This is a genomic window from Enterobacter sp. RHBSTW-00994 (assembly GCF_013782625.1).
GTDB lineage: Bacteria > Pseudomonadota > Gammaproteobacteria > Enterobacterales > Enterobacteriaceae > Enterobacter.
Window position 1 is genome coordinate 2,408,048 of sequence record NZ_CP056199.1, and the last position, 57,671, is coordinate 2,465,718.

Below are 57,671 nucleotides of genomic sequence, written 5' to 3' on the forward strand. Positions count from 1 at the left end.
GGTCTGATGATGCGTCTTGTCAATCAGTCGGGCTTAAACCTGAATTCTCTCGTTGATGATGTGGGGACGCAAATCACCGGCATTGGTACGATTAGCCAGCAGGTCGCGAAAGAAGGTGCAGCACTACAGGCTCGCTCAGAAGAGACCGCCGATGATTTGCAGCAAACAGCTGCCGCGGTAGAGGAAATTGCCAGTGCGGTACAGCAAACGGCTGAAACCGCTAAAGAAGCCATACAGATGGCAGATCGCACCAGTGACAGTGCGCACAGTGGTGAAGCCATGATGAAACAGACCATCAGCATGATGCAGTCCGTTTCCCAGGATAACAGCCAGATCGTCGATATTATAGGTGTGATTGACCGGATTGCCTTCCAGACCAATATTCTGGCCCTTAACGCCGCCGTGGAAGCCGCGCGTGCAGGTGAAGCCGGACGGGGTTTTGCGGTGGTGGCAGCCGAGGTACGTAACCTCGCACAACACTCAGCGACAGCCGCAAAAGAGATCAAAAACCTGATCGAGAAAAACGTCGCAAGCGTTAACACTGGTGTGGAAATGGTGGAACAAACCGAAACACAGTTGTCCGTGATGATCAGCAACGTATTGCAGATGTCGTCGTTGATTAAAGAGATCGGTCATGCCACACAGGAACAGACGCAGGCGTTAAGTCTGATCAACGAGTCCATCTCTCGTATTGGCGTGATGACACATAACAATACCGGCATGGTAGATAACGTGACAAGCGCCGCCAATCACCTGACGCAGCGAACAACCCGACTGCAGCAGGCGATTGCGGTCTTTGGTGGTTAACGCTGCTGATACTGCTCGTCGGTCACTTTTTCCAGCCACTCTACCGGGCTGCCGTTGACTGCTTCGGCGATGGCAATATGCGTCATCGCCGTCGCAGCACTTGCCCCGTGCCAGTGTTTAACGCCTGGCGGGATCCACGCGATATCACCTTGATTTAACTCTTGAGCCTCTTCACCCCACGCCTGTAACCAGCCTCTTCCCTGCGTAACGATCAGGGTTTGTCCCAGAGGATGCGTATGCCAGGCCGTGCGTGCCCCCGGTTCGAAGGTGACGGTCGCGCCGCCTACCGTGGCCGGTTCTGTTGCCTGGAACGGCGCATCAATACGTACAGTACCTGTAAACCAGGCCTCAGGACCGCGTACGGAAGGTAATGAACCACTACGGATAATTTTCATGCTGACTCCTCTTTTGCTGTTGCGCTAACAGTAGCGCAAAGAGGCAGAGAGCATTAGACTGCATAATCAGAAAGGAACCATGAACGTAATTCATAAGTCGGGTCACTCACGATGCTAAAAGATAATTTCAACGATCTTCTCTCGTTTATGGTCGTCGCCCGTGAACGCAGTTTTACGCGCGCCGCGGCACAACTGGGGGTTTCACAGTCGGCATTGAGCCATGCCATGCGTAATCTGGAAGCGCGCCTGGATGTGCGTCTACTGACCCGAACCACCCGCAGCGTTGCCCCCACTGAAGCCGGTGAACAACTGTTCATGCGTTTAAGCCCGCATCTGCTGGAGATCGAACAAGAACTTACCGCACTGCGAGATATGCGTGACAAGCCTGCCGGGAATATTCGCATCACCGCCGGGGAACACGCGATGACCTACGTATTGTGGCCAGTATTGAAGCCATTTATGGTGCAATACCCCGATATTCATATTGAGGTCACGGTGGATAATGGTCTGACGGACATTGTTGACGGGCGATTTGACGCGGGCGTGCGTCTGGGTGAACAGGTGGCAAAAGATATGATTGCCGTTCGCATCGCCCCGGATATGCGGATGGCCGTAGTGGGTTCTGCCGATTATCTTGAACGTTTCGGCGTGCCGGAATCGCCGGAACAGCTTGAGCAGCACCGTTGCATTAATATGCGTTTGCCGACGCGCGGCGGTTTGTACGCCTGGGAATTTGAACGCGATGGCCGTGAAATACGTATACGGGTCGATGGGCAACTCACACTGAATAATCTGCCTCAGCGGATCGATGCCGCTGAATCGGGATTAGGGCTTGCCTATGTGCCGGAAGATGCGGTTCAGGAGGCCATTGCAGAAGGACGTTTGATCCAGGTGTTAAAGGCGTGGTGTCAGCCGTTCGATGGGTATCATCTCTATTACCCAAGTCGTCGGCAGCACACCACCGCCTTTGCGCTTCTGGTCGATGCTTTACGTAATCGCCAGGTTATTTCCCCACGCGCGCCTGCAGATGTTTAGGATAACGCTCGCCCACCACATCAATTTCCGCCAGCGCACGATTAATATTGTCCAGCGCCTTTTGTGACAGCGTCACATCAGCCGCGCCCAGGTTCTCCTCCAGCCGGTGAAGCCTGGTTGTTCCCGGAATGGGCACAATCCACGGTGCTTTAGCCAAAAGCCACGCCAGCGCAATTTGTGCTGGCGTAACCCCCTGTTCTGCCGCCAGGCGTTTTACCACCTCCACCAGTTGCTGATTCGCCTGGCGTGACGCTTCGCTAAAACGCGGCACGACATTACGAAAATCACTGCTGTCGAAGGTCGTTTGCGCATTAATCGCACCGGTCAGGAAACCTTTGCCTAACGGACTAAACGGCACAAAGCCAATATTCAGCTCCGCCAGCAGCGGCAGGATCGCCTCTTCAGGCTGACGCCACCACAACGAATACTCACTCTGTAACGCAGCCACCGGGCAAACCGCATGAGCACGACGAATGGTGTCGACACCGGCTTCGGACAGACCAAAATGTTTCACTTTGCCTTCGGCGATCAGATCGGCAATGGTTCCTGCAACCTCTTCCACAGGGACGTCAGGATCAACACGGTGTTGATAATAGAGATCGATATAGTCCGTTTTCAGCCGTTTTAATGACCCTTCCACCGCTGCACGAATATGTGCCGGGCGGCTGTTGAGCACCTGGCCGGGTTGATCGCAGTCAAAACCGAATTTTGTGGCAATGACCACCTTGTCACGCACCGAAGCCAGCGCTTCCCCGACCACCTCTTCGTTGGTAAACGGGCCGTAGATTTCAGCGGTATCGAACAAGGTGACACCGCGATCGACAGCGGCGCGAATAAGCGAAATAGCCTGCTGTTTCTCCGTGGCTGGGCCATAGCCAAAACTCAGTCCCATGCACCCCAAACCCAGAGCCGAAACCGTTAATCCGTTTTGCCCTAATTGTCGTTGCTGCATCCTTCACCTCCTGCGTCTTTTTCTGATTTTTTACTCTAGGCGCATTTTTTTATGACCACTACAGTATTTATGTGTTTGTCCTTATGAATACAACTCATCAATAACATTGTGTAATTATCAAGCCACACTGATGATTAAAGCAGCAACTGCATGGCGAGTTTGTCTAAAAACTGGCCACGATTCAGCGCGTTGTGATCCCCATCAGCTCTGACCACACAATTTCCTTCGACACGCATCACTTTCGTCCCGGTTATATTTTGCGTCGCTTATCAATTGCGGGTAGGATGCTTCGCCATGTTTTGCCTTATCCATACGCAGAATGACTGGAAAGGCAACATGTGTCTGTGCAGAGGCAATCGTTTGTTTCGACTTCTGCCAGAGACGACTATCACAAAAATGGTTCAGACAGGCAAACAGGTAACTCAATGAAAACAAGCAATAAAAGCGCAGCAGAACATCATGCTGCGAAACGTCGCTGGTTGAACTCTCATGAAGAGGGCTATCACAAAGCGATGGGTAACCGTCAGGTACAGATGATCGCCATCGGTGGCGCAATTGGTACAGGTCTGTTTTTAGGTGCAGGCGCACGTCTGCAAATGGCAGGCCCTGCTCTCGCCCTGGTTTATCTGGTGTGCGGGATCTTCTCCTTCTTCATTCTTCGGGCGCTTGGCGAACTGGTTTTGCATCGCCCTTCCAGCGGCAGTTTTGTCTCCTATGCCCGTGAGTTTCTCGGCGAAAAAGCAGCCTACGTTGCCGGCTGGATGTACTTCGTCAACTGGGCCATGACCGGAATCGTTGATATCACCGCGGTCGCTCTGTATATGCACTATTGGGGTGCATTTGGCGATGTGCCACAGTGGGTATTCGCCCTGGGCGCACTGGCCATTGTCGGGACCATGAACATGATCGGCGTGAAATGGTTCGCCGAGATGGAGTTCTGGTTTGCCTTGGTTAAAGTGCTGGCGATTGTTGTGTTCCTGGTGGTCGGCACGATATTCCTTGGCAGCGGTAAGCCGCTCGATGGAAATGCCACCGGCTTCCACCTGATAACCGACAACGGCGGATTCTTCCCGCATGGCCTGATGCCTGCCCTGGTGCTGGTTCAGGGTGTGGTCTTTGCCTTTGCCTCTATTGAACTGGTCGGTACAGCGGCGGGCGAATGCAAAGATCCGCAGACCATGGTTCCGAAAGCCATCAACAGTGTGATCTGGCGTATCGGCCTGTTCTATGTTGGCTCCGTTGTGTTGCTGGTTCTGTTGCTGCCATGGAATGCCTATCAGGCAGGTCAAAGTCCGTTCGTGACCTTCTTCTCCAAACTGGGCGTACCGTACGTGGGCAGTGTGATGAACATCGTGGTTCTGACGGCTGCGCTGTCCAGCCTTAACTCCGGTCTCTACTCAACGGGCCGTATTCTGCGCTCCATGTCGATGGGCGGTTCTGCGCCTAAGTTCATGTCGAAGATGAGCAAGCAACAGGTCCCTTACGCTGGCATCCTCGCGACACTCGTCATCTATGTGTTCGGTGTGTTCCTGAACTATCTGGTTCCGTCTCAGGTCTTTGAGATTGTACTGAACGTGGCGGCGTTGGGCATTATCGCCTCCTGGGCCTTCATCGTGGTCTGCCAGATGCGTCTGCGTCAGGCGATCAAAGAAGGTAAAGCAGAGGATGTGCGCTTTAAATTACCTGGCGCACCGTTCACCTCGTGGTTAACGCTGCTGTTCCTGTTCAGCGTGCTGGTCCTGATGGCGTTTGACTACCCGAACGGGACTTACACCATTGCGACCATCCCACTGTTGGCCGTACTGTTGGTAGCTGGCTGGTTTGGCGTGCGTAAGCGCGTTCAGGAAATTCAGAGCACTGCGCCGGTTCACCCGGACGATGAAAAACGCGACGCGTCACTGATTGAAGAGACCTCACGTTAATCATTAAAAAAGGGAAGGCAAATGCCTTCCCTTTTCTTTTATCGCTTATCGCGTTTTTACAGCGTAATACGAATCACATCATCCGGCAGAGTCGCTTCCTGCTGACGGCTGGATTTCTGTTTCACCGTCACATACAGCGTCTTGCCATCGGCCGAAAGCGCAAGGCTGTTCGGGTGCACCGGCGTATCAAAGGTTTTGGTCACTTTATAGCTTTTCGCGTCAATGACGCTCACCTTACCGGCTTCACGGTGCGTCACATAGACTTCATTGCGGGTTGGGTTAAACAGCACCGCCAGCGATTCTGGCGCGGCGATCTTCTCAAGTACCTTGCCATCTTTCAGGCTCACAACCAGCACTTCCGGCTGTTTTGAATCGGTCAGGAATGCCCGCTGTCCGTCCGTGTCGAGGCTCAGGTTCAGATAGAAATGCTCTTTTCCGTCGTCCTGAACTTTTTTGCGGCTCAGTATCTTGTTCGTTGCTGTATCAATGGTCAGCAGTTCACCATCCGCATTGGTGGTATACAGACGTTTAGCCTGTGCATCCAGGGCCAGCCCGGTGCTGAACGTCCCGGTATTGGCAATGGTGTCTTTCAGCTTCAGCGTTGCGCCATCAATAACCCAAATCACGCTCTCTTTGCCGATCCCGGAGATATAGACGGTATTGGTGGTGTCATCCGCCACCAGTTGACGCGGCTGTAGCGGTTTGACCGTTTCGCTACGTTGACGATCGTCCAACACCAGACGTCCTTTCACGTCACCCGTCTTCGCATCAATAGCCGTCACGGTGCTGCTGGTGGTATTCCCGAACCACAGTGTCTGCGTGGCATTGTTAATGGTTGCGCCAAACGGCTTCAGATCGTTATGAATCGCTTGTGTGACATCCAGCGTGACCGGATCCAGGCGATAAACAATACCGCCTTTATCGGTTTTACGGCTTTGCGACGTCGCAACCCACAGCGCATTCTCCTGTTGGCTGAGGGCCATTTCATAAGCGCCTTTGCCTACCGCTTTACGCAGCATGTCTTCTGCGGCCTGAACCTGGAAGGTTCCGGCGAACAGTAATGATCCTAACAGCAGAGAACTCCGCAGACGCGGCGAGCACAGATGACGTAAAGACATAACAATTCCTTTTTATAAGAGGGGTGTACTGCTGACATCGCTTCCTGCAGGTAAAGTCATGGCTTTACCGTTGTATTAATGAGAATAGTAATCATTAATCTGTTAAATGTGGAGTATTTCTTTCCCGCCGAGACTTACATTAACGCAATGTGCGGTTATAGTTTTCAAAACATTTACAAAAGATTTAACATGTATGCACATGTTCCATTTGGTTCGTTTCTTATCCTTAACCGGTTTATTTCATGAAAATCATTTCTGCCAGTAAGGCAACGCTTCCCTTGTTGTTGGTTCCTGCCATTCTCTCCCCTCTGACGGTGACGGCAGCAGAAGAACAAACCATGATCGTCAGCGCCGCACCACAGACCGTATCGGAGCTGGACACTCCTGCGGCGGTCAGCGTCGTGAATGGCGACGATATGCGCCAGGCAATGCCGCGCATTAACCTCTCAGAATCACTCGGAAGCGTCCCAGGCCTGCAAATTCAGAACCGCCAAAACTATGCCCAGGATCTGCAACTCTCAATGCGCGGATTCGGTGCACGTTCAACTTTTGGTGTGCGCGGTATTCGTATGTATGTGGATGGTATTCCGGCCACCATGCCTGATGGGCAAGGCCAGACCTCTAACATTGATCTCTCAAGCGTCGAGAGCGTTGAAGTCTTACGCGGCCCCTTCTCTTCCCTGTACGGTAACGCATCCGGCGGTGTCATTAATATCAACACTCAGACCGGAAAACAGCCGCCAACCCTTGAGGCCAGCAGCTATTACGGCAGTTACGGAACCTGGCGCTACGGGATGAAAGCGACAGGCGCACTGGGAGATGGCACGCACCCAGGGGACGTGGATTACACCGTTTCAACGACCCGCCTGACGACGAAAGGTTATCGTGACCATAGCGGTGCGCGTAAAAACCTCGCCAACGCCAAACTGGGCGTGCGTATCGATGATGCCAGCAAACTGAGCCTGATTTTTAACAGCGTGGACATGAAAGCCAATGATCCTGGCGGGCTGGACTATCAGGAGTGGCGGAACAATCCGCGCCAGTCTCCGCGCGGAGAACAATACAACACGCGTAAAACGATTAAACAAACGCAGGCCGGTCTGCGTTATGAGCGCCAGTTGAGCGCCCAGGACGATCTCAGCGTAATGATGTACGCCGGTGAGCGTGAAATGACGCAATACCAGTCGATTCCGTATCAGCCACAGCTTAAAGCCAGCCATTCCGGCGGCGTGATTGACATGCAGCGCCACTATCAGGGGATTGATACCCGCTGGACGCATCGCGGTGAGCTCCTGGTTCCAGTGACGTTCACCACCGGGCTTAACTATGAAAATATGAGCGAAGACCGTCGCGGTTATCAGAACTTTGTGATGGATAACGGCGTACCCGATTATGGCGTAAAAGGGGAAAAACGCCGTAGTGAACGTAACCTGATGTGGAACGTCGATCCCTATCTGCAAACCAGCTGGCAGTTGACACAAAAACTGTCGGTGGATGCAGGCGTTCGCTATAGCTCCGTGTGGTTTGATTCCAACGATCATTATGTCACCCCAGGCAATGGTGATGACAGCGGTGACGCGAGTTACCACAAATGGCTTCCGGCGGGGTCGGTGAAGTATGCGGTGACCGATAGCTGGAATCTGTATGCCGCCGCGGGACGCGGTTTTGAAACCCCTACCATCAATGAACTCTCTTACCGCGCTGATAACCAGGGTGGGCTGAATATAGGCCTGAAGCCATCCACCAACAATACCTATGAAGTGGGCAGCAAAACCCGTATAGGAAATGGTCTGCTGACCGCGGCGCTGTTCCGTACCGATACGGACGACGAGATCGTGGTTGACGCCAGTTCCGGCGGCCGTACAAGCTATAAAAATGCCGGGGAAACACGTCGCCAGGGTGCTGAAGTCTCAGTCGATCAGCAGTTTGCTGACAACTGGAAGCTGAAAATGGCATGGACCTACCTGGATGCCACCTACAGAACCAACGTGTGCAGTGACGCTGACTGCAATGGTAACCGTATGCCAGGCATCGCCCGTAATATGGGATATGCTTCGTTTGGCTGGCAGCCTGAAGAGGGCTGGTATGCCGGAACGGATGTTCGCTACATGAGTGATATCATGGCCGACGACGAGAACACGGCAAAAGCGCCGTCGTACACGACCGTGGGGCTGAATACCGGTTATAAATTCAATTACGGCAACTGGGGAATGGACGTCTTCGGGCGAGTCGACAACCTGTTTGATCGTGAATATGTCGGATCGGTTATCGTAAATGAGTCAAACGGGCGTTATTACGAGCCGGCTCCAGGCCGCAACTATGGCGTGGGCATGAGCGTTTCATATCGTTTCGAGTAAGAAACAACCCGGCAGCCGCGCGCTGCCGGGAATATTTTTATGCCACTTGCGCGTGATGTTCCAGGCGGAACGCCGCGACAAGGTCCTGCAACAGACGCGCCTGATCTTCCAGCGCCCCTGCCGCTGTTGAGGAGGCCCCCACCAACGATGCATTCTGCTGTGTCGTCGTATCCAGTTCCATGACCGCACGAGAAATCTGTTCTATCCCGCGACTCTGCTCCTCAGAGGCTGATGAGATCTCCCCCATGATGTCATTCACACGCGTCACCGATTCCACCACCTGCTCCATCGTCTGACCCGCTTTCACTACCAGATCGCTGCCTGTCGTGATACGGGAAACCGATTCGCTGATCAGCTGTTCGATATCCCTGGCCGCTTGCGAACTGCGCTGCGACAGGCTGCGCACTTCACTTGCCACGACGGCGAAACCCCGTCCCTGCTCACCGGCACGAGCCGCTTCGACTGCCGCGTTCAACGCCAGAATATTAGTCTGGAAAGCAATGCTGTTAATGACTGCGGTGATGTCGGCAATTTTCTGCGAGCTGGAATTGATATCACTCATAGTACTGACAACGTCGCGCATCACGCGTCCACCGTGGGTGGCGGTTTGCGATGCTTCTGCCGCCAGTTTGCTGGCATGACGAGCGTTATCGGCGTTATTTTTCACTGTCGCCGTTAACTCTTCCATGCTGGCAGCCGTTTCCACAACGGCAGCCGCCTGTTGTTCGGTTCGTGAGGAGAGATCGGTATTTCCTTCTGCGATATCGCTCGCAGCCTGAGATACCTGAGTCACACTACTGCGCACTTCACCGATCATTGCGCGCAGTTTGTCGTTCATCCGCCCCATGGCCCCGGTTAGCTTCCCTAACTCATCATCACCCTGAGGGCGGATATCCGAACTCAGATCGCCGCTGGCGATGCGTTCCGCCAGTAGCAGGTTATGTTTCACCGGACGAGTGATCTGCCGGGTCACCCACCATGACACCAGGACCCCAAACAGAATCGCCACAATGCCCACGATCGCTGTGATCGTACTTGAGCTGTAAGCCAGCGCGTCATTATGGGCTTTCACCAGCACAATGATCTCTCTGATGGCAGCACTGCTATCATCCCCGGCTGATTTGACCTTATCCTCAGCGACTTTCAGTGCCTGTGCTGCCGCTGAATCGTCTTTATTGGCATTGACCGCATTCATCGCAGTTTGCATTTCTGCCACACTGCTGTCGAAACGAGCCAGATGTCCGCCAATCGCATCGACAATTGCCGCTTCTTTTGTTGTCCAGCCAAGTTTTTTCGCTTCCGACGCCAACTCTGCTGCGTGTTTCACATAGCTCGCCAGCAACTGACCCGATTTTTCATCACTGGTATAGAGGTACTTCAGGCGGTTGATCTTGGCCTGAAAGACTTCAATATTAATGTTGTAGATAAGATTGGTTTGTTGATAGACGTCGCGGATCTCTTTAAAGCGCAGCACACTCATGGTGGTCGAAATCGCTACCAGCAGCAATACCACGCCAAAACCTGCTGAAAGCTTTCTGCTCATTTTTATATTTCGTAATCGTTGGCTAAGACTAAACATCCTGGGCTCCTTAAAAGGCAACTATGCCTTATCCCGTTATCGGCAGGATGGAGCGTTATTTCATAGCGGGGCTGGTCTTATCAGTCAGAAAATGAAATAACGTTCCCGGTGACACAGTGCCACCAGGAAATTATTCATGAGATGAAAGTTTAAATTTAAAAAATGTCGTCCTTACTAAATAATCCCCTAACTGAAATATTGCCTTTGTAAAAGTACATTAGCTTCATCAATCAGTTTATCAATCGCTTTTTGGCACGCGTCCACATCCCTTCGTTCGAGGGCAGAAAGCAAATCCGCATAATGATAAGGGGATGAGGTGATATCGTTCAGCTCTTCATGCAGATAGTTAATGCATGGGCCAATACGCACCCAGAGCTGTTCAATTAATGCGCTAAGCGTCGGCATTTCCGCATATTGATAGAGCGTAAAGCGGAAAACCCGGTTGGCGTGTAATGCCTGCTGCACATTCCCGTTACGCATTGCCTCATGGAAAGCATCCGAGAGTTCCCGCAGTGCATTCAATTTGCTGTCAGACATTTGCACACATGCCGCAGCAACCGCCATGGGTTCAAGCTGTTTTCTGATCGCATTAATTTCGTTATAACGATCCAGTGTCACCTCAGGCACAAGAAAGGCCTGGGCTGGTGTCGCGTTCAACGCCCCCGCCGATACCAGACGCAGTAATGCCTCCCTGACGGGGGTGATACTGGTTCCTAATTTATCGGCAATCTCTTTGGTAATCAGCCTTGCCCCTGGTTTTAGTGAGCCGGTAATTAATGCCCCTTTCAGGCTGACCTCAACTTGCATAGTAAGACTGATTCGCTGCGCTTTTTCTAAATGATCCAAATCAAGCATGTTCAATTCCCGTAGCTAAAGCAAAACGCTATTTTCGGCGTCGGTATAAAAAACGACGTCGGTTTGATATATCCTGTATCTGCATGCCTGGTATTGGGAACTGCACAAAAAAGTAAATACAACAAATGATAAATTTTATACATGCCTGGCTCACCAATTCTGATGGCACTTGAGGCTATGCTGATTTAATTAAAGACAATATATCGTATCTTCACAAATAAATATGGCGGGTATTCCCGCCATAATCGATTTTATTTGTGATCCTGTGCGACGCGAATCGCCACTTTGCCGAAGTTTTTCCCTTCGAGAAGGCCAATCAATGCCTGCGGTGCATTTTCAAGTCCGTCTGTAACCTGTTCACGATAGTGGATTTTACCCTCGGTGACCCAACGTCCCATTTCAGCCTGGAATTCGCCGATGCGATGACCATAGTCCTGCCCGATGATGAATCCCTGCATCCGAATGCGTTTTTTCAGAAGCGTCGCCATTAACAACGGTAAACGATCCGGACCTTCCGGCAACCCGGTGGCGTTATAACCACTGACCAGGCCACAGAGCGGTACTCGCGCCGAGGTATTGAGTAACGGCAGTACAGCATCAAACACTTTGCCGCCCACATTTTCATAATAGACGTCAATTCCGTCCGGGCAGGCATTTGCCAGTTGAGCCGCGAAATCAACGGCGTGGTGATCCAGACACTGATCAAATCCCAACACCTCAACGGCATACCGACATTTCTCTTCACCACCGGCCACACCGATTACCCGGCAGCCTTTAATTTTGCCAATTTGCCCCACCGTTGCGCCAACCGGGCCGGTAGCGGCCGCGACCACCAGCGTCTCACCAGCTTTCGGTTGCCCGATATCCAGTAACCCCATATAAGCGGTAAAGCCCGGCATCCCTAAAATGCCCAGCGCCCATGACGGATGTTCAGGGTTATCGCCAAGCTTAACCAGCCCGTTCCCCTCCGACACGTCGTACTCTTGCCAGCCGCTATAGCCTAATACCCATTCACCAGGTTTATAATCCGGATGGCGAGAATGTTCGACACGACTGACCGTTCCCCCCACCATCACTGCACCAATTTCCACTGGCGGCGAATAGGACGGCGCATCGCTCATCCGGCCTCGCATATACGGGTCCAGCGATAACCAGATGGTTCGGAGCAGAACCTGCCCCTCGGTGAGCTCAGGGATCGGTTGTTCTTCCAGTCGGAAATTTTCAGCCACCGGTGCGCCATGCGGGCGCGAAGCCAGAACCCAGCGACGGTTTTGCGTTGCAGAATGACTCATAAATCGCTCCTTATCGTGCAAATGTCATAAGAGCCTGGCTCATTATCTTCCTGACCGCATTACCATTACGAGCCAGATTGATTAAGCCGCACGACCAGATAAACACAGGTTTCATCGGTTTCATTGATAAACCGGCAATCGTTCGGCGGCCCCAGTTCAAGGCAATCCCCAGCCTTCATCTCATGCCGGGTCTCCCCCTCCTGGAACACCAGTTCCCCGGACTGCAGCCAGATAAGTTGCCGTGCCAGCGCATATGAAGACGCAGGCATCGGCACGTCACTGCCTGCAGGCAGTTCGACCTGGACAAGATCAATAGGGAGATCGGTACGCGGAGAAACATGGCGACGAAGATAATGCGTCTGGGGATCGCGCCAGACAGGCTGATTGGCCTGACGCAACAGTTTGCCCTCCTGCATTTCGGCTCTGGCGATCAGCATCGACATGCTGATACCAAAAGCACCGGACAAGCGCGCAAGTAGCGTCGCCGTTGGGCTGCTATCCCCTCGTTCAATCTTATGGATCATGGCGCGCGACACGCCAGCCCGATCGGCAAGCTCGCTCAGCGACCATCCGCGCGACTCGCGTTCAATGCGAATTCGGGCGCTAATCCGTTGATTCATATTGTCTGTAATAGTGTTCATGCCGTCATACTATAGTGTATGCACACCATTTCAATGCTGTTTTCATAACAAAAAAATATGGCTTATGCCGTAGCGTTGCACTAATACCTGCGTGTAATATTGTGACATAATTGTATTACTATAGTGAACAATACATTCAGAGGTTCAATCATGATAATCCGTCATGCCTGTAAAGAAGATTGCGCCACCATCGGTGAAATATATAACCACGCGGTATTGCATACGGCAGCTATCTGGAACGACAAAACCGTCGATACCGACAACCGCATTGCGTGGTTTGAAGCGCGTACTCTTGCGGGTTATCCGGTTCTGGTCAGTGAAGAAAATGACGTCGTGACGGGATATGCCTCATTCGGGGACTGGCGTGCTTTCGACGGTTTTCGCCATACGGTTGAGCACTCGGTGTATGTCCACCCAGACCACCAGGGGAAAGGAGTAGGCCGGGTCCTGATGAAAGCTCTGATCATCGAAGCCCGCACGATTGGCAAGCATGTCATGGTGGCTGGCATTGAGGCGCAAAACCATGCGTCGATCCATTTGCATGAGACACTCGGTTTTGTCACGACCGGGCAAATGCCACAGGTAGGGACAAAATTTGGGCGCTGGCTGGATTTGACCTTTATGCAGCTACAGCTAGATGAACGCAGCGACCCGGATGCGATCTCATGAATCAATCGCTGACGCTCGCTTTTCTGGTGGCCGCCGGGATTGGTCTGGTGGTGCAAAACACGCTGATGGTGCGTATTACCCAGTCTTCGTCCACAATCCTTATCGCTATGCTGCTGAACTCGCTGGTCGGGATTGTATTGTTCGTTAGTATATTGCTGTTTAAGCAAGGCGTTGCCGGGTTTACTGAACTGGCTTCGACGGTACGATGGTGGACGCTGATCCCAGGTCTGTTAGGGTCATTTTTTGTTTTTGCCAGCATTAGTGGATATCAAAACGTCGGCGCAGCAACCACAATTGCCGTGCTGGTGGCTAGCCAGTTGATTGGTGGTCTGGTGATGGATGTACTGAAAAGTCATGGCATTCCACTGCGGGCGCTGATCGGCCCGGTTTGTGGCGCAGTCATGCTGGTTGTTGGCGCCTGGCTGGTCGCCCGACGCCAGTTCTGACGCTTAAAGGATCGTGCCGCCTTTGGTGAGCTGCTCGTGGCGCGCCTCCATCTCTTCTTTATGCTGCTTACCGTGATGCGCAATCGCGGTACGCAGACGCTGTTGCTGCGTAAAACGCTCTTCGCGGCTCAGCTCTGCATCATCGCTCAGGGCGATCAGCAGTTCATTCATATGCGTGATCACGCTCTCTTCGAGCGCAGCATCGACACGCGCGATGATTTCATCTAAATGTGACATTGTCACTCCTTTTCAAATGTCGGGTGATGCGATGTTTAGCGCCGGGTCAGACACAGTCACTCACCCGGCGCGTCATTCACTTAGTTCAGTTTTGCTTTCGAGAAATCACTGCCCATCAGGCTTACGCTGTAGCCCGTCACATTACTACGGGTCGCGTAGAAGGTTTTTCCGTTCGCCAGCGCAATCCACGGTGCTTGCTGATAGAAAATGTCCTGCGCCTGGCTGTACAACTTCGCACGCTCAGCCGGATTGCTGGTCAGTTTCGCTTTCTGCACCAGGCCATCATAACCTTTGTCGCACCAGCGCGCGGCATTGGATCCGGTTTTGATACTGTTGCAGCCCAGCAGTACATCGGCAAAGTTATCCGGGTCGCCGTTATCTGACATCCAGCCAAAGAGCGCAGAATCGTGTTCGCCTTTACGCATGCCGGAGAGATATTCCCCCCACTCGTAAGAGACAATTTTGGCCTTAATGCCCACTTTCGCCCAGTCGCTTTGGATCATCTCCGCAATGCGGCGTGAATTCGGGTTATACGGACGCTGGACCGGCATTGACCACAACGTGACTTCAGCCCCCTGCTCAAGACCAGCTTGTTTCAGCAGCGCTTTCGCCTTTTCAGGATCGTAGCTGTAGTCTTTGAGGTCTTTGTTATAGCCGAGCATATTCGGTGGAATCGGTGATTTTGCTACCGTACCGGACCCCATAAACACGGCATTCACAATCGCTTTTTTATCCGTGGCATAGTTCAACGCCTGGCGTACCAGCACATTATCAAACGGTTTCTTCTCGGTGTTAAAGGCCAGATACCCCACGTTGAGCGCATCCACTGAATGCAATGTCAGGTCTTTGTTGTTTTTGATCACATCGAACTGTACCGGTGACGGCGCAGGAATGATCTGACATTCATTGGTCTGCAGTTTCGCCAGGCGGGTTTCAACATTAGGGGTGATGGAGAAGATCAGGTGTTTGGTCGGCACTTCGCCATCCCAGTAATTCGGGTTAGCTGCATAGCGGATCAGCGAGTCAACTTTGTACTGCTGAAGCACGTAAGGTCCGGTCCCGATTGGCCAGGTATCAACGTTCTCTGGCGTGCCTTTTTTCAGCATCACATCCGCGTATTCAGCAGACAAAATAGAGGCAAAATCCATCCCCCAGTCGGCCAGGAACGCGGCATTCGGTTCACTCAGCACAAACTGAACGTGGTAATCGTCGATCTTTTTGACATCCTGAATCAGCTTATCCAGACCGACGTCATTAAAGTATTCGTAATTGCCCTGGGACACATTGTGATACGGGTGTTTAGGGTCTTTCTGACGCATGACGGAGAAAATCACGTCATCCGCATTGAAATCACGGGTCGGTTTGAAATATTTATTGCTATTGAATTTCACCCCTTTTCGCAGGGTAAAGGTATAGGTCTTGCCATCCGGGGAGATGGTCCACGACTCTGCCAGGGATGGAACTGGCGTATTTTTCACTGGATCAAAATTAATCAGGCGATTGTACAAAACCTGAGAGCTGGCAACAAATGACGGGCCAGAACTGGCAATTTGCGGATTGAACGATTCCGGTGAGGCTTCGGAGCAATAAATAATCGTATCGTTGTTTGCCGCCCACGCAGCACTTGCCGGTAAAAGAGTGCTCAGCGCGAGAGCGAGCAGCGTTTTCCCTGTAGACATGGTTATAACCCTTTCGGTTTTATTATATAGAACAGTAATAACAGCACAGCCCCGATGGACTGGCAAATAACGAAACACTATCAGGTTATTCTAAAGCAGTGTATTTCGCTGGTTTTGCAATCAGTGCCTGAAAAATTGATTTGCCTTAAGTCCCCTTATTCGTCAAGCATAACTGCGACGATCTATGCTGCAAGAAATCGCCGCTTTTGCCGTCTCATCACCCGTTTGGTTGCTTTTCTATTTCGGTAAAGTAGAGAGGTGAAGAAGTATATGGGACCAAATCGTGGCAAAAACTCTTTTACGCAGCGGTAATCTGGATGACTTTCAGGCCGTTGGCGGCGGCGGACAAGCCGTTTTTGAATCAGCATTGCAGATCCGTGAAGCACTCCGCTTACGCAAACAGCAGACGATTGTCGATTGTCTGGCCATTCCTCAAGTTAACGATGGTGGCGATCGTGTCGACTGGTATTCGCCTGTAGACGGTGCGGTCTCCAGCTGGAAAACCGCCGACGAAGATGAACGTTTTCGTGCGTTGCGCTATCTGGAAAATACGCTTGCAAGCGTAGAGTCGCTGAGTAAAAAGTGCCTCCAGTCGCCTAAAACCGCACAGCAGCTTTTTGGCTCCCTGCTCTCCAAAGCTTTTCAGTTCCCCGGTGAAAATTTCCTGTTTCTGGTTGATGGCAAACCGGTCATCACCTTTTGGGGATTTGTGAATCTCAACGAGAATGCACGTGATGATGTTCTCGAATGCCTGCGCGAATCACTTATCCCGGAACCAGAACCCGTTCAGATCGAAGATCCGGAGCCAGAACCTACGCCAGTCATTACCTTTGAACAGGCTGATGAACCGCTGATTGCCCCGGCGACGGTCGTTCGTATTACACCTGACGAGTTGTACGAACCTGAACCCACACCGGTGATTATTCCGCCCGTCGTCGAAGCGGTGTCAGTTCCTGTTTCTGAACCTGTGCGTAAAAAACGTCGCGTTCCTCTGTGGTCCCTGCCGGTAGCCGCTGTGATCGTCGCGGCGGTTGCTGCGCCACTGCTGTGGCCAAAACCTGCGCCGTCATCCGAACCTGAACCAGCGCCCGTTCTTGCACCTGTGGCTATTGCGCCAAAACCTGTTCAGCCTGTTGAACCGCTGGCGATGAATCTCCCGCTGCATCAGGCAGAAGTTCTGGCCACGAAAACCAAAGAACCAGCACCCGCTCCTGTCGCCGAGCCTGTAGTTATTGCGGCGATCCCGAAAGATGTGATGGTGATGGATGCCAGCCAGGTGAAAGCCGGTTCGACCCGGTTCCTGAACGGTAACTGGCGCGCAATTCTGGATGTGAAAGACCCGGTGACAGGCAAACCGCCGTCACTGCGTTACCAGATCCAGAACAACAAAGGTATCGCTCGTGTCGTTCATGGCGATAACGTCGTTTGCCGCACAGAGATTTTCTCCGGGTTACACAGCAATGGCGAACTGATGATCAAAAGTCGCGGTAATGCACGTTGCACTGACGGTTCTCGCTACCCTATGCCTGAGATTGCCTGCAAAGCCGGAACCAGTGACGTGGCGGAATGCAGCGCCCGTTATGATGCCAAAACCGTCGTTTCATTGACGTTCAAAAAAGTAGGTGCGTGACCCTATGCTGGTAAATCTTTGCGACTACAAACAAAGTGTTACGCTCATTGCAAATAGCGGCGTGCAATTTCTGGATTTTGGCCTGACGCCACAGGACACCGCCAGCAATGGACGCTTCGTGCGTAAAACGGCGAACGGTCCGCTGCTGCGCCTGGATTATGATCTGGTGAATGGGCGCTATACTCTGCCCGTCTCTGGCGGCGGTCAGCCGGAAGTGGTTAAACCTGAAAGCACTATCCCGTTACTTCAGTCATTAACTGTGCTGGATGGTGTCTGGCTTCCCGTTCCTTTCCTGCGTTTTAACCCGCCAAGAACCTTCGTTGATGGACCAGACAACTGGGCGCGCGTTCAGGTACGTAAACTGGAAACCCCTGACAGTGCCGGAAATACGCACCGGGTCACCTTCGCGCTCGACAGCCAGATTGCCGGGCATGCTACATCAGCCCTCTCGCCTGTTGAAAACGACATTCTGAACGGAACCCGTTTTGCGCTTGCCTGGGGTGATGAAGAGGTAGAGAGTTTCCTTGATCAAACCTGGATAGACGGCTGGCTGCGCGAAGCATTCAGTCAGTTTGCAACCAACGTTGAAAATCGTTCGGATCGTGACCTTCAGCAAGCAATGCGGAGCTTTGAGTACCAGGCCCACTGGCTCAATCTGCTGACCATGCTCGGTGAACAAATCACCGTGCCTGAAGTCAAGTTTGTGACCCATACGCTTAGCACGCCGGCGATTCCGGTAGACCTGATCCTCGACGTCGGTAACACCCATACCTGCGGCGTGATTATTGAAGATCATGGTGATGCAAACGACGGTCTGCGCCAGACCGCCGAGCTTCAGGTTCGTTCGTTAAGCGAACCTCAGTTTCTCAACGAACCGCTCTTCACCAGCCGCCTGGAGTTCTCGGAAGCGCGTTTCGGCAAGCAACACTTCTCGGTTGAAAGTGGCCGGGAGGATGCCTTTGTCTGGCCGTCAATCGTTCGTGTTGGCGATGAAGCCCGCAAACTGGCGATGCAGCGCCTGGGGACAGAGGGTAACAGCGGGATCTCAAGTCCTCGTCGTTATTTATGGGATGAAACGCCTGTTGTACAGGACTGGCGCTTCAGCCAGATGAACAGCAAAACCCAGCGAGAGCCTCTTGCAACCGCGTTCCCGCTGATGAACCTGATGAATGATGACGGCGAACCGCTCTTCACGTTGCCACAGGATGAACGTCTGCCCGTCTTTTCGCCGCAATACAGCCGTAGTACGCTGATGACCCATATGCTCTGCGAGCTACTGGCACAGGCACTGGGGCAGATTAACAGCGTCGCAACGCGTTTACGTCTGGGCTTCCCGGCCTCTCCGCGCCAGTTGCGAACCCTGATCCTGACGCTGCCCTCGGCAATGCCAAAACAAGAGCGCGAAATCTTCCGCCGCCGTATGTTCGAAGCGATCGCTATCGTCTGGAAAGCAATGGGATGGCATCCTCAGGACGAGGATTTTGCCAGCCGGAAGCAGCAAGAAAAAAGCGTGATTCCGGTCCCTGAAATTCAGATGGAGTGGGACGAAGCCAGTTGCGGTCAACTGGTGTGGCTGTACAACGAGGCGATCTCCCATTTTGGTGGTCAGACGGAGGCGTTCTTTACCTCACTCGCCCGACCGGATCGCGAGCCTGAACCGGGGGTAAACCCGGGTCGTTGCCTGCGCGTTGCGTCTATCGACATTGGCGGCGGGACAACGGACATGGCGATCACTCACTACCAACTGGATGACGGTTCCGGCAATAACGTCAAAATTACGCCACAGCTTCTCTTCCGTGAAGGTTTTAAAGTTGCTGGGGATGACACACTGCTGGATGTTATCCAGCGTTACGTGCTGCCTGCCCTGCAAACCCAGTTACAAAAATCCGGGATCGCTGATGCCTCTCTGCTGATGGCTTCGCTGTTCGGGGATTCAGGGCGTATTGATACCCAGGCGGTGTTACGTCAGCAAACGGCGCTTCAGCTCTTTATGCCGATCGGTCACGCGATTCTGGCGGCCTGGGAATCCAGCGATATTGACGATCCTGTTGCCGGGTTGCATGCCACCTTTGGTGATTTACTGCGCCAGAAACCCACCCGCAACGTGATGAACTATTTGCAGCAGGCAATCGACCACGCCCTGCCGGCGGGATCAGCCGCATTCGATCTCTTTGCCGTGCCGCTGCACATCAGCTTCCGTGAAATGCAGGATGCCATGCTGGCAGGTCAGTTCACGCTGGCAGCCCCGCTTCATGCAGTGTGCGAGGCTATCTCCCACTACAGTTGCGATATTCTGCTGATCACCGGCCGTCCGGGATGTTTACCCGGCGTACAGGCACTGATCCGCCACCTGCAACCGGTTCCGGTCAACCGCATTGTCTGGCTGGATAAATATCAGGTTCACGAATGGTATCCGTTCAGCCAGCAAGGTCGCATCGGAAACCCGAAATCCACCGCAGCCGTCGGGGCCATGCTGTGCAGCCTGGCGCTCGACTTGCGTCTGCCACGGTTTAATTTTAAAGCTGCTGATATTGGGGCGTACTCCACCGTGCGTTATCTGGGGGTACTGGATAACACGGTAAATACCTTGCGTGAAGAGAACGTCTGGTATCAGGATATCGACCTCGATAAACCCGGCGCAAAACTGGATGCCCGCCTGCACTTCCCTCTGCGTGGCAACGTGACGCTCGGTTTCCGCCAACTGGAAAATTCACGCTGGCCTGCCACGCCGCTCTATACGCTGAGCATCAACTCTGCTGAACTGGCAAAAACCATCGCCGGTGACGGAGTGCTGAACGTTCGCCTTAAATTGCGCGGCGGGACGAAACAGGAAGGCCCTGAATCGTTCGAATTGAGCGATGCATGGCTTCAGGATGGCACGCCTGTTTCGGCTGATGCATTGACATTTAAACTGAATACCCTGGCCGATCGCCGACACAGCGGCAGCCACTACTGGATCGACAGCGGGAGCGTATACCTGAAATGACAGCGACGACCACCACCACTCAGGCCTTAATCGGGTGGATTAATGAGACGCGCCTGAACGCCCCGATTCTGGACAACGATGCGGATGCACTTCTGGCCCGGTTGAATGCGGTTCAAGCGCGCGAGCACGCCATAAACGCGGCACTTGCCCGACCTGCCAGTATTGGCCTGTATGGCCATTCCCAGGCGGCAAAAGCGCATTTGTTGACATCCCTCTGTGGCAGCGGCAATGCCCGCCTGAATGTTGCCCCAGGCCAGCGCACATTTGACTATTTCTCGCATATCAATCCGGGGCATGCCCTGACCAATATGGCGATCCGTTTCACCCGGGAAAACCACGACGTTGCCGATGAAGCATTTCCGTTACGTCTGAGCCTGGTTACAGAAGCTGAACTGGTACAGTTGTTTATCGCCCGAACGGCCCTCCACCCGCAGATCCGTCCGGTGGATAAATCGGTCATTGAAACCCGTCTTGAGAAATGGCGCGCATTGCGTCAACCGCAAGGTGTTCCGGGGATGACGTCAGAGGAAGTGGGCGCCATTGCGCGCTTCTGGCAAAGCACAGTCCCAGGTGCGAAACAGCAAATTGATGATGCTCTCTGGCATCAGTTCGCCCTGCTGGTCCCCTCGCTGGATTTAAGCACGCGCGCCAGCGTGTGGTCACTTCTGTGGGGTGAACAACAAGAGTTAACTCAGCAGTGGCTAAAACTGGCCCATGTTCTGAACCAGACCAGTCATGCTCAGGTGCTTGCCGCACCACTTAGCCTGCTCGTTGATAACTTTGGTCTGCCGAGCGAAGGCTTCCTCACGCACGGTGCATTCGCCTCTTCTGAAGCACAGGAAGCGTTGCTTCACCCACTGAGCAACGGAGAGATGTTGAATGCCATCAGTATTCCCGTCGATACTCTCGCATTCCTGACCCGTGAACTGGTGCTGCCCGTAGAGGGATGTGTACTGGATAACGTTGATATTATTGATATTCCGGCCTTCTCTGATCAAAGCGCTCCTCTGCTGACTCAGGCTAAGTGCCAGTGGTTGCTCGAACATTATCGCCAGCAGCTTCAGCCAGATGTGCTGGTTATTTGCAATGCAACCGCACAGCACGAGCACACGGCAAAAACGGCAAAAGTTCTCCTGAACTGGGTTAAAGAAACGCAGCCTACGGCAGACTCCGCCTTGCCGGGACTGGTCTGGGCTATTACTCCGCATGACGCACGTTTTACCACGAAACAAAACCTTGATGAGGCGGTCCAGCACCTGCTGGGTAAACCAGGCCAGCGCTGGGGCACATTACAGGCGCTGGATAGCCACAGCATGCAGCGTGTAGTGGAATGGTTGTCTCAGGCAACGCTCAGTTCCCAACGTCAGACCCGGCTGCATACCCTAAAAACACTGTTGCAGCATGAACTGTCGGCACTAATGCACAGTTATCTTGCGCCGGTGACGCTGGAACCTGGTATCCGCCGTGCTCAGGCTGAAAGCATGGTGCGTATGCTGCAAAGCAGTGCGGCACGTCACGGTGAGTTGCTCGATGGGATTTTGCCACCGTTAAGCGCATTTGAAACACTGTTAGCGGTACAGCAACCCCGGGAAGAACAGGTTAATGGCCTGTTCACGGATGTCATTGACCTCTTCGCCGAACAGACTCAGGACAACAGCGGTCAGTTCCAGACGAAGGACAAAGCGCGACTGGCGCACAAAGTCTGGATCAATCACCTGCGGCAGTGGAGTCGCAACGAGGCCGCAGCTGCCCGCTTAGGTCTTGAGCCTGGGGTATTGCAGCAGATAGCTGACGTTCTGGTCATAAGCAGCTATCGCCTGAATCTGCCTCAGCAACTCCAGGGTATTGTCGAGACGGACAAGAGCAGTGCTGCACAGTTACATGCCGTGATGGGGAATTTCGTTGGTTGGCTGGGATACGAACAGACGCCTGCTGCGCAACGTCCGGCAAGCCGTGTTCGTAAAGGCCAGGCTATTTTCGTCACTCCGGTAGTAAACAGCACGACGCCACGCCTGGTACGCCTTGGCGAACAACCGGTTCATGCCGCCACGGCTTATGTTTACGACTGGCTGGTTGCCCTCTACAGCCGGGCAATTGAGAACATTGATTACCAGCACCCTCACGATGTACAGCCTGCCGCCCGGCAAGCTTTACAGGCAATATTGCGGTAATACACCGTAGCAGCCCGCCTGAGTGCGGGCTGTTATTCTTCCGTCATACTTACACTGGTGGCTATGGCTTTCGCCAGTGCCGACGGTGTTTCCCACGACATGGAATGTCCGGCATTGGGCAGGATCTTAACGTCAACACCCTGAGCCTGAAGGGCATCAACATCCGCATCGGGTAATGAAAGTTCACCAAAAATGAGCGTCACCGGGCAGGATAGTGATAAAAATTGAGCTGACCAGTCGGGGCTGACACCCGCAACCAGGCTGGTCGAACCTCGCCATACCGCATAGGGGGCTGAGTTTTGCAGACACCCTGCCCAGGGTGTTTTTTCCGCTGAGAGCAAAGCGTGATACCCGTGTTCAACGAACTGATGTTCAGTTTGTTTGGCAATAGATCGACTAAACATTCCCCCGCCTGCGTGGAAATTAGGCTCTGAAACCATTAATCCCTTGATGCGATCCTGCATTAATACCGCAGTCTCTATCGCAATGCTGCCGCCCATACTGTGTCCATACAGCCAGAAAGTCTCGATGCCCAGGTGATTAAGCCATTCAACAACAACCCGCGCCTGATCGCTTGTGCGATAGCGGTAATGCTCAGGTTTGTCGCTGTAGCCGCTGCCAGGCAAATCAATGAGAAGGGCTCTGCGCGTACCAAAATTCGGGTCGCAGACAACACGAGGATATTCATAGGAAGAGGCACACCCAAGGCCGTGAATAAACACGATGGGATCGCCATGTCCGGGAAGATCTTGCCAGCGAACCACGCAGTCCGCATGTTGCGAGTAAAAACTGTTCATAGGCACTCCATTTGTGATGCACTGTTTATTTATACAGTTATCAGTAATGAAATGCTACGACTCTCTTGTAAAAGCGGAATCGGGCTTCAGAAAAGCGATATCAACAATGCGACCGGGAAACTCATGGGCCAGGTGGACCCTACCAGGAAAGCGCTCAGGAGGCGAATACGTTTACGATCTTTAGACAGGAACCAGGTAATTAACGCGCAGATTGACGCCATGATTACGTAGAAAACCAACATTTTTTGATACAGCGTCACCTTGCTCACCCAATCTGTAAAAAATAACCGCGCGCAATATGCGACATATGTTGATACAGATCAAGTTTTTTCATTACATAATAACCACTTAAATAACAAGGATAATAACAAGTAGGTATCTATTGTTACAACTCCGGATAAGCCGAGATTATCTTTCCTGATAACATGCATTATAAATGCACTTTTTGACAAATCCTCGCTCCTGGAAAGCAGTTTAATAAGACAGGGTTTTTAAGGGAGGCATTATGCTACGCATTCCGCAGAGTTGTATTCATACCCGTTCCACACCGTTCTGGAACAAAGAGACCGCCCCTGCTGGTATTTTCCAGCGCCATCTCGACAAGGGAACACGCCCTGGCGTTTACCCTCGTCTGAGCGTGGCGCAGGGGGCAGTTCGCTATTTAGGTTACGCCGATGAATCCACGCCAGAGCCAGAACACGAGCTCATCATCAAAGCAGGTCATTTCGGTGTGTTCCCACCGGAGAAATGGCATCACATTGAAGTAATGACCAAAGACACGGTGTTCAATATCGATTTTTTTGTTGAGCCGGACGTGCTGAGATCTCTTTGACTGACTGATATTAAAAAGGAAAATTGTATGCTGCGTATTCCTGAGAATTTTGTTCACACCCGCGCGACCCCATTCTGGAATAAAGAAACCGCGCCAAAAGCCCTCTTCACTCATCACAATACAAAAGCAGGCGTTTATGGCCGATTATCCGTGATGCAAGGGGCTGTGCGTTACTTTGGCTTTGCCGATGGCGACGCAACCGAACCCGATCTTGAACAGGTTATCGAAGCGGGCTCATTCGGTATTTCACCGCCGCAAAAATGGCATCGCATTGAGCTATTGACCGACGATACCTATTTTAACATCGACTTTTTTGCCGACCCGGCAGTCACACTCAGCGGTGCTGGCATCGGTAGAGTGGTCAACACGCATAAGGAGTAACATCATGGGCAAAGCAACGTACACCGTGACCGTCACCAATAATAGCAACGGTGTGTCGGTGGACTACGAGACACAAGCCCCGATGGAGCTATTGATTCCGGATGTTGCCGCTGAAGTGGTAAAAGAGCTTGTGAACACCGTACGCGCTTACGATACGGAAAATGAACACGAGGTTTGCGGCTGGTAGAAAGCGAGCCCGGCAGTACAGACTGCCGGGCGTAAGTGCTTAATGTTTGATCATTACGTGGCGAACAACCGTATAATCCTCAAGCCCGTACACCGACATATCTTTGCCGTAGCCTGACAGCTTCATCCCACCGTGAGGCATTTCGCTGACCAGCATAAAGTGGGTATTCACCCAGGTACAACCATACTGCAAACGTGCGCTAAGGCGATGCGCGCGACCCACATCATTTGTCCAGACCGACGAGGCCAGGCCATATTGCGAGTCATTGGCCCAGGCGAGGACTTGCGCTTCATCATCGAAGGCCGTGACGCTGACCACAGGGCCAAAGACCTCACGCTGAACAATCGCGTCTTCGTGTTTTGCACCAGCCAGCAGTGTTGGCTGGAAATAGTATCCCGCCCCCTCTCTTTTACTGCCGCCCGTCACCACGCGGATGTGGCTGAGTGCCTTTGCATCATCCACCGCTTTGCACACGCGCGACAGATGAGCAGCCGAACTGAGCGGCCCCAGCTCGGTTGATTCATCCTCTGGCGCGCCCATTTTCAGGGTGGAAACTGCTGCACCAAGTTTCTCCACCAGTGCGGCGTAAATGCCCTTTTGGGCATAGATACGACACGCTGCGGTGCAGTCTTGTCCGGCGTTGTAAAAACCAAAGGTTCGCACGCCCTCAACAACGGCATCCAGGTCTGCATCATTAAAAACAATCACCGGTGCTTTGCCCCCCAGCTCCATGTGGGTGCGCTTAATGGATGATGCCGTGTGAGCGATAATGTGTTCCCCGGTCGCAATCGACCCCGTGAGCGAAACCATGCGCACTTTTTCATGTCCGGTCAACGGGTCGCCGACCGTTTTTCCTCGCCCGAACAGGACGTTCAGAACGCCTGCCGGGAAGATATCTTTCGCCAGTTCAGCCAGCTTCAGCGCCGTCAGCGGTGTGATCTCTGAAGGCTTAATCACCACACAGTTACCGGCTGCCAGCGCCGGTGCGAGCTTCCAGGCCGCCATCATCAGTGGATAGTTCCAGGGTGCAATGGATGCGACGACCCCGACCGGATCACGGCGGATCATGGAGGTATGAGCATCCAGATATTCCCCGGCAGCCAGACCATTCAGGGTTCGCGCCGCCCCGGCAAAGAAGCGGAATACATCCACGACGGCCGGGATTTCATCCCCCAGCACGCAATGCAGCGGCTTGCCGCAATTCAGTGATTCCAGTTGAGCGAACGCTTCAGCATGCGCTTCAATCGCGTCAGCCAGTTTCAGCAGACACTCAGAACGCACTTTTGGAGTGGTCTGCCCCCATGCCCCAAACGCGCGGTCTGCGGCCAGAACAGCGGCATCGACTTGCCCAACGGATGCCTCCGCGACCTCCAGCAGTACCTCTCCCGTAGCGGGGTTATATACCGGCTGCTTTTCGCCTTCGCCGGTCGTCAGTTCACCATTAATCAGCAGTTGATTTTGCATAGCATAGTCCCGTTTAAATCGACGTTATTTCCCGCTACCGGCGAGAGTGTCGCCTTCACGGGTTAGCCACCAGGCCCCCAGAATAGGAAAGGTTGTCACCAGCATCACCAGCAGAGCGACCACGTTGGTCACCGGGACATCGCGGGGACGCCCCAACTGATTAAGCAACCACAGCGGTAACGTGCGCTCGTGTCCCGCCGTAAATGTGGTGACAATAATCTCATCAAACGACAGCGCAAACGCCAGCATGCCGCCCGCCAGTAGTGCTGACCCAAGATTAGGCATCACGACATAACGGAAGGTTTGCCAGCCATCGGCCCCTAAATCCATCGACGCTTCGACCAGGCTCCAGGAGGTGCGTCTGAACCGGGCGATCACGTTGTTAAAGACCACCACCACACAGAACGTGGCGTGCCCGACCACAATGGTGAAAAAACCCGGTTCCAGATTGATGGCCTTGAAAGCCGTCAACAGTGCCAGACCGGTGATGATCCCCGGAAGGGCGATAGGTAATAACAGCAATAGTGAGATGGCATTTTTACCAAAAAACTCACTACGCCAGAGCGCTGCTGCAGCAAGCGTGCCAAGCACCAGCGCTATGGCCGTCGATAAGGCGGCAATTTGAAGTGACAACGTCACGGAATCAATAATGTCCCCACGCGATGCCGCCACGCTGAACCACTTGAGCGTCAGCCCCTGTGGCGGAAAACTGAAAGCGGCATCTTCCGTATTAAAGGCATAGGTGGCGATAATCAGCAGCGGAAAGTGCAGGAAAATCACCCCGCCCCAGGCTGCCACTTTCAGGAACAACGGTGCGCGTTCAGAGTGCATCGAATGCTCCCAGACGTTTCACGAACGCCAGATAGAGAGAGATAAGAATAATGGGAACCAGCGTGAACGCGGCCGCCATTGGCATATTCCCGATGGCCCCCTGCTGGGAGTAGACCATGTTGCCAATAAAATAGCCCGGCGGCCCAACCAGTTGCGGGACAATAAAATCGCCCAGCGTCAGTGAGAAGGTAAAAATGGACCCTGCGGCGATACCGGGGATCGCCAGCGGCAACACCACGTAGCGGAGCGTCTGACGAGGACGCGCGCCCAGGTCGGCTGACGCCTGCAAGAGCGACGGAGGAAGACGTTCTAGCGCAGCCTGAACCGGCAGGATCATAAATGGCAGCCAGATGTAGACGAAGACCAGGAATCGCCCCAGACCTGACGTCGACAACGTATTCCCGCCGATGGCCGGGATCGTAAGAATCGAGGTCAGAACCGGCTCCAGCCCCATATGCCCGAGAAACCACTGTGCGACACCGTCTTTTGCCAGCAATAGTGTCCAGGCGTAGGCCTTAACAATATAGCTTGCCCACATCGGCAACATGACCGCGATATAGAAAAACGCCTTCCACTTACCACGGGTATAACGTGCCATGTACCAGGCCATCGGAAAAGCCAGGATGGCGCTGGCTACTGTGACAGCAATCGCCATCACCAGCGTGCGCACAATGATGTCGTAGTTTGCCGGATTAAAGAGTGCCCGGATGTTTGCAAAAGTCAGGTCCGGCGTGACCGACATGGTGAAATCGTCAAAGGTATAGAACCCTTGCCACAGCAAGGTCAGCAGCGATCCTAAGTAGACAATACCGAACCACATCAACGGGGCGAGCAGAAGCAGGAATAATCCCAGCGACGGTTTACGCCAGAACAACGCGGTCATTCGGCTTAACCGCCCATGGGATGTGGGAGTATGCGAAACGCTCATATCCATTTCACCTCTCCTCGTGCAGCAGAACCATGGCCTCGCGTGACCACGATGCCATCACCTGCTGACCCGGTTCCGTATTCGCAGGCACGGGGTGGCCACTAAGGTTGGCCTGGCTCACAAGCAGTTTTGCACCATCGGCAAGTCGCAACTCAAAGCGTGTTGCCGCCCCCTGGTATTGTACGGCCTGCACCACGCCCTGAACCTGAACCTCCCCGCCTTCATTCAGACGAATATGCTCCGGTCGCAATGCATACATACCGTCCATGCCGCACACACGCTGGGCAATGCCCGCATCGAACACGTTAGACGTGCCAACAAAACCAGCTACGAATGGCGTTCGCGGGCGCATGTACAGTTCGCGAGGAGTATCGACCTGCTCAATTCGCCCGTTGTTGAACACCGCCACCCGGTCAGACATCGAGAGCGCTTCGCCCTGATCGTGGGTGACGAAAATAAAGGTAATACCCAGTTCCTGCTGAAGTTTCTTCAGTTCAAACTGCATCTGTTCCCGGAGCTTAAGATCGAGTGCCCCTAAAGGCTCATCAAGCAGCAACACCCGAGGCTCATTGACCAGGGCGCGCGCAATGGCAACACGCTGACGTTGCCCGCCGGAAAGCTGCGACGGTTTACGTTTATCGGCAAAACCCAGACCGACCTTTTCCAGCGCATCGCGCGCCTGCGATTGCCGTTTTTTCTTGTCGATGCCTTTCACCATCAGGCCGTAAGCCACATTCTCGAGGATCGACATATGCGGGAACAGCGCGTAATCCTGAAACACAGTGTTCACATCGCGCTCCCAGGGCGGGAGCGCGCTGGCTTCTTTACCGAAAATCGTGATCGTACCGCCACTCAACTGCTCAAAGCCCGCAATCAGACGCAGGCAGGTGGTTTTGCCGGAGCCCGAAGGCCCCAGCATGGAGAAAAACTCCCCGTCACGAATAGCAATGGTGACACCATCCACAGCCCGAACGTCACCGTACAGGCGGGAAACATCATTAAACTCTACCGCGTACGTCATGCTCTGCTCCCGGGCGATTAACGGCCGCCCATGATGGCGATGTAATCCTGCGTCCAGCGGCTGTAAGGGACAAATTTCCCACCTTCCGCAATCGGCGTTTTCCAGAACATAATTTTGTCGAAGTAGTTATATCCGTTGGTTTCACACCCTTTGTCGCCCAATAGCGTGCTGGCTTTACATCCTTCAGCCACCACCGGCAACGAGCCAAACCATGCCGCCAGATCGCCCTGCACTTTTGGCGTCAACGACCAGTTCATCCACTTATAGGCACACATCGGATGTTTCGCTTCGGCATGCAGCATGGTGGTATCAGCCCAGCCGGTGACCCCCTCTTTCGGGAACACGGTTGCTATAGGCTGGTTTTCACCTTTCAGGGCGTTCGCCTGATAGGGCCAGGCGCTGGATGCCACCACACCTTCATTTTTGAAGTCACTCATTTGTACCGTGGTGTCATGCCAGTAGCGGTGAATCAACGCATGCTGATCGCGAAGCACTTTCAGAACGGCGGCATACTGTTTTTCCGTGAGCTGGTACGGATCGGTGATCCCCAGCGCTGGCTGTGTGGCTTTCACAAACAACGCGGCATCGGCGATGTAAATCGGGCCATCATAGGCCTGGACGCGGCCCTGGTTGGTTTTGCCGTCCGGCAGATCCTGTTTGACGAATACCACGCTCCAGCTGTCTGGTGGTGTCGGGAAGGTTTTGGTGTTATACATCAGCAGGTTTGGCCCCCACTGATACGGCGTACCGTACACCTTGCCCCCCACGTTGAACCACTCACCTTTGACGATGCGCGGGTCGATGGTTTTCCAGTTTGGAATGAGGTCGGGATTAATCGGCTGGACGCGTTTACCCATTACAAGGCGAAGAGAGGCATCACCGGATGCCGTTACCAGGTCATATCCGCCTTTCGCCATCAGGCTGACCATCTCATCGGAGGTCGCAGCGGTTTTAACATTCACCGCACAACCCGTCTCTTTTTCAAACGGGGTCACCCAGTCATAATTTTTATCCGTCTGACCGCGTTCGATGTATCCCGGCCAGGCAATAATATCCAGTCGTCCTTCCCCATCGCCGATAGCCTTTGGTGGCTCAGCGGCTTGCACGGTCATGATGGTCATACCGAGCGCACACAGGCTGCTGCGGGCAAATTTTTTGCTCATTAGATTTACTCCTGTCGCAATGAAATTTAGCGGCAGCCGTGCCGTAAAAATATCTCCCTAACTAAACGTAGACCGCGTAAATGCGCCGCACCCGACGCGTCGGGGAAATTTCACCAGGTTGTGACCGAGGGCGCATTCCCCGTTAACTGGATTATAGACAAGGGGTTAGCGATGAGAGGCAGTATGCAGATTTCCTATGATGCAAACGAAAAAGCGCCGCGAGATATTCGCAGCGCCTTTTAAAAATAAGGAAGGGTTATTTCCAGAGCAATATAATACGTCGATTAAAACAGGCAGTGTATTTATTCCAGCATTTCACTAATTAATTGACCCAACTGGCGCACAGCGTGTTCCTCTCGCTCTCCCCATGCCCACGACGTATTGAACCGAAAGAAAGGCGTCCAGGCATCCGATGTCGAAAACATTTTCCCCGGCGCAATGCTGATATGGTGGGTTAAGGCTTTCTCGCTCAAAAGCCCGGCATCCAGCGGTGCAGGCAGCTCCAGCCATAAAAAGTATCCGCTGTCATTATGGTGGATTTTGACACCAGATGGCATATGGCGTAACAGGGCTTGCCAGGCCTGCTGTTTGCGCTCAGCAAGGGTGCGACGCAGACGTCGAAGGTGCGCGTCATAGCGTTTTGTCGCCAGATAATCCACCAGCGCCAGCTGCATAGGCGAACTGGTTGATAAGGTGCTCATTAACTGCAGATGCTGGATCCGCCGCGCATGTTTCCCCGCAGCCACCCAGCCGATGCGAAAACCCGCCACCAGGCATTTCGAGAATGAAGAGCAGTGCAACGTCATATCCTGGCTGTCCCAGGCTTTGGCGGGCAACGGTTTTTCACGGCCAAAATAGAGTTCACTGTAGACATCATCTTCTATCAACATGACGTTGTGCTTGGTCAATAACGCAATTAAATGCGCTTTTTTCTCCGCACTCAGCGTAAATCCCAGCGGATTTTGGCTGTTGGTCATTAGCCAGCAGGCTTTCACCGGGTAATCGTTTAGCGCCTGCTCAAGCGCGTTCAGGTCGATCCCCTCACGGACATCTGCCGCAATCGAAAGCGCTTTTAGTTTCAAACGCTCCAGCGCCTGAAGCGCACCGTAAAAACAGGGATTCTCGACAATCACCCAGTCGCCCGGCTCGGTCACGGCCTGGAGACTGAGGTTAAGCGCTTCCAGCGCCCCGGCGGTGATCACAATTTCGTCGGGTGAAATGTTCATCCCTTGCTGCGCATAACGCCGGGCAATGGCATGACGGAGATCGACATTGCCCGGCGGCAGATTTTCAATGACGCTCATCGCCGTGGCCGTTTTACTGACGTTAGCCAGTGAGCGATTGAGTTGCTGAAGCGGGAAAAGTCTGGGGTCAGGAAACGCGGACGCAAAAGGCACAACGGAGGGATCACGGCTGGCCTGGAGTACATCAAAGATATAGGTGTTGATGTCCACCACTTCACTCCGCATCACCTGGGCAGGCGGAGCAGGCTGCTGGGATGTCGGGCGGGAGGCAACGTAGTAGCCCGACTGCGGGCGAGCAACGATTCGCCCCTGGCTTTCCAGCATCTGATACGCATGACCCACGGTCATAAAACTCATGCCACTGCTGGCAACCTGCTCTCGCAGTGACGGCAATTTGTCGCCGGGTAACCATACCCCAAGCTCAATTTGCGAGATAAGTTGCTGCGCCAGACGCTGGTATTTTTTCATCAGATTCTCCTCACTTCGCGACAGTGTATATCAGCAGGAGAAAAAGAGAAGTTTTAGCGAACTGTTATGGTTATTCGTGGCGCTTTTTACCACCAGGTACGAAGCTTAAGCGGCTAGCGTGTTGTTACTTACGATAATCAAGTGGCGCTTTTTCTGCATGCACGGCCGCCGCCAGATGATCGAGAGTCACCATGGACGATTTGCAGAAAATGCATTTCGCGCCATGTGGATTTTTTTCTGACACATCAAAAGCGGATGTGCGGTATTGCGAGCCATGACAGCATGGGCATCGAAAATGGATATAAGAAATCATAAGATTCTCCTGTAAACGTTAAAACGTAAATCACTAATGGGCCTTTATGGCAACAGTGGTCTGAGACAAAACTAATCAGAGTGTAAAGAAAAGACCCAAGAGAGGCTGCGGAGAGGCACAACGTGATGAGGAATGCTTTAAGAAACGACGTCAGATATTTTTTTGGATGTCAAACCGAAGAATCATTAACGCATGTCCGAGAAAAGGATGCAAGGCTTTTAATGCATAAAAGTGATAAGAAAAAAATTTTTATATTCTGAACTTTTAGCTATGCCGATAGTCGTGTACACATCTTAGCGTAACGCTGTATATCAGATTGTAAAAAATCACCATTTCATGGAACTGTTATACATAAATTTCACTTTTCTGCCTCTGATAGTCATCTGACAGACCCTATACCATAACCGCACACCGTTTGACATTGAGGCTGTGCATGTTTGGTTTAGATGCTTTTCATCTTGCGAGGATACAATTCGCGTTTACCGTATCCTTTCACATTATTTTCCCGGCAATAACCATCGGCCTTGCGAGTTATCTCGCGGTGCTGGAAGGTCTGTGGCTAAAAACGAAAAACCCAACCTGGCGTTCGTTGTACCATTTTTGGTCGAAGATCTTCGCCGTTAACTTTGGTATGGGCGTCGTTTCAGGTCTGGTCATGGCGTATCAGTTTGGTACGAACTGGAGCGGTTTTTCCCAGTTTGCGGGAAGTATTACTGGCCCACTTCTCACCTATGAAGTGCTGACAGCGTTCTTCCTCGAGGCAGGATTCCTCGGGGTAATGCTGTTTGGCTGGAATAAGGTTGGACCAGGGCTGCACTTCTTCGCAACCTGCATGGTTGCGCTGGGTACAATCATCTCCACCTTCTGGATCCTGGCGTCTAACAGCTGGATGCAAACCCCACAAGGCTATGAAATCGTTAACGGTCAGGTCGTCCCCGTCGACTGGTTTGCCGTGGTGTTCAACCCCTCCTTCCCCTACCGTCTGCTGCATATGTCAATTGCCGCCTTCCTGAGCAGCGCGCTGTTTGTCGGTGCTTCTGCGGCATGGCATTTACTGCGGGGAAACAATACGCCTGCCATTCGGGCGATGTTCTCAATGGCGCTGTGGATGACCCTGATTGTGGCGCCCATTCAGGCCATGATTGGTGATATGCACGGGCTGAATACGCTAAAACATCAGCCTGCTAAAATTGCCGCCATTGAAGGTCATTGGGAAAATCCGCCCGGAGAACCGACTCCACTGCTGCTTTTTGGCTGGCCGGATATGGAACAAGAGCGAACACGCTATGGGCTGGAGATCCCGGCGCTTGGCAGCTTAATTCTGACCCACAGTCTGGACAAACAAGTTCCCGCTCTGAAGGATTTTCCGAAGGAAGATCGTCCTAATGCCACCATTGTCTTCTGGTCGTTCCGCATTATGGCAGGCTTAGGCATGTTGATGCTGCTGCTGGGCGTTGTCGCCGTCTGGTTACGTTACAAGCAAAAAGTGTATACCTCCCGTCCCTTCCTTTGGTTTGCTCTGTTGATGGGACCTACCGGCCTGATCGCTATTCTGGCGGGCTGGGTTACCACAGAAGTGGGTCGACAACCGTGGGTGGTTTACGGGTTACAACGCACGAAGGATGCCGTATCTGCGCATGGCGACCTGCATATGAGCATCAGTTTGCTGGCCTTTTTTGTGGTCTACACCTCGGTGTTTGGTGTGGGATATAGCTATATGGTGCGGCTCATCAAAAAAGGACCGCAGGAACACGAAACCTTCCCGACAGAGTCCGATGGACGTCCGGCGCGCCCACTTTCTGCCGCCAGCACTGAATTTGCAACTAAGGAGAAACCATAATGGGCATCGATCTTTCCATTATCTGGTTCGTCATTATCGTCTTCGCCACGCTGATGTATATCGTGATGGATGGCTTTGATTTGGGGATAGGTATCCTGTTCCCGGCGACGCAAAATGCCGATGACCGCGACGTGATGGTCAACAGCGTCGCCCCTGTCTGGGACGGGAATGAAACCTGGCTGGTCCTGGGAGGCGCTGCACTGTTCGGCGCATTTCCCCTGGCTTATGCCGTAATCATTGATGCCCTCACCATTCCATTGACCTTAATGCTGATCGGGCTGATATTTCGCGGTGTTGCCTTTGAGTTCCGTTTTAAAGCAACGCCCGCACACCGTCCTTTCTGGGATAAAGCCTTTGTGGGAGGGTCCATTCTGGCCACATTTACCCAGGGCGTTGTGGTTGGCGCGGTCATTAACGGTTTTGCCGTAACCGGTCGCACCTACAGCGGCGGGCCATTTGACTGGTTTACCCTGTTTAACCTGTTTTGCGGTGTAGGGCTGGTTGTCGCCTATGCCCTGCTCGGGGCAACCTGGCTGGTGATGAAAAGCGAAAATCCACTTCAGCACCGTATGCGCCAGGTATCGAAACGCCTGCTTCTCGCCTTACTCGCTGTTATTGCGGTAATCAGTATCTGGACACCGCTGGCGCATCCGGTCATTGCCGCGCGTTGGTTTACATTACCTAATCTCTATTTCTTATTGCCTGTGCCGGTCCTGGTTGTTCTTCTCAGCCTGATCCAGTGGCGTTGCCTGAATAATAATGACAGCCATAATCTGCCGTTTGCTCTGACGTTAGGGCTTGTTTTCCTTGGCTTCAGCGGGCTTGGGATCAGCATCTGGCCGCATATTATCCCGCCGTCCATCACGCTATGGCAGGCTGCTGCGCCAGCACAAAGCCAGGGCTTTATGCTGGTAGGTGCGCTGCTGATTATTCCCATTATTTTGGTCTACACCTTCTGGAGCTATTACGTATTTCGTGGAAAAGTTCAGCATGGGGAGGGTTACCACTGATGCAACAACCTGTCTGGAAACGTCTGATGTGGCTGGCTATCATCTGGGGCGGAAGTGTCCTGGCACTGGCATCGGTCAGTATGCTCTTTCGTGTGCTGATGGCAGCCGCAGGATTTAAAACACACTAATCTACCTTATCGGGCAGTCCGTACGCTGCCCGCTCCCCCTCGCACTTTCAGATAAACCCCATTAACGCGCAACGGAGTATCGTGACACTCTGAAAGTAGATTCACGGTATTTATAGTTTGAGAAGAAATATGAAAAAATTCGTTGCGTTAAGTTTATTCAGTCTGGTGCTCACGGGCTGCGTGAATCCCGGTAAAGCCTCTGTTCAGCCAGAACAACTTCAGAGTCATCGGTTTGTTCTGGAAAGTGTGAATGGCAAAGCGGTGAAAACCAGCGCGACGCAACCTGAAATCAGTTTTGGGGAGTTGCAGGATCTCAGCCTGATTAAAAATATAACGGTGTCTGGCGTGATGTGTAATCGCTTTAGCGGCCAGGGGAAATTGGCCGAGGGAGAACTCAAGGTCAAAACGCTGGCGATGACCCGAAAATTATGTACTGATCCACAGCTTAATGAACTGGATCACACCATCAGCGATATTTTGCGCGCAGGCGTGCAGGTCGATCTGACGGAAGATCAGCTCACACTGGCAACAGCAGAAAAAACGTTGACGTTTAAGCGCGCGGAATAATCAGTAGTTACCGCATGTCCCCACGGCAAGCGACTGTTCACTGCAACGTTTGCCATTGGGTAGCGCGCACATGCCAATAGCAGAACCGTCAAGCTGACGGGCAACAGACAGTGCTCCGCCAATCATCGCGCAATTAGCTTGTCCCGAGCTGGACATCGCCGCTCTCATACCCGGCGCAACATGAGCTGCCGTCGCCTGCTGGACAGGTTCACTGCTGCATGCCGACAACAATAACGCGGCACATCCTACCCAAAACGCTGAACGCATTCTTTTTCCCCCATACCCATAGATGTTGCGAAACCTAAGCATAATAGGCATCGGTCGGCGCTACGTCGAGAGCACAACTGCGTATTTATGCGATACAGAAACAAATTCTCGCACTTTTTCCACCAAAATATTGATCTACTCATTGATGGCGCGAATATCGAGGACACAAAAGCGAAAATCGTAAAACCGGACTTTTGCTAAAATAAAGAAATAATATTCAGGGCCTGTTGCCGTTTTACGGGCCCCTTTTTTGCGCAATGTAAGGGTGTCGTCCTATGCAAACTATTGACGGTAATGGTGCAGTCGCGTCAGTCGCGTTTCGCACCAGTGAAGTTATCGCCATTTATCCCATTACGCCAAGCTCCACAATGGCGGAACAGGCTGATGCCTGGGCAGGTAATGGGTTGAAAAACGTCTGGGGTGATACACCCAGAGTGGTTGAAATGCAGTCGGAAGCGGGCGCAATTGCCACAGTGCATGGCGCGCTCCAGACGGGAGCGCTTTCAACCTCATTTACCTCTTCTCAGGGGTTGCTGCTGATGATCCCGACGCTGTACAAACTGGCAGGCCAACTTACGCCATTCGTATTACACGTGGCCGCTCGTACCGTCGCGACCCACGCGCTGTCGATTTTTGGCGACCATTCTGATGTTATGGCCGTTCGGCAGACAGGGTGTGCCATGTTATGCGCCAGCAGCGTTCAGGAAGCTCAGGACTTCGCCCTAATTTCACATATCGCCACCCTGAAAAGCCGTGTTCCCTTCATTCACTTCTTTGATGGTTTCCGCACCTCACACGAGATCAATAAAATCGTGCCATTGGCCGATGACACGATCCTGAATCTGCTACCGTTGGCGGAAATTGACGCCCATCGCGCCCGTGCGCTTAATCCTGAACATCCGGTGATCCGTGGCACATCGGCAAACCCGGATACCTATTTCCAGTCCCGCGAAGCGACTAACCCGTGGTACAACGCCGTTTATGACCACGTCCAGCAAGCGATGGATGACTTTGCAGCCGCAACCGGGCGCGAGTACAAACCGTTTGAGTATTACGGTCATCCACAGGCTGAGCGCGTAATCGTGCTGATGGGTTCGGCGATCGGAACCTGCGAAGAGGTCGTGGATGAACTGCTGACGCGCGGCGAAAAAGTCGGCGTGCTGAAAGTGCGCCTCTATCGCCCGTTCTCCGCAAAACATCTGCTTTCCGCGTTACCTGAAACCGCGCGTACCGTTGCAGTGCTCGATCGTACCAAAGAACCGGGTGCGCAGGCTGAACCCCTTTATCTGGATGTGATGACCGCTCTGGCGGAAGCCTTTAACAGCGGCGAGCGCGAAACCTTGCCGCGCGTGATCGGCGGACGCTACGGTCTGTCTTCGAAAGAGTTTGGCCCGGATTGTGTACTGGCTGTATTCAACGAGTTGAGTCAAACCAAACCGAAGCCGCGCTTTACGGTGGGTATTTACGACGATGTCACCAACCTCTCACTGCCCTTGCCGGAAAATACCCTGCCAGCGAGCGCCAAACTCGAAGCGCTGTTTTATGGGTTAGGCAGCGATGGCAGTGTCTCGGCGACTAAAAACAACATCAAAATTATCGGTAACTCAACACCCTGGTATGCCCAGGGGTATTTCGTTTATGACTCCAAAAAAGCAGGCGGATTGACCGTTTCTCACCTGCGCGTCAGCGAGCAGCCTATCCGCTCCGCCTATCTGATCTCCCAGGCCGATTTCGTGGGTTGTCACCAGCTACAGTTCATCGATAAGTATCAAATGGCAGAGCGCCTGAAGCCTGGCGGGATTTTCTTGCTCAACACGCCATACCGCGCAGAGGAAGTCTGGGATCGTCTGCCACAGGAAGTACAGGCGGTCCTGAATCAGAAAAAAGCCCGCTTCTTCGTCGTCAACGCGGCAAAAATCGCCCGCGAATGTGGCCTTGCCGCGCGTATCAACACCGTAATGCAGATGGCCTTCTTCCACCTGACGAACATTCTGCCTGGCGACAGCGCACTGATGGAGTTGCAGGGGGCGATTGCTAAAAGCTATAGCAGTAAAGGACAGGAACTGGTTGAGCGTAACTGGCAGGCCCTGGCGCTGGCTCGCGAATCCCTGTCTGAGGTTCCTTTACAGCAGGTCAATGCAGCCAGCCCGAATCGTCCTCCCGTGGTGTCCGATGCCGCACCCGATTTTGTTAAAACGGTGACTGCCGCCATGCTGGCGGGCCTGGGCGACGCCCTTCCCGTCTCGGCGCTGCCGCCTGACGGCACCTGGCCGATGGGGACAACTCGCTGGGAAAAACGCAACATTGCCGAAGAGATCCCAATCTGGAAGGAAGAACTGTGTACGCAGTGTAACCACTGCGTAGCGGCGTGCCCACACTCCGCCATTCGCGCCAAAGTGGTCTCTCCGGAAGACATGGATAATGCCCCAGCCAGCCTGCACTCACTGGACGTGAAATCCCGCGATATGCGTGGGCAGAAATACGTCCTGCAGGTCGCACCGGAAGATTGTACCGGCTGTAATCTCTGCGTAGAGGTCTGCCCGGCGAAAGATCGTCAGAACCCAGAGATTAAAGCCATCAATATGATGTCGCGCCTGGAGCATGTTGAAGAAGAGAAAGTGAACTACGACTTCTTCCTCGACCTGCCGGAAATTGATCGCACCAAACTCGAACGCATTGATATTCGAACCTCCCAGTTGATTACGCCGCTGTTCGAGTATTCAGGCGCGTGCTCCGGTTGTGGTGAGACGCCGTACATCAAGCTGCTGACGCAGTTGTATGGCGATCGCATGTTGATTGCCAATGCAACTGGCTGCTCTTCTATTTATGGTGGGAACTTGCCTTCCACGCCGTATACCACGGATGCAAATGGCCGGGGTCCGGCATGGGCAAACTCGCTGTTTGAGGATAACGCTGAATTTGGCCTGGGCTTCCGCCTGACGGTTGATCAGCACCGTATCCGCGTTATGCGCCTGCTGGAGCAGTTCGCCGATAAGATCCCGGCGGAACTGAATGACGCCCTGCACAGCGACGCCTCACCCGACGTTCGTCGTGAGCAAGTGGCGGAACTGCGTAAACAACTCAGCGGGGTTGAAGGTGCAGAACAACTTCTGGCCGATGCCGACGCGCTGGTGGAAAAATCTATCTGGCTGATTGGTGGGGATGGGTGGGCTTACGACATTGGTTTTGGCGGATTGGATCATGTCCTGAGCCTGACCGAAAACGTCAATATTCTGGTGCTGGATACCCAGTGTTATTCCAACACCGGTGGTCAGGCGTCAAAAGCGACGCCGCTGGGCGCCGTGACCAAATTTGGCGAACACGGTAAACGCAAAGCGCGTAAAGATCTGGGTGTCAGCATGATGATGTACGGTCATGTTTATGTCGCGCAAATTTCGCTTGGTGCGCAACTCAACCAGACGGTAAAAGCCATTCAGGAGGCCGAGGCCTATCCGGGCCCATCGCTGATTATCGCCTACAGCCCGTGTGAAGAGCATGGCTATGATCTGGCTCTCAGTCATGATCAGATGCGCCAGCTTACCGCTACCGGGTTCTGGCCGCTGTATCGTTTTGATCCACGCCGGGCCGATGAAGGCAAATTGCCGCTGGCACTCGACTCCCGTCCACCATCCGACGCACTTGCAGAGACATTAATGCAGGAGCAGAGATTCCGTCGGCTTAACGCGCAACAGCCTGAAGTCGCCGAGCAGTTGTGGAAGGATGCTGCGGCAGACCTGCAAAAACGCTACGATTTCCTGGCGCAAATGGCAGGAAAAGCTGAAAAATCTACCAGTGAATAATCTCACCTGCCCGGCTCTACCGGGCATTTTTTGCCCATAAAAAAACCCGATGTATACACATCGGGCCAATCCTGATTTATCTTCGAATAACAGTTTATTTATATAAATAGCATTCACGCAGATAATGGATAAAGAATCTTAAAGGCATATAACGGGGCAAAGATTACCTTTTCCAGTCTCACATTAACAATTTTTATTTAATATGATTCACCACAAATCATTCATGAAATCTATCATCATGTCTGCAGTATTATTTCCTTTAGCTTTCACTTAAAGCGTAACAATTCTATTTTATTACTCCTGAGCAGGAGTGATTTAGCATGTGACATCTTTCCAGATCGGAAAGTTCATTCAGTAATTAAATAAAAACGATTGCAAAGGAATAATCACAATGCAAAGAAAAGTACTGGCCCTAATGATTCCCGCTCTTTTAGTCGCTGGCGCAGTAAATGCTGCTGAAATTTACAACAAAGATGGCAACAAATTAGATTTGTACGGCAAAGTCGATGGCCTGCACTATTTTTCCGATGATAAAAGTGCCGACGGTGATCAGACCTATATGCGTCTGGGCTTCAAAGGTGAAACCCAGATTAACAGCCTGATGAGCGGTTACGCTCAATGGGAATATAATATTCAAGCCAATAACACCGAAAATTCAGATAATCAGTCCTGGACCCGTCTGGCATTTGCGGGGGTAAAAGTGGGCGACTATGGTTCATTCGATTATGGTCGTAATTATGGCGTGATGTACGACGTGGAAGGCTGGACCGATATGTTACCCGAGTTTGGTGGTGACTCTTACACCAAAGCGGACAACTTCATGACTGGCCGTGCAAACGGTGTGGCAACCTATCGTAATACAGACTTCTACGGTCTGGTGAATGGCCTGAATTTTGCCCTGCAATATCAGGGAAAAAATGAGAACTCCGACAATAACCAGGAAGGAACCAACAACAGTAATGGTCGTGATACGCGCCATGAGAACGGCGACGGGTTCGGTATCTCCACAACCTATGATTTCGGCATGGGAATCAGTGCTGGCGCAGCATACACCTCTTCTGACCGCTCTAATAACCAGGTGAATAATACCAGCGCTGGCGGTGACAAAGCCGATGCCTGGACTGCAGGTCTGAAATATGATGCTAATAATGTTTATCTGGCAGCAATGTATTCAGAAACGCGCAATATGACGCCGTACGGTAATCAGTCTGATGCGGTTGCGAATAAAACACAAAACGTCGAAGTGACTGCGCAATACCAGTTCGATTTCGGCCTGCGTCCAGTCGTGTCGTATCTGCAATCCAAAGGCAAAGACCTGGGTAATGGTCAGGGCGATCAGGATCTGGTTAAATATGCTGAAGTAGGCGCAAGCTATTATTTCAACAAAAACATGTCGACCTATGTTGATTACAAAATCAACCTGCTGGATGAAAATGACCAATTCTATAAAAACAACGGCATCGGTACTGACGATATTGTTGCGTTAGGTCTGGTGTATCAATTCTGATACATTCGCCCGCGAGTTATCGCGGGCGATTTATTTTAACGCGATAAACTGCTTTATTTACCACTCTTCCTGGCCATAATAAAGTCGATCTTTTACGTATGTCCTTCATGTGACTCAGATAAAAAGCAAGCTGCATATTGCGTCACAACGCGTCATAGTAGATGATGAATTCCCCGTTTCGGTCGTCAGGGAGATTCAACATGAACCATCACCCGGTAACATCATCACGCATCACATCAATTGCCTACGATGAGCAGAGTGCAACACTCGAAATCAGGTTTCGTAACCATACGACATTTCAGTATCAGCGTGTCCCAGCTCGCATTTTTCGGGATTTTTTGATCGTAGTATCGAAAGGTCGATTTTATGATGGCGTTGTTAAGGGTAAGTTTAAAGAGGTCAAAGTACACTGAATCTTATAGCCATCGCTTTCGTAAGGGTATATACATTGTTTAGCCGCATCTCTTTGGTTGTACTCACTGTTTTAGCGTTTATGTGGATGGCATTAATTTTTGATGTAGGTAACATCGTTGGACACCTCGGCACTTTACTCAACCACATTGAAGGCAATTAAATCCCTCTTCAGAGGGAAAATTCACATTCTATTTTTCAGCTGACAAGGTGAAAAGAGGAAAACCATTTAGCATCCGCCCCTGGCCCGCATCGTGCGAGATCTCCCGGTATTTGGGGAATTCAGGATTCGTAATAACGTCAACCATTTGCTCTGCAACCTCCTGTGCACTTTGCCCACTCGTGATTAAAAAATCGCTTGAAACAACTTGTTCATCTCTGGTTTGCATGTACAAATAAAATTGTTCCGCGATAATCTCCACCATATCTGGATCGTCAATTTCACTATAAAAATCACTCATATTTTTACCCCCAATCAACATTAAAAATAGCGATTACTGCCCTGAAAAATGGGCTTGTACGGTCATAGTCTATCTTTATTCATCCCTGCTTCGGTCAGCTTGCGCGCAAGTTTCATTGAGTCAGTAAACAGCGTAACAAGCGAAGGTTTCAATCCCACCTCCTCAACAAATTCTCTGGCACTTAATCCCTTCAGCTCACTGTAATATTTTATAATTTGCAACTGGACCGTGACTGTTTGATCGCCTTTATTGGCAACGCTAAGTGCATGCTTAATTGCTGAAAAAACGTCGTTTTTTTTCATCATCATTTTTCCTCTCGGAAGTATACCGCATCTTCAGGCCAAAGATAGCTAGCCCCTCATCTCTCCCACCTGACGCTTCAGCCCATTTTGTGAGAACGTCAGCTAAAAATCATGCTGGTAATCATCGCAGCAATCCGTACCATACACGACACACTTTCGCGTGATCGCCATGATTTCTTGCTACAATCCTGCCATCGAAGCCTTTTTATTGGCTGGATAGATGCGTTGCTTTAGCCACGAACGAATTGAGTTATTATTAAATGTCGCAAAATCAAGAAGTTACAAAAAAAGAACAATACAACCTGAATAAACTGCAAAAGCGACTGCGCCGTAACGTCGGCGAAGCTATCGCTGACTTCAATATGATTGAAGAAGGTGATCGCATTATGGTCTGCCTTTCAGGGGGCAAAGACAGTTATACCATGCTGGAGATCCTGCGAAATCTGCAGCAAAGCGCACCTGTGAACTTTTCGCTGGTGGCGGTAAATCTCGATCAAAAACAACCGGGTTTCCCGGCACATATTCTTCCGGAGTATCTGGAAAAACTGGGTGTTGAATACAAAATCGTTGAGGAAAATACCTACGGTATTGTTAAAGACAAGATCCCAGAGGGGAAAACAACCTGCTCCCTGTGTTCACGCCTGCGCCGCGGCATTCTTTATCGTACGGCAACGGAACTGGGCGCAACCAAAATTGCGCTGGGGCATCACCGGGACGATATTCTGCAAACACTGTTCCTGAATATGTTCTACGGCGGCAAAATGAAAGGTATGCCGCCAAAGTTGATGAGTGATGATGGCAAACATATCGTAATCCGTCCCCTGGCCTACTGCCGTGAAAAAGACATTGAGCGTTTTTCAGAGGCAAAAGGATTCCCAATCATTCCTTGCAACCTCTGTGGCTCCCAGCCAAACCTGCAACGTCAGGTGATTGGCGATATGTTGCGTGACTGGGACAAACGCTACCCCGGCCGGATTGAAACCATGTTCAGTGCCATGCAGAACGTTGTGCCTTCCCATCTGGCAGACATCGATCTGTTCGACTTCAAAGGTATTAACCATGATTCAGACGTGGTAGATGGCGGCGATTTGGCATTTGATCGTGAAGAGATCCCGATGCAACCTGCTGGCTGGCAGCCGGAAGAAGAAGATGCGCAACTCGATGAGCTGCGTCTGAACGTCGTCGAAGTGAAGTAGATAATGAGCGTCTCAGAAACAGGTTCTGAGACGCTTTTTTGTGATTATTTCAGCAACCGAACCCGACAGGTCTTGCCTTTAATTTTACCATTCTGCAATTGTTTCCAGGCTTTCTGAGCCACAGACTGACGAACCGCAACATAAACATGTGCAGGATGTACCGCGATCTTGCCGATGTCTGCACCATCCAGCCCAACATCCCCTGTCAGCGCCCCCAGAACATCACCGGGACGCATCTTGGCCTTTTTGCCACCATCAATACAGAGCGTTGCCATTTCGGCATCCAGCGGGACAACGCTTACGTTACCCGGCGCGCTCAGCCAGTTCAGTTTGAGTTGCAGCATTTCAGATAAAATATTGGCACGTTGTGCTTCTTCCGGTGCGCAGAAACTGATCGCAAGGCCACTGTTCCCGGCACGTGCAGTACGCCCGATGCGGTGAACATGCACCTCAGGATCCCAGGCCAGTTCGAAATTGACCACCAGCTCAAGCGATTTGATATCCAGACCACGCGCTGCAACATCAGTTGCAACCAGTACTCGTGCACTGCCATTCGCAAAGCGCACAAGGGTTTGGTCGCGGTCGCGTTGCTCCAGATCGCCATGCAGAGACAATGCACTCTGCCCGGCTGCGTTCAGGGCATCACAGACCGACTGGCAATCTTTCCTGGTATTACAGAACACAACGCAGGATGCAGGCTGATGCTGACTGAGCAGCTTTTGCAGCAGAGAAATCTTACCTTGCTGAGTGGTTTCGAAGAACTGTTGCTCAATGGCTGGCAGCGCATCCACACTATCAATTTCAATCGTTAATGGATTTTGCTGTACGCGCCCACTGATCGCTGCAATGGCTTCAGGCCAGGTAGCAGAGAACAACAGCGTCTGGCGATTTGCGGGAGCAAAGCGGATGACTTCGTCAATGGCGTCGCTGAATCCCATATCCAGCATACGGTCAGCCTCATCCATGACCAGTGTTTGCAATGCATCAAACGAGACCGTTCCTTTTTGCAGGTGATCAAGCAAACGTCCCGGTGTCGCCACGATGATATGCGGTGCATGCTGGAGCGAATCACGCTGTGCACCAAAAGGCTGACCTCCGCAAAGCGTCAAAATTTTCGTATTCGGCAGGAAACGTGCCAGGCGGCGCAGTTCGCCTGCAACCTGCTCGGCCAGCTCACGCGTCGGACACAACACCAGAGATTGCGTCTGAAACAGACCCGCATCAATATGCTGCAAAATTCCAAGACCAAATGCAGCCGTTTTGCCACTGCCCGTTTTTGCCTGCACGCGTACATCACGTCCTTCAAGAATGGCAGGTAGTGCGGCAGCTTGTACCGGGGTCATAGTGAGATAACCCAGCTCATTCAAATTGTCGAGTTGGGCAGCAGGCAGAACATTCAGTGTTGAAAAAGCGGTCACAATGTTGTCTCGTGGTCAAAAGGCTTACAATCAGCAGGCGCGTATCCTCGCAGATCTCGGGTTCCGATGCGACATTTTAATCGGTTCTTCGTCTGGCGGCGGGTCTGGCATGGGTTGAGGACGAGGTACAGGATCGGGAAGCGGTATGGGATCGGCAGGAACCGAAGCCAACAGACTTTTTTGCAGGGTTAGTCGAGCGAAAAGTGCATTCATTTTACCCTCCATAATTGGGAATGCCCCTTTTAGGGTAGACGCTCAAATTCTGAAGGCAAAAAAAAGCCGACTATTAAGTCGGCGTCGTACGAATCAATTGTGCTATGCAGTAATTCAAAAAAGGAAGTAAGACAATATGGAGCGCAACGCCCATCGCTTGACGTTGCATTCACCTGCGGGAGTAATAGTGCACCTTACACGGCTGTTGTTTATTGACTTCGCTCAAACAAAATAGCGTTTTAAGGTGTTATCAGAAATGAAAAAACGTAAATTTACAACCATTTACTACGATGCAACCACCATGCAACACCGCCAATCAAAACCACTAACATGATGCAAAATGCCGTAAAGCCAAACTGATATCCCCCTCCCGGAATTCCCCCCAGGTTAACGCCAAACAACCCGGTTAAAAATGTGCTGGGTAGAAACACCATCGCCATTAATGACATTGTGTATGTTCTTCTCGACAGTGATTCTTGCATCACCTGGGCAATTTCATCCGCCATCACGGCAGTTCTGGCAATACAGGAATCGATTTCATCAAGACCGCGTCCCAGCCTGTCAGCAATATCCTGCATTCTCCGACGCTGGTCATCATTCATCCAGTTGAGGCGTTCACTGGCCAGACGTGCATAGACATCTCGCTGCGGTGTCATATAACGTCGCATCACAATCAACTGTTTGCGTAACAGCGCCAGAAAGCCGCGGGGGGGAATTTGCTGGTCGAGGAGATTGTCTTCCAGGTCGATAATTTTATCGTGCAGTTCTTCAATAAATTCACTGGCGTGGTCGGTCAGTGCGTCGCAGACATCAACAAGCCATCCACCGCAGTCGATCGGCCCCGTACCCTCTTTCAAGTCATTCACCACGTCATCCAGCGCCAGAACTTTTCTCTGGCGAGTAGAGACAATCATGCGCTCGTCCATATAGACGCGCATCGCGACCAACTGGTCGGGGCGTTCATCTGTACTACCATTAATGCAGCGTAACGTAATCAGTGTACCGTCGCCCAATCGACTGACTCGTGGCCGCAGGCTGTCTCCTGATAACGCATCCCGAACACTGTTCGGTAACAGGGGAGTTGAAGCCAGCCACTGTGCGCTATCCGGATGTGTGTAGTTAAGATGCAGCCAACAGGGGTGTTCACTGTCGATGCTATCACTGTCTTCAAGTGGTCTGGCTCCGCCACGACCGTCAAACACCCACGCAAAAACCGCGTCAGGAACGTTAACTTCAGAGCCTTTAATGCCTTCCACAGCGCCTCCACTTTTCATTACTTTCGTTGTCAGTCTAGCTTTCGGTCAACGTTAAGCAATATTTATGTACAGCATAATACTGAATTCGCTCATAAATTGTTCGTTTCAATAAAGGTTACAGTGGACAGGCGCAGGCAAAACGTTAGAGTTAATGAAATGCTGCCAATTTGATCTAAACGTATCCCGGAGTGACCTGGTGACAATAAAAAAGCCCTGTGCGGCATTCGATTTTCGTCTGGCCGAAATGCGCTCAATTGCCATAAAAACAAGCATGACCTGGTTCCTGTGGGTAAACATCCTGTTCTCCTTATTTATATTAGGACGTCGCTATTTCTCTACCTTCGACGCTCTGACATCACCGCTTAGTCCTCAGGATTTGCTGGAGTCGGTGATGGTTATCGACCTGACGCTCTCAGTCGCCGTACTTTTCATCCTACGGATGGCCCCGCTGCAACATGCCAACTGGCTAAGAAAATTGGCGAAAGTGAGCGTTGTCGGCCTAAGCCTCTGCTGGGCAATCTGCTTTTATGTACTCATTGCCAGCGAAGATATCCGCATCATTTTTCCGTTTGCCGCGTTATTACTTTTTACTGCACTTATCTCGCTTTATTTCGACCCAAAGGTGTTACTGAGCTTTATTGTACCTGTATGGCTAACCATTCTCGTCACGACGCTATTTCACCCCTCCAGTCTCACCGTACTGAACGCATTATTATGGATACTGCTGGCTGGTCTGATTGAATCTGGCCGACGTATTCTCAATAGCTGGTTTCTTTTGGCGTTACGCCGCGAGCAGGAAAATGCAGATCTGATTCAGCAATTAGGGCAATTGGCCAGCAAAGATCCGTTAACCGGCCTTGCCAACCGTCGATCCTTCGAAGCCAGGATGGATGATCAAGAGATTCTAAACCATCAGCGTGACGGTATAGGTTTTGGCCTGATCATGCTGGATGTTGATCATTTCAAGCTCTATAACGACTATTATGGCCATCAGCAGGGTGATGCGTGTCTGGTTGCCATTGCACAAACACTTGAGTTCGCCACACAAGAAAGCAAAGGAGTGGTGGGTCGTTTTGGTGGGGAAGAGTTTGTTCTGTTACTGCCCGACGCAACCCTCGACATGTTGCTCAATACAGCAGAAAACATCACTCAGGCATTGCGCACGCAGGCACTTCCGTATGTCCTTTCGCCCGTCAATCCTTTAGTCACCGTAAGTCAGGGGCTGGCCACCTGGCAACCGGGACAAACCGCGCCATCCATCATTGCCCGTGCAGATAAGGCGCTGTATATGGCGAAACAGCAAGGCCGTAATCGTTGGGTTGCTGTGCAATAAAAGCAAAAGCCTGGGCAAACCAGGCTTTTGCTTTTAATCAGAATGAATGTTCAGTTCGATGCGAAAACGCCACAGGAGATGCCTGCATCGACGGGTAAACCTCTGCCGGAACACCACTATCAAGCCGGAAGTTACGCGTCCTGGCCTGTAGCTCAATCACCTGATTGCGCAGAACGTCTGACGAACCGTTGAGTTCTTCAACCATTGCAACGTTACTCTGCGTAACGCGTTCCAGTTCTGAGAGAGCCTGCGTAATTTGCGAGATCCCTTTCTCTTGCTCTGTCGTGGTGGTGGAGATGTCGTCCATCAGTCTGCTCACCTGCCCCGAGCCCTCCACAATTTCATGCATGTTTTTCTCTGCTTCGGAGACAACCGTCACGCCCTGAGTCACGTTATTACTGGTCACATCAATCAGCGTTTTAATGTTCTTTGCCGCTTCCGCACTACGATGAGCAAGGTTTCTGACCTCACCGGCAACCACTGAGAACCCTTTCCCATGATCGCCCGCTCTCGCTGCCTCAACAGCCGCATTCAGCGCCAGAATGTTTGTCTGGAAAGCGATGCCATCAATAAGCGTAATAATTTCCGTCATTTGCTGCGCACACTCCGTAATGGATTGCATGTTGTTAGCAACTTGCCCCATCAACTCCCCCCCTTTACGAGCCTGTAGTGTTGCCGCATTTGCCCGTTCACTGGCTAAACGCGTATTGTCCGCGTTATTTTTGGTACTGGCCGCCATCTGTTCCATGCTGGCTGCCGTTTGAATCAGCGAGGCGGATTGCTGTTCAGTCTTAACTGAAAGTTGTGCACTACGCGCAGACAGTTGTTCAGACAATGTCATCGCCGTTTGAGACGATGCGCGGATCTCACGCACTAACGTGGCGATATTGCTTGATAAACTATTGATACCCGGAATCAATCGACCGGCACAGTTATTGCCAAATTCTGGGATAGACACCGCGAGATTGCCTGACGTCACCTCTTCGATGCTTTTTTTCACTGTATTGATAGGGGTCACAAGATATTTGGTCATATAGGACCAAAGTAAAAATGCTGCAAGTACATTAACAACATTCACTGAAATAAAAAGCGTTGCGTTGTTCGATAAAAAAGCCACCAATACATCTAATAACAAAAATACGCCCAAGAGAAAATAGATAATAAACGTTCGGACACTAATATTTCTTAGCATAATGGCTCTCACTATTTAATATTTTGGTCAACATTAGGGTTATAGCACCCACCCTGGACTTTTTCACCACGATCGACGTGTGGTTTTTTGTTTCGAACATTGATTCCTAAAGTTTAACTTAAGTCGATTTAAAAGATGGTATTAGCGGAAATGTAGTGAATTTAATCCCGCCCCTCTGGTTTTTACTGCACCAAAGCGATAGCATTTACTCTTGCTGGTTAATATAATCACGCTCATATTTAAGGAACATTGCTGTGAATCTTCATTATTGTTTAGCAATGCTTAATAGATTAATGCAAGAATATATCCTGTTCTTTTTTTTGAGCATAAAAAAAATAATATGACTGGTCATTTTTCACGATAAATAACTAATCTTGTCTGAACGAGCGAGATCCTGTCTGATACATCACATGCCAGGCAGGCGAACTCTGTAACCTTCTTTGGCGTGGGATTGCATAATGCTCAATGTATCGTGGGACCCAGTGTTAATTGCCATCTCGTTCCTGGTGGCGTTTATCGCCTCTTTTGTGGCATTAGACTGTGCAGGAAAAATCCCCCTCACTAGCCGCAAAGCCGCTATGTTCTGGCGCATTGCCGGAGGCGTGACCCTGGGAATCGGCATCTGGTCAATGCATTTCATTGGCATGCTGTCTATGAAAATGCCGATGATCATGAGTTATCACCTCTGGCTCACGCTAGGGTCACTCGGCATCGCCGTGCTGACATCCACTCTGGCGATCAATATTGCGGTCCCCGGCAATTCGCTTTCTCCGTTTCGTTTAATCCTGGCCACGCTGATCCTGAGTTCAGGAGTGGTGTCGATGCACTACGTAGGAATGGCTGCACTGATGCTTCACGGGAGTATCAGTTGGGACCAGCGTATTGTGCTGCTGTCTGTGGTGATTGCGATTATTGCCTCTGGAGTCGCACTCTGGCTCGCATTTCATCTGCGTGATAAGCGCAAAGGTGTCTTTATCAATCGCATTGCTGCTGCCCTTGTGATGGGGACGGCCATTTGTGCCATGCATTATACCGGAATGAGTGCGGCTCATTTTCACGATATGGCGCTCACGATGCCAGGTGGCATCAGTGAACTCGGGCTCTCGATTTGGGTTTCAGTCACGACCCTGTGTCTGCTTGGGCTCATGTTAATTATTTCGCTGGTGGACTCCCATTTTCGCACAGTCAGGCTGACCGATAATTTGCGTCAGCTGAATCGGCAACTGGAACTACAGGCCCGGTTTGACGCACTTACCGGCCTAGCTAACCGGCATCAGATGGATATCCGCTTACAGGATTGTCTGCACAGTTCACTGCTGAATAAGAAACAATTTGCCGTCGTTTTCATCGACATTGACCATTTTAAACGCGTGAACGATACCTGGGGACATCATGTAGGCGATGAGCTGTTAATTAGCGTTGCACAGAGAATTACCGCCAGACTGACGCGTGAAATGACGCTGGCAAGGTTAGGTGGTGATGAGTTTATTTTGCTGGTCCCGGAATGTGATGATGAGAAAATTAATACTCTGGTCACCACGTTGCTCGATGACATGCGTCGGCCACTGTCAATTTGCGGTCATGCACAAAATACCACGCTAAGCGCAGGCGTCAGCCTGTATCCGCAGCATGGCGAAACGCTGCATGAGCTTAAGCTGAAAGCTGATGCGGCGATGAATCATGTCAAACAAGAAGGTCGAAACGGCTGGGCGATCTATCGTCCTGAAATGTCAACAGCGGTTCCTGCTGAACCCAGTTTCTTACAGGAGCTATCTCAGGCGCTTGAGCGCGATCAATTTGAGCTTTGGTATCAGCCAACCTACCTCGCTGAGCAGAATACTATTCACGGTTTTGAAGCACTTCTACGCTGGCGACACCCGGAGCAAGGCGTGTTGCTGCCGAGTTTGTTTTTACCGTCTCTTGAACAGACCGGTTTAATCATACCTGTCGGAAACTGGGCGATTGAAGCCGCGTGCCGGCAATTACATTTCTGGACGGAGCAAGGCTTCAGTCAGTGGACATTGTCATTCAACTTATCGCCTATACAGTTTGAACAACAAGATATATTCACTGTTGTCTCCTCCATGCTGCAAAAATATAATCTGCTTCCGTCTCGCCTGATCCTTGAAGTCACTGAAAGCACAGCCCTCAAAAATCTTGACCGCAGTATCGAATTGCTGAATGCGTTTAACCAGGCTGGAATAACCGTTTCAATAGATGATTTTGGTACGGGTTATTCAAATCTGCTTATGCTCAACGTTCTTCCTGCAAAAGAGCTTAAAATCGACAAAAGTTTTGTGAGCTCCATGCTGGAAAATGAGAAAAGCAGAAAGCTGGTGGAAACCATTATTAATATTGCGCGCACAATGGAGATGAAAATCGTCGCTGAGGGGATCGAAACAGAAGCGCAGCAAGAAGTCCTGGCCAGCCTGGGTTGTGATTACCTGCAAGGTTTCCTGTTCTCTCGACCTTTACCAGCAGAACAGGTTCCCTGGTTACTGTTACAAAAGAACTCCGACAAACAGATTATACCAATCGGTAAAGTTCATACGGAATCCTCATTTATTTCACAAAAAAATCATGCCTGATGTGGTGAACTAGAGTATGTTTCAAAGGAGCCCACGCGAGTCAATTCCGCCGTGATCGTCAGGCACATTGTGCCGATGAATAGGAATTTCCTATGTCGCAAAATAGCTTCGATGCACTGAATTTCATAAAGACGCCAGTGTGGCTAATTTCACCTGTCTCAGAACAGATCCTATTTGCGAACACCGCAGCAACGGATGTCATGCGGAATAAAACGCTGATTGAAATGCGGGCTGGAATATATTCCGCAAATGCGCAAACAGTGCTTTCAATGTATGTACCAGACCTTAAAGCCGATCAAGAGATCGTCGAAATCTGGACCGTCTTGCGTGATCAGCAGGAGAGCACGCTCAGTTGCCGCCTGACACTGACCTGGTTTGAACCTTATGGTGATGTCATTGTGTTTGAAGGTATTACTCTGCAAACGCCTTCAGGCCTCAAGGCAACTCGTTCAGCCACTTATCAGCGTAAGAAACAAGGTTTCTACGCCCGATTTTTCCTGACTAACAGTGCCCCGATGCTCTTAATTGACCCGTCCAGAGACGGTCAAATTGTTGATGCCAATGTGGCAGCCCTTAATTTTTATGGTTATTCCCATGATGAGATGTGTTGTAAACATACGTGGGAGATCAACACGCTTGGGCGCAATATTTTACCAATAATGACTGAAATCGCGCGTCTTCCTGGTGGGCATAAACCGCTTAATTTTATTCATCGTCTTGCTGATGGGACCACCCGCCACGTTCAAACCTACGCCGGCCCTATCGAGATTTACGGTGACAAACTCATGCTCTGTATCATTCACGATATTACCGAGCAGAAGCGGCTTGAACAGGAACTGGAGCACGCCGCATTGCGTGATTCGATGACAGGCCTGCTCAATCGTCGACAGTTTTACCTAATTACAGAGCAAACCAACCTCTCACACCTCCCGACCCAGCAGCAGTTCAGCTTGTTATTGGTCGACACCGATCATTTCAAAAACATCAACGATGTGTTCGGTCACCTTAAGGGAGATGAGGTTTTGATCTCCTTGTCTCGTACACTGGAGTCCTGCTGTCGTGAAGACGATGTGGTGTTTCGCTGGGGTGGTGAAGAGTTTGTCATCTTACTGCCAAAGACATCACTCGATACCGCAATGCAGGTTGCCGAAACTATCCGTGCCGCGGTCGCTCGCATTACGATCCCCGGACTGCCCCGCTTTACTGTTAGCATAGGCGTTGCCCGGCATAACCCTGATGAGAGTATCGACGATCTGTTTAAACGCGTTGATGATGCGCTTTATCGTGCCAAGAACAACGGCCGCAATAAAGTGCTGGCGGCATGAAACTGGAGTATTGAGTAAAGCCCCGTTACAATGCCACCTCGAAGAACCAGACTTCAGGTGGGTAGTATCAGGTGATGGGAAAGACAGAAATAATACTCATCTTAATCATTTTAAGCCTTATTATTTTAGGCTACTGGTTTATTTTTAGCGGTGAAATCTGGCATCTGGTCGAATACCTTGAAAACTGTATCTACCCTTCTATCGAAACCCCTTAGTGCATGTTTAATTCATTGTTTCACCTACCGAATTTGTCAGGTATCACCACCTGCAACAGGTGCGTAGAATACACGCCGTTATCCGCCTAGCGGTGGGCAACGAATCAATGAATCATTTGTTTATTTCGCCCGTGCTCTGACGGGCTTTTTTTATTTTCTTATTCTAGCGGGCCATAACCTTAATTTAGCTTAGGCACTGACCGAAAAATATTAGTGCTTGGTTATGTACTCGCCCTGTAACACAATACCTGATATTTCCCTCAAGACGCCATAACTCAGGCCAGCTACCCAAGGCGTAATGGGGATCCGCCAGAATGTTTATGCACATATTTTGTCTCTCTGATTTTCAGGTGCTGCGACAATAAATTCCGGAAGATGGCTACAGGCCTCATACACTGCCCTGCAGCGTGGATACTGGCGCAGATCACAGCCCATTCTCTGCGCATTTGCCCATTGAGGAATCAGGCAGCAATCCGCCAGCGTTGGGCAATTCCCCACGCAAAATGCTCCTGATTGACTCTGACTCAGCAATTCTTCTACTGCACGAAGCCCTTGTTGGATCCAGTGCGCATACCAGCGCTTTTTCTCCTCCTCACTCACCTTTAACTCATCAGTCAAATAGCGCAATACCCGAACATTGTTCAGCGGATGGATATCGCAGGTGATTGCATAGACAATTTCCAGCACTTTACTTCGAGCCGGATCGCCCACAGGTAACAGTGGCACTTGTGGAAAATGGCGATCCAGCCAGTCTATGATTGCGAGCGACTGACCAAGCGATTCGCCTTCATCAGTCACTAACGTGGGAACGAGTCCGGCTGGATTTATCTGACGATAGGCGCACTCATTTTGTTGCCCAACACGAATATTGACGCCCACAGTCTGATAAGCGATCCCTTTTAAGGCCAGCGCGATACGCACCCGATATGATGCCGAGCTATTAAAAAAACTGTACAGCTTCATTTTTCACCTCAGACAATCTTCACACTGATAGGCGTCAAACCCTCTACATTCCCGGTAATCACATCATCCTTCACAACCGCACCTACACCTTCCGGTGTGCCGGTAAAGATTAAATCGCCAGGCTGTAGTTCGAAAAAAGTGGACAGATAGCTGATGGTTTCATTTACCGACCAGATAAGATGGAGAATATCGCTACGCTGACGATCTTCACCATTCACCTGCAACCAAATCGCAGTTTCATTCAGATCAACCGCATCGGCCACTTTATGCAAAGGGGCAATGGGAGCGGAATTGTCAAACGATTTACCGATTTCCCACGGACGCCCCATCTTGCGCATCTCCATCTGCCGGTCACGACGCGTCATATCCAGTCCGGTGGCATAACCCCATATATATTTATGGGCTTCATCTAACGGAATATCACTGCCTTTCTTACCTATGGCGACCACCAGCTCAATTTCATAATGGTAATTATCCGTTTGTGACGGATAGGCTAGTTCCAGCGTTTCGCCCGTCGCCACGGGGACAACTGCGTCAGCCGGTTTACAAAAAAAGAAGGGCGGTTCGCGCTCGGGATCGAACCCCATTTCACGGGCGTGTGCCGCATAATTACGCCCAACACAATAAACTCGGCGAACAGGAAACTGCTCCTCGCTGCCAACAACCGGGATAGCAACCGGTTTCTGTGGTGCAAATGTATAGCGGACCATGCTTTTTCCCCTTTTTAATAACGTGCTTCACGGAACAACCCAAGTAGTTCCTGAACAGGTCTGTCTGAAAAGCTGAATAACACCGTCTCTTCGCTGGTCTGAAACGAAATGGCATGCCAGGTCGGGACCACAAAAATATCTTTTGCCGAAAAGGTAAACGTCTCGTTGCCGATCGTGACCTGCCCCGCGCCTTCCACAACGTGGTAGATCGTACTATCCGTCGTCCGTGCAAGACGCGAGGTGAATCCTTTTGGCAATAGCTGCAAAAACATCCCCATCGACGGCATGGGGTAGCCCCCCGTTACCGGGTTCACGTAACGCATTTTATAACCGTCCCACTCGTCTGCCTCGCTCATCCGGGCCAGGTCAGACAGCACCTCACGGCTCCTGTCATAGCGGTAATTAAAGATAGGGGACGAGTTTCCTTTTTGATGGCGTAACGGCAGCATATTGGCCGCATAACGAGGCAAGTAATCCCCCTCTTTTCGCGTGATCGGATGCTGATCTTCTGGGTAATCTTCCGCAAAACCACACCCCAATAAATTGACCAGCGGCAAATCCAGACCATCCAGCCAAACCACCGGGTCATCTCCCGTATTGCCATGATCGTGCCAACACCACTGAGGCGTCAGAATTAAATCACCGACGCACATTTGCGTTCGCTCGCCGTCCACGGCGGTGAAGGCTCCTTTCCCTTCTACAATAAAACGTAGCGCCGCTTGATTGTGCCGATGGCTGGGTGCAACCTCGCCAGGTAAAATGAGTTGCAGCCCAGCGTATAATGTCGTCGTGATGGATGACATCCCGCGTAGAGCCGGGTTTTCCAGCACTAAAACTCGTCGGACCGCCTCTTTCGCCCCAATCAGATCCCCACATTCCAGCAGCAGCGGGCGGATCTCCTGATAGTTCCAGTAGGCCGGGGCACAATTCGCGTTCGGCGTTTGTGGCACCAGTTGATGCAGCAATTCCCAGAGCGGTGTCAGATTTCGGCCTGAAATATGCTGGTAAAATTGCTGACGCCGTTGTTTGACAGATGAATTAACTTCAGACATACGCATTCTCCTCACTCGTTGGTAATACCTTTACGAGGCAAATCATCAGATTTAGAAACCGAATGGCGGAGGACAAACATGAGTAAGGTGAGCATCACCGCACTTATTGCCGCCGGAATAGCAATAACGAAAAACAACGCATTAAAAGAAAAATGCCCCATCACCATTATGCCGCCGGAAAGCGACCCCACAATCGCACCGCTCCGCCCCACAGCACTGGACCAGCTCACCCCTGTCGCACGGCTTTGCGTGGGATAAAGCGTAGCTGTCAGGGCATTCAGCCCGACTTGTGAACCACTGATACCGATTCCCGTACCAAAAATCGCCAGCGCCATCAGCCATAGATCGTTCTCACTCAGGCCAATCATTACGATGCAAACGGCCCCCAGCGCATAGCTCATCGCCAGCACGCGGCAAGGATTAGATTTGTCCATCAACATCCCTAACAGCAGTGCACCAAGCGTCCCCCCAATCTGAAATGCCGCCGTGACCCATGAGGCTTGCTGTAATTCAACGTCGCGGTGGCTGAGCAAGGTGGGCATCCAACTGGAAAGTAGATAGATAATCAGCAGACTCATGAAGAAAACAGTCCACAGCATCAACGTGATGGGAAGCTGACGTCCTGCAAAGAGCTGACGAATGGTCCCCTTCTCGACGGCGGCGACTTCATTCAGACAGAAATGAGTATTGCTATAACGCACCCTGGTGATGGCGCTAACCGTTCTGGCGATAATCTCCTGTGACTCCTGATGACGAATCTGCCAGCGCGGCGATTCCGGCAGAGCAAACAGCAAGACGCAAAACAACACGATGGGCAGTACCCCACCAAGGATCAGAATCCCGCTCCAGCCAATAAGCGGTACTAACTGCGCGCTGACAATTCCCCCCATCGCCGATCCGAGCGTAAAACCACAAAACATCAACGTCACCAGCGTGCTGCGGCGACGAGCAGGAAGGTATTCGGACGTCATGGTGATGGTATTGGGCATCGCGCCCCCCAACCCCAGCCCGGTTAAAAATCGTAAAATGACAAGGCTTTGCAGGTCTGGCGAGAAGGCTGACAACAGACTAAACACGCCAAACAACACTACGCACAACTCAATCACCCGTTTACGACCAAACCGGTCGGCCAGCGGACCACCGAGCAACGCCCCTGCAGTCAACCCCACCAGACCTGCACCAAACAGCGGTGCAAGATCGCTAACGTTCAGTTGCCAGCGAGAAAGAATGTCCGGTGCAATAAATCCAATTGCGGCAGTATCAAAACCATCCAGCATCACCACCAGAAAGCAGCAGATAATGACTTGCCACTGCATTCTTCCAACGGGGGCTTTATCAATCAGAGCTTGTAGATCACATTCTTGAGTCATAGTGAATGCCTCAGCACAGGTAAGATGCGTCATGTTTTTATGTTGCGATTTTGTAATCGTGTCGATGAAATGTACAATGACATTTATTACCATGACATAACCAGGAGGTTATCTCTGATGGCGAGCTGGACCCAAAAAATAAAGCTA

General features: G+C 51.6%; 54 protein-coding genes (2 of these 54 running past the window's edge). 25 read left to right on the plus strand and 29 right to left on the minus strand.

Features of this window, described 5'->3' with window-relative positions:
* Nucleotides 1-807, plus strand: the 3' portion of a protein-coding gene (locus HV346_RS11555) for a methyl-accepting chemotaxis protein (RefSeq protein WP_181623620.1). 729 nt of this gene lie to the left of the window's left edge; the window shows 807 of its 1,536 coding nt (coding positions 730-1,536); its start codon lies off the left edge, out of view; the stop codon is at nucleotides 805-807.
* Here HV346_RS11555 and HV346_RS11560 read toward each other — a convergent pair.
* On the minus strand, nucleotides 804-1,202 hold the full coding sequence (locus tag HV346_RS11560) for a cupin domain-containing protein (RefSeq protein ID WP_181623621.1): 399 nt from the start codon (nucleotides 1,200-1,202) through the stop codon (nucleotides 804-806). The two genes, HV346_RS11555 and HV346_RS11560, sit on opposite strands and share 4 nt — an antisense overlap.
* 111 nt (nucleotides 1,203-1,313) lie before the next feature.
* On the opposite strand from HV346_RS11560, the gene HV346_RS11565 reads away from it, so the two are divergent.
* Nucleotides 1,314-2,237 (plus strand): LysR family transcriptional regulator, encoded by a 924-nt coding sequence (locus tag HV346_RS11565; RefSeq protein ID WP_181623622.1) that lies wholly within the window; start codon nucleotides 1,314-1,316, stop codon nucleotides 2,235-2,237.
* Here HV346_RS11565 and HV346_RS11570 read toward each other — a convergent pair.
* The gene (locus HV346_RS11570; RefSeq protein ID WP_181623623.1) at nucleotides 2,206-3,189 is read right to left on the minus strand and encodes an aldo/keto reductase; all 984 of its coding nucleotides are present in this window, start codon (nucleotides 3,187-3,189) and stop codon (nucleotides 2,206-2,208) included. The genes HV346_RS11565 and HV346_RS11570 overlap by 32 nt on opposite strands.
* Nucleotides 3,190-3,614: 425 nt before the next feature.
* On the opposite strand from HV346_RS11570, the gene ansP reads away from it, so the two are divergent.
* Nucleotides 3,615-5,111: an L-asparagine permease gene (ansP, locus tag HV346_RS11575; protein WP_181623624.1), complete on the plus strand. Its 1,497-nt coding sequence runs from the start codon at nucleotides 3,615-3,617 to the stop codon at nucleotides 5,109-5,111.
* A 56-nt stretch (nucleotides 5,112-5,167) separates the two neighbouring features.
* Here the strand turns inward: ansP and HV346_RS11580 are convergent, their stop codons facing one another.
* Nucleotides 5,168-6,229 (minus strand): YncE family protein, encoded by a 1,062-nt coding sequence (locus HV346_RS11580; RefSeq protein WP_181623625.1) that lies wholly within the window; start codon nucleotides 6,227-6,229, stop codon nucleotides 5,168-5,170.
* 242 nt (nucleotides 6,230-6,471) lie between these two features.
* Between HV346_RS11580 and pqqU the strand changes: the two genes are divergently transcribed.
* Nucleotides 6,472-8,586, plus strand: coding sequence for a TonB-dependent receptor PqqU (gene pqqU, locus HV346_RS11585; RefSeq protein ID WP_181623626.1), 2,115 nt, complete (start codon nucleotides 6,472-6,474; stop codon nucleotides 8,584-8,586).
* Between the two features lie 37 nt (nucleotides 8,587-8,623).
* On the opposite strand, the gene HV346_RS11590 is transcribed toward pqqU, so the two are convergent.
* The 4 genes from HV346_RS11590 to HV346_RS11605 form a co-directional block, all read right to left on the minus strand.
* Nucleotides 8,624-10,165 (minus strand): methyl-accepting chemotaxis protein, encoded by a 1,542-nt coding sequence (locus tag HV346_RS11590; RefSeq protein ID WP_181623627.1) that lies wholly within the window; start codon nucleotides 10,163-10,165, stop codon nucleotides 8,624-8,626.
* A 186-nt stretch (nucleotides 10,166-10,351) separates the two neighbouring features.
* Nucleotides 10,352-11,020 carry a GntR family transcriptional regulator gene (locus HV346_RS11595; RefSeq protein WP_181623628.1) on the minus strand — a complete coding sequence of 223 codons (669 nt, stop codon included), beginning with the start codon at nucleotides 11,018-11,020 and terminating at the stop codon, nucleotides 10,352-10,354.
* A 251-nt stretch (nucleotides 11,021-11,271) separates the two neighbouring features.
* Complete coding sequence (locus tag HV346_RS11600; RefSeq protein WP_181623629.1) at nucleotides 11,272-12,312, minus strand: NADP-dependent oxidoreductase; 1,041 nt, start codon at nucleotides 12,310-12,312, stop codon at nucleotides 11,272-11,274.
* 65 nt (nucleotides 12,313-12,377) lie between these two features.
* Complete coding sequence (locus HV346_RS11605) at nucleotides 12,378-12,953, minus strand: XRE family transcriptional regulator (protein ID WP_181623630.1); 576 nt, start codon at nucleotides 12,951-12,953, stop codon at nucleotides 12,378-12,380.
* Nucleotides 12,954-13,103: 150 nt separating this feature from the next.
* Here HV346_RS11605 and HV346_RS11610 point away from each other — a divergent pair, with 150 nt between their 5' ends.
* Both HV346_RS11610 and HV346_RS11615 read left to right on the plus strand, forming a co-directional pair.
* Entirely contained in the window at nucleotides 13,104-13,622 is a 519-nt protein-coding gene (locus HV346_RS11610) for a GNAT family N-acetyltransferase (protein ID WP_181623631.1), read from the plus strand.
* Entirely contained in the window at nucleotides 13,619-14,068 is a 450-nt protein-coding gene (locus tag HV346_RS11615) for a DMT family transporter (protein ID WP_181623632.1), read from the plus strand. Before HV346_RS11610 ends, HV346_RS11615 begins: the two co-directional genes overlap by 4 nt.
* Nucleotides 14,069-14,071: 3 nt before the next feature.
* On the opposite strand, the gene HV346_RS11620 is transcribed toward HV346_RS11615, so the two are convergent.
* Both HV346_RS11620 and HV346_RS11625 read right to left on the minus strand, forming a co-directional pair.
* On the minus strand, nucleotides 14,072-14,305 hold the full coding sequence (locus tag HV346_RS11620; protein WP_181623633.1) for a YdcY family protein: 234 nt from the start codon (nucleotides 14,303-14,305) through the stop codon (nucleotides 14,072-14,074).
* An 80-nt stretch (nucleotides 14,306-14,385) separates the two neighbouring features.
* Nucleotides 14,386-15,984: an ABC transporter substrate-binding protein gene (locus HV346_RS11625; protein ID WP_181623634.1), complete on the minus strand. Its 1,599-nt coding sequence runs from the start codon at nucleotides 15,982-15,984 to the stop codon at nucleotides 14,386-14,388.
* 283 nt (nucleotides 15,985-16,267) lie between these two features.
* Here HV346_RS11625 and HV346_RS11630 point away from each other — a divergent pair, with 283 nt between their 5' ends.
* Genes HV346_RS11630 through HV346_RS11640 form a run of 3 tightly spaced genes read left to right on the plus strand, consistent with a single transcriptional unit; the run spans nucleotide 16,268 to nucleotide 22,771 of the window.
* On the plus strand, nucleotides 16,268-17,614 hold the full coding sequence (locus HV346_RS11630) for an SrfA family protein (protein ID WP_181623635.1): 1,347 nt from the start codon (nucleotides 16,268-16,270) through the stop codon (nucleotides 17,612-17,614).
* A 4-nt stretch (nucleotides 17,615-17,618) separates the two neighbouring features.
* Nucleotides 17,619-20,600, plus strand: a complete 2,982-nt coding sequence (locus HV346_RS11635; protein ID WP_181623636.1) for a virulence factor SrfB — start codon at nucleotides 17,619-17,621, stop codon at nucleotides 20,598-20,600.
* On the plus strand, nucleotides 20,597-22,771 hold the full coding sequence (locus tag HV346_RS11640) for a virulence factor SrfC family protein (protein ID WP_181623637.1): 2,175 nt from the start codon (nucleotides 20,597-20,599) through the stop codon (nucleotides 22,769-22,771). Before HV346_RS11635 ends, HV346_RS11640 begins: the two co-directional genes overlap by 4 nt.
* A 32-nt stretch (nucleotides 22,772-22,803) precedes the next feature.
* On the opposite strand, the gene HV346_RS11645 is transcribed toward HV346_RS11640, so the two are convergent.
* Complete coding sequence (locus tag HV346_RS11645; RefSeq protein WP_181623638.1) at nucleotides 22,804-23,568, minus strand: alpha/beta hydrolase; 765 nt, start codon at nucleotides 23,566-23,568, stop codon at nucleotides 22,804-22,806.
* A gap of 86 nt (nucleotides 23,569-23,654) precedes the next feature.
* A complete protein-coding gene (locus HV346_RS11650) occupies nucleotides 23,655-23,828 on the minus strand; it encodes a GhoT/OrtT family toxin (RefSeq protein WP_181623639.1) in 174 nt (57 codons plus the stop codon).
* 245 nt (nucleotides 23,829-24,073) lie between these two features.
* Here HV346_RS11650 and HV346_RS11655 point away from each other — a divergent pair, with 245 nt between their 5' ends.
* The 3 genes from HV346_RS11655 to HV346_RS11665 are packed head-to-tail and all read left to right on the plus strand — an operon-like array spanning nucleotide 24,074 to nucleotide 24,968.
* Nucleotides 24,074-24,400: a DUF1971 domain-containing protein gene (locus tag HV346_RS11655; protein WP_181623640.1), complete on the plus strand. Its 327-nt coding sequence runs from the start codon at nucleotides 24,074-24,076 to the stop codon at nucleotides 24,398-24,400.
* A 27-nt stretch (nucleotides 24,401-24,427) separates the two neighbouring features.
* Nucleotides 24,428-24,781, plus strand: coding sequence for a DUF1971 domain-containing protein (locus HV346_RS11660; RefSeq protein ID WP_181623641.1), 354 nt, complete (start codon nucleotides 24,428-24,430; stop codon nucleotides 24,779-24,781).
* Nucleotides 24,782-24,785: 4 nt separating this feature from the next.
* Nucleotides 24,786-24,968, plus strand: a complete 183-nt coding sequence (locus HV346_RS11665) for a DUF1869 domain-containing protein (RefSeq protein WP_181623642.1) — start codon at nucleotides 24,786-24,788, stop codon at nucleotides 24,966-24,968.
* A 39-nt stretch (nucleotides 24,969-25,007) separates the two neighbouring features.
* On the opposite strand, the gene patD is transcribed toward HV346_RS11665, so the two are convergent.
* The 7 genes from patD to HV346_RS11700 form a co-directional block, all read right to left on the minus strand.
* Nucleotides 25,008-26,432, minus strand: a complete 1,425-nt coding sequence (gene patD / locus HV346_RS11670) for an aminobutyraldehyde dehydrogenase (RefSeq protein ID WP_181623643.1) — start codon at nucleotides 26,430-26,432, stop codon at nucleotides 25,008-25,010.
* A gap of 24 nt (nucleotides 26,433-26,456) precedes the next feature.
* Nucleotides 26,457-27,263 (minus strand): ABC transporter permease, encoded by an 807-nt coding sequence (locus HV346_RS11675; protein ID WP_181623644.1) that lies wholly within the window; start codon nucleotides 27,261-27,263, stop codon nucleotides 26,457-26,459.
* The gene (locus HV346_RS11680) at nucleotides 27,253-28,197 is read right to left on the minus strand and encodes an ABC transporter permease (RefSeq protein ID WP_181623645.1); all 945 of its coding nucleotides are present in this window, start codon (nucleotides 28,195-28,197) and stop codon (nucleotides 27,253-27,255) included. The genes HV346_RS11675 and HV346_RS11680 overlap by 11 nt, the downstream gene beginning before the upstream one ends.
* 1 nt (nucleotide 28,198) lies before the next feature.
* A complete protein-coding gene (locus HV346_RS11685) occupies nucleotides 28,199-29,212 on the minus strand; it encodes an ABC transporter ATP-binding protein (RefSeq protein ID WP_181623646.1) in 1,014 nt (337 codons plus the stop codon).
* Between the two features lie 17 nt (nucleotides 29,213-29,229).
* The gene (gene ydcS, locus HV346_RS11690) at nucleotides 29,230-30,375 is read right to left on the minus strand and encodes a putative ABC transporter substrate-binding protein YdcS (protein ID WP_181623647.1); all 1,146 of its coding nucleotides are present in this window, start codon (nucleotides 30,373-30,375) and stop codon (nucleotides 29,230-29,232) included.
* Between the two features lie 302 nt (nucleotides 30,376-30,677).
* Nucleotides 30,678-32,087, minus strand: a complete 1,410-nt coding sequence (locus HV346_RS11695) for a PLP-dependent aminotransferase family protein (RefSeq protein WP_181623648.1) — start codon at nucleotides 32,085-32,087, stop codon at nucleotides 30,678-30,680.
* Between the two features lie 124 nt (nucleotides 32,088-32,211).
* Nucleotides 32,212-32,400 (minus strand): cold-shock protein, encoded by a 189-nt coding sequence (locus tag HV346_RS11700; RefSeq protein ID WP_181623649.1) that lies wholly within the window; start codon nucleotides 32,398-32,400, stop codon nucleotides 32,212-32,214.
* Nucleotides 32,401-32,833: 433 nt separating this feature from the next.
* Here HV346_RS11700 and HV346_RS11705 point away from each other — a divergent pair, with 433 nt between their 5' ends.
* The 4 genes from HV346_RS11705 to hslJ all read left to right on the plus strand — a co-directional run bounded on the left by HV346_RS11705 (nucleotide 32,834) and on the right by hslJ (nucleotide 35,945).
* Complete coding sequence (locus tag HV346_RS11705) at nucleotides 32,834-34,240, plus strand: cytochrome ubiquinol oxidase subunit I (protein WP_181623650.1); 1,407 nt, start codon at nucleotides 32,834-32,836, stop codon at nucleotides 34,238-34,240.
* On the plus strand, nucleotides 34,240-35,250 hold the full coding sequence (gene cydB, locus HV346_RS11710; RefSeq protein ID WP_181623651.1) for a cytochrome d ubiquinol oxidase subunit II: 1,011 nt from the start codon (nucleotides 34,240-34,242) through the stop codon (nucleotides 35,248-35,250). The genes HV346_RS11705 and cydB overlap by 1 nt, the downstream gene beginning before the upstream one ends.
* Nucleotides 35,250-35,378 carry a DUF2474 domain-containing protein gene (locus HV346_RS11715; RefSeq protein ID WP_181623652.1) on the plus strand — a complete coding sequence of 43 codons (129 nt, stop codon included), beginning with the start codon at nucleotides 35,250-35,252 and terminating at the stop codon, nucleotides 35,376-35,378. Before cydB ends, HV346_RS11715 begins: the two co-directional genes overlap by 1 nt.
* A 129-nt stretch (nucleotides 35,379-35,507) precedes the next feature.
* On the plus strand, nucleotides 35,508-35,945 hold the full coding sequence (hslJ, locus tag HV346_RS11720) for a heat shock protein HslJ (protein ID WP_181623653.1): 438 nt from the start codon (nucleotides 35,508-35,510) through the stop codon (nucleotides 35,943-35,945).
* Here the strand turns inward: hslJ and HV346_RS11725 are convergent, their stop codons facing one another.
* Nucleotides 35,946-36,212, minus strand: coding sequence for a DUF333 domain-containing protein (locus HV346_RS11725; RefSeq protein ID WP_181623654.1), 267 nt, complete (start codon nucleotides 36,210-36,212; stop codon nucleotides 35,946-35,948). It abuts the gene before it with no gap.
* Nucleotides 36,213-36,487: 275 nt separating this feature from the next.
* On the opposite strand from HV346_RS11725, the gene nifJ reads away from it, so the two are divergent.
* The 3 genes from nifJ to HV346_RS11740 all read left to right on the plus strand — a co-directional run bounded on the left by nifJ (nucleotide 36,488) and on the right by HV346_RS11740 (nucleotide 41,932).
* Nucleotides 36,488-40,012 (plus strand): pyruvate:ferredoxin (flavodoxin) oxidoreductase, encoded by a 3,525-nt coding sequence (nifJ, locus tag HV346_RS11730; RefSeq protein ID WP_181619532.1) that lies wholly within the window; start codon nucleotides 36,488-36,490, stop codon nucleotides 40,010-40,012.
* Between the two features lie 391 nt (nucleotides 40,013-40,403).
* The gene (ompC, locus tag HV346_RS11735; protein WP_181619533.1) at nucleotides 40,404-41,519 is read left to right on the plus strand and encodes a porin OmpC; all 1,116 of its coding nucleotides are present in this window, start codon (nucleotides 40,404-40,406) and stop codon (nucleotides 41,517-41,519) included.
* 200 nt (nucleotides 41,520-41,719) lie between these two features.
* Nucleotides 41,720-41,932: a KTSC domain-containing protein gene (locus HV346_RS11740; protein ID WP_181619534.1), complete on the plus strand. Its 213-nt coding sequence runs from the start codon at nucleotides 41,720-41,722 to the stop codon at nucleotides 41,930-41,932.
* Between the two features lie 189 nt (nucleotides 41,933-42,121).
* On the opposite strand, the gene HV346_RS11745 is transcribed toward HV346_RS11740, so the two are convergent.
* Nucleotides 42,122-42,391: a hypothetical protein gene (locus tag HV346_RS11745; RefSeq protein WP_181619535.1), complete on the minus strand. Its 270-nt coding sequence runs from the start codon at nucleotides 42,389-42,391 to the stop codon at nucleotides 42,122-42,124.
* A gap of 62 nt (nucleotides 42,392-42,453) precedes the next feature.
* Nucleotides 42,454-42,699, minus strand: coding sequence for a transcription factor (locus HV346_RS11750; protein WP_249415072.1), 246 nt, complete (start codon nucleotides 42,697-42,699; stop codon nucleotides 42,454-42,456).
* A 254-nt stretch (nucleotides 42,700-42,953) separates the two neighbouring features.
* Between HV346_RS11750 and ttcA the strand changes: the two genes are divergently transcribed.
* Nucleotides 42,954-43,889 (plus strand): tRNA 2-thiocytidine(32) synthetase TtcA, encoded by a 936-nt coding sequence (gene ttcA / locus HV346_RS11755; RefSeq protein ID WP_181619536.1) that lies wholly within the window; start codon nucleotides 42,954-42,956, stop codon nucleotides 43,887-43,889.
* A gap of 44 nt (nucleotides 43,890-43,933) precedes the next feature.
* Here ttcA and dbpA read toward each other — a convergent pair whose 3' ends face one another.
* From dbpA to zntB, 3 genes are all read right to left on the minus strand, one after another.
* Complete coding sequence (dbpA, locus tag HV346_RS11760) at nucleotides 43,934-45,307, minus strand: ATP-dependent RNA helicase DbpA (protein ID WP_181619537.1); 1,374 nt, start codon at nucleotides 45,305-45,307, stop codon at nucleotides 43,934-43,936.
* Nucleotides 45,308-45,337: 30 nt separating this feature from the next.
* Complete coding sequence (locus HV346_RS23500) at nucleotides 45,338-45,493, minus strand: hypothetical protein (RefSeq protein ID WP_309228245.1); 156 nt, start codon at nucleotides 45,491-45,493, stop codon at nucleotides 45,338-45,340.
* Between the two features lie 299 nt (nucleotides 45,494-45,792).
* Nucleotides 45,793-46,776 carry a zinc transporter ZntB gene (zntB, locus tag HV346_RS11765; RefSeq protein ID WP_181619538.1) on the minus strand — a complete coding sequence of 328 codons (984 nt, stop codon included), beginning with the start codon at nucleotides 46,774-46,776 and terminating at the stop codon, nucleotides 45,793-45,795.
* 196 nt (nucleotides 46,777-46,972) lie between these two features.
* On the opposite strand from zntB, the gene HV346_RS11770 reads away from it, so the two are divergent.
* Nucleotides 46,973-48,109 (plus strand): membrane-associated sensor domain-containing protein, encoded by a 1,137-nt coding sequence (locus HV346_RS11770; RefSeq protein WP_181619539.1) that lies wholly within the window; start codon nucleotides 46,973-46,975, stop codon nucleotides 48,107-48,109.
* Between the two features lie 37 nt (nucleotides 48,110-48,146).
* Here the strand turns inward: HV346_RS11770 and HV346_RS11775 are convergent, their stop codons facing one another.
* A complete protein-coding gene (locus HV346_RS11775) occupies nucleotides 48,147-49,301 on the minus strand; it encodes a methyl-accepting chemotaxis protein (RefSeq protein WP_181619540.1) in 1,155 nt (384 codons plus the stop codon).
* A gap of 458 nt (nucleotides 49,302-49,759) precedes the next feature.
* On the opposite strand from HV346_RS11775, the gene HV346_RS11780 reads away from it, so the two are divergent.
* The 3 genes from HV346_RS11780 to HV346_RS11790 all read left to right on the plus strand — a co-directional run bounded on the left by HV346_RS11780 (nucleotide 49,760) and on the right by HV346_RS11790 (nucleotide 53,429).
* A complete protein-coding gene (locus tag HV346_RS11780) occupies nucleotides 49,760-51,889 on the plus strand; it encodes a bifunctional diguanylate cyclase/phosphodiesterase (protein WP_181619541.1) in 2,130 nt (709 codons plus the stop codon).
* A gap of 92 nt (nucleotides 51,890-51,981) precedes the next feature.
* On the plus strand, nucleotides 51,982-53,214 hold the full coding sequence (locus tag HV346_RS11785) for a sensor domain-containing diguanylate cyclase (RefSeq protein WP_181619542.1): 1,233 nt from the start codon (nucleotides 51,982-51,984) through the stop codon (nucleotides 53,212-53,214).
* A gap of 74 nt (nucleotides 53,215-53,288) precedes the next feature.
* Nucleotides 53,289-53,429: an Ecr family regulatory small membrane protein gene (locus HV346_RS11790; protein ID WP_181619543.1), complete on the plus strand. Its 141-nt coding sequence runs from the start codon at nucleotides 53,289-53,291 to the stop codon at nucleotides 53,427-53,429.
* A 318-nt stretch (nucleotides 53,430-53,747) separates the two neighbouring features.
* Here HV346_RS11790 and maiA read toward each other — a convergent pair whose 3' ends face one another.
* From maiA to HV346_RS11810, 4 genes are read right to left on the minus strand one after another with little or no spacing between them, the layout of a single operon-like run.
* Nucleotides 53,748-54,392 carry a maleylacetoacetate isomerase gene (gene maiA / locus HV346_RS11795; RefSeq protein WP_181619544.1) on the minus strand — a complete coding sequence of 215 codons (645 nt, stop codon included), beginning with the start codon at nucleotides 54,390-54,392 and terminating at the stop codon, nucleotides 53,748-53,750.
* 8 nt (nucleotides 54,393-54,400) lie between these two features.
* A complete protein-coding gene (locus tag HV346_RS11800; RefSeq protein WP_181619545.1) occupies nucleotides 54,401-55,102 on the minus strand; it encodes a fumarylacetoacetate hydrolase family protein in 702 nt (233 codons plus the stop codon).
* Between the two features lie 14 nt (nucleotides 55,103-55,116).
* The gene (gene gtdA / locus HV346_RS11805) at nucleotides 55,117-56,154 is read right to left on the minus strand and encodes a gentisate 1,2-dioxygenase (RefSeq protein WP_181619546.1); all 1,038 of its coding nucleotides are present in this window, start codon (nucleotides 56,152-56,154) and stop codon (nucleotides 55,117-55,119) included.
* Nucleotides 56,155-56,165: 11 nt separating this feature from the next.
* A complete protein-coding gene (locus HV346_RS11810; protein ID WP_181619547.1) occupies nucleotides 56,166-57,524 on the minus strand; it encodes an aromatic acid/H+ symport family MFS transporter in 1,359 nt (452 codons plus the stop codon).
* Between the two features lie 117 nt (nucleotides 57,525-57,641).
* Between HV346_RS11810 and HV346_RS11815 the strand changes: the two genes are divergently transcribed.
* A protein-coding gene (locus tag HV346_RS11815) for a LysR family transcriptional regulator (protein ID WP_181619548.1) crosses the window boundary here: on the plus strand, nucleotides 57,642-57,671 show its start. It continues 879 nt past the right edge of the window; 30 of the gene's 909 nt are visible here — the first part of the coding sequence; the start codon lies at nucleotides 57,642-57,644; the stop codon falls past the right edge of the window.

Bases quoted from the DNA above. Each gene is read 5' to 3' on its own strand.
- HV346_RS11560 (WP_181623621.1), bottom strand. From the start codon at position 1,202: ATGAAAATTATCCGTAGTGGTTCATTACCTTCCGTACGCGGTCCTGAG.
- HV346_RS11565 (WP_181623622.1), top strand. From the start codon at position 1,314: ATGCTAAAAGATAATTTCAACGATCTTCTCTCGTTTATGGTCGTCGCC.
- HV346_RS11570 (WP_181623623.1), bottom strand. From the start codon at position 3,189: ATGCAGCAACGACAATTAGGGCAAAACGGATTAACGGTTTCGGCTCTG.
- ansP (WP_181623624.1), top strand. From the start codon at position 3,615: ATGAAAACAAGCAATAAAAGCGCAGCAGAACATCATGCTGCGAAACGT.
- HV346_RS11580 (WP_181623625.1), bottom strand. From the start codon at position 6,229: ATGTCTTTACGTCATCTGTGCTCGCCGCGTCTGCGGAGTTCTCTGCTG.
- pqqU (WP_181623626.1), top strand. From the start codon at position 6,472: ATGAAAATCATTTCTGCCAGTAAGGCAACGCTTCCCTTGTTGTTGGTT.
- HV346_RS11590 (WP_181623627.1), bottom strand. From the start codon at position 10,165: ATGTTTAGTCTTAGCCAACGATTACGAAATATAAAAATGAGCAGAAAG.
- HV346_RS11595 (WP_181623628.1), bottom strand. From the start codon at position 11,020: ATGCTTGATTTGGATCATTTAGAAAAAGCGCAGCGAATCAGTCTTACT.
- HV346_RS11600 (WP_181623629.1), bottom strand. From the start codon at position 12,312: ATGAGTCATTCTGCAACGCAAAACCGTCGCTGGGTTCTGGCTTCGCGC.
- HV346_RS11605 (WP_181623630.1), bottom strand. From the start codon at position 12,953: ATGAACACTATTACAGACAATATGAATCAACGGATTAGCGCCCGAATT.
- HV346_RS11610 (WP_181623631.1), top strand. From the start codon at position 13,104: ATGATAATCCGTCATGCCTGTAAAGAAGATTGCGCCACCATCGGTGAA.
- HV346_RS11615 (WP_181623632.1), top strand. From the start codon at position 13,619: ATGAATCAATCGCTGACGCTCGCTTTTCTGGTGGCCGCCGGGATTGGT.
- HV346_RS11620 (WP_181623633.1), bottom strand. From the start codon at position 14,305: ATGTCACATTTAGATGAAATCATCGCGCGTGTCGATGCTGCGCTCGAA.
- HV346_RS11625 (WP_181623634.1), bottom strand. From the start codon at position 15,984: ATGTCTACAGGGAAAACGCTGCTCGCTCTCGCGCTGAGCACTCTTTTA.
- HV346_RS11635 (WP_181623636.1), top strand. From the start codon at position 17,619: ATGCTGGTAAATCTTTGCGACTACAAACAAAGTGTTACGCTCATTGCA.
- HV346_RS11640 (WP_181623637.1), top strand. From the start codon at position 20,597: ATGACAGCGACGACCACCACCACTCAGGCCTTAATCGGGTGGATTAAT.
- HV346_RS11645 (WP_181623638.1), bottom strand. From the start codon at position 23,568: ATGAACAGTTTTTACTCGCAACATGCGGACTGCGTGGTTCGCTGGCAA.
- HV346_RS11655 (WP_181623640.1), top strand. From the start codon at position 24,074: ATGCTACGCATTCCGCAGAGTTGTATTCATACCCGTTCCACACCGTTC.
- HV346_RS11660 (WP_181623641.1), top strand. From the start codon at position 24,428: ATGCTGCGTATTCCTGAGAATTTTGTTCACACCCGCGCGACCCCATTC.
- HV346_RS11665 (WP_181623642.1), top strand. From the start codon at position 24,786: ATGGGCAAAGCAACGTACACCGTGACCGTCACCAATAATAGCAACGGT.
- patD (WP_181623643.1), bottom strand. From the start codon at position 26,432: ATGCAAAATCAACTGCTGATTAATGGTGAACTGACGACCGGCGAAGGC.
- HV346_RS11675 (WP_181623644.1), bottom strand. From the start codon at position 27,263: ATGCACTCTGAACGCGCACCGTTGTTCCTGAAAGTGGCAGCCTGGGGC.
- HV346_RS11680 (WP_181623645.1), bottom strand. From the start codon at position 28,197: ATGGATATGAGCGTTTCGCATACTCCCACATCCCATGGGCGGTTAAGC.
- HV346_RS11685 (WP_181623646.1), bottom strand. From the start codon at position 29,212: ATGACGTACGCGGTAGAGTTTAATGATGTTTCCCGCCTGTACGGTGAC.
- ydcS (WP_181623647.1), bottom strand. From the start codon at position 30,375: ATGAGCAAAAAATTTGCCCGCAGCAGCCTGTGTGCGCTCGGTATGACC.
- HV346_RS11695 (WP_181623648.1), bottom strand. From the start codon at position 32,087: ATGAAAAAATACCAGCGTCTGGCGCAGCAACTTATCTCGCAAATTGAG.
- HV346_RS11700 (WP_181623649.1), bottom strand. From the start codon at position 32,400: ATGATTTCTTATATCCATTTTCGATGCCCATGCTGTCATGGCTCGCAA.
- HV346_RS11705 (WP_181623650.1), top strand. From the start codon at position 32,834: ATGTTTGGTTTAGATGCTTTTCATCTTGCGAGGATACAATTCGCGTTT.
- cydB (WP_181623651.1), top strand. From the start codon at position 34,240: ATGGGCATCGATCTTTCCATTATCTGGTTCGTCATTATCGTCTTCGCC.
- HV346_RS11715 (WP_181623652.1), top strand. From the start codon at position 35,250: ATGCAACAACCTGTCTGGAAACGTCTGATGTGGCTGGCTATCATCTGG.
- hslJ (WP_181623653.1), top strand. From the start codon at position 35,508: ATGAAAAAATTCGTTGCGTTAAGTTTATTCAGTCTGGTGCTCACGGGC.
- HV346_RS11725 (WP_181623654.1), bottom strand. From the start codon at position 36,212: ATGCGTTCAGCGTTTTGGGTAGGATGTGCCGCGTTATTGTTGTCGGCA.
- nifJ (WP_181619532.1), top strand. From the start codon at position 36,488: ATGCAAACTATTGACGGTAATGGTGCAGTCGCGTCAGTCGCGTTTCGC.
- ompC (WP_181619533.1), top strand. From the start codon at position 40,404: ATGCAAAGAAAAGTACTGGCCCTAATGATTCCCGCTCTTTTAGTCGCT.
- HV346_RS11740 (WP_181619534.1), top strand. From the start codon at position 41,720: ATGAACCATCACCCGGTAACATCATCACGCATCACATCAATTGCCTAC.
- HV346_RS11745 (WP_181619535.1), bottom strand. From the start codon at position 42,391: ATGAGTGATTTTTATAGTGAAATTGACGATCCAGATATGGTGGAGATT.
- HV346_RS11750 (WP_249415072.1), bottom strand. From the start codon at position 42,699: ATGATGATGAAAAAAAACGACGTTTTTTCAGCAATTAAGCATGCACTT.
- ttcA (WP_181619536.1), top strand. From the start codon at position 42,954: ATGTCGCAAAATCAAGAAGTTACAAAAAAAGAACAATACAACCTGAAT.
- HV346_RS11775 (WP_181619540.1), bottom strand. From the start codon at position 49,301: ATGCTAAGAAATATTAGTGTCCGAACGTTTATTATCTATTTTCTCTTG.
- HV346_RS11780 (WP_181619541.1), top strand. From the start codon at position 49,760: ATGCTCAATGTATCGTGGGACCCAGTGTTAATTGCCATCTCGTTCCTG.
- HV346_RS11785 (WP_181619542.1), top strand. From the start codon at position 51,982: ATGTCGCAAAATAGCTTCGATGCACTGAATTTCATAAAGACGCCAGTG.
- HV346_RS11790 (WP_181619543.1), top strand. From the start codon at position 53,289: ATGGGAAAGACAGAAATAATACTCATCTTAATCATTTTAAGCCTTATT.
- maiA (WP_181619544.1), bottom strand. From the start codon at position 54,392: ATGAAGCTGTACAGTTTTTTTAATAGCTCGGCATCATATCGGGTGCGT.
- HV346_RS11800 (WP_181619545.1), bottom strand. From the start codon at position 55,102: ATGGTCCGCTATACATTTGCACCACAGAAACCGGTTGCTATCCCGGTT.
- gtdA (WP_181619546.1), bottom strand. From the start codon at position 56,154: ATGTCTGAAGTTAATTCATCTGTCAAACAACGGCGTCAGCAATTTTAC.
- HV346_RS11810 (WP_181619547.1), bottom strand. From the start codon at position 57,524: ATGACTCAAGAATGTGATCTACAAGCTCTGATTGATAAAGCCCCCGTT.